Here is a 57,671-nt window from a genome sequence, read left to right as displayed (position 1 = left end):
CGATAGGGTTTGACGCTTTAAGTCCTGTAAAAGCAGACGTTTGCCCCGAAGTAAGCGTCGCTGCTGTTGCCGTAATCGTATTGGCGGACGCGGCAGAGAATTTCGTCCAAGGATTGCTCGTCTGGTTAAAAGTTCCTCTGAGTTGGGCCGCAGCGATATCGCCTTCCGTACCGACGATATCCGCAGTGGTGTAATTCGCGGTGATCGTAGCCGATGCGCCCGTAATCCCCGACTGGTTCACCTTCCAATATCGCGTCAAATACGTACCGAGGCTGAAATTGTTCGGATGTTTGGCATCGGTAACCGAAACGCCTACATACGCACTGGCGAAAGATCCGGCCGTAACGTTTACGGTGATTGGCGTGTATTCGGCAACGCCTGTCTTGTCTCCGATCGGGAAAGTATAACTTCCGGTGGCGGTCGTGGTGCGACGTACTTCGCCTGTTGAATCGGCTACGATCATGCTCGTCGAGGAAAAGCTTCCGGCAACGGCATTTGTACCCAAAGTAAGGTTGTTCGTTCCGATGACAAGATTCCCGGAAGAAAGCGTCAATGTTCCCGTAACCGAAGCCGATGTCAGCAAATTCACTTCGCCCGCCGTCTTATTGATCGTCAAATTATCGAAAGTCGCAGCAGACGTACCGCCTATGTTCTGCGTATCCGTGCCGATCATGGAGACCGTTGTGCCCGTCGCATTTACCGGCTGGTTCAGCGTGAGGTTGGCCGTTACTCCCAATGTCGCCGGGAAAGTTGCACCTGTACCGTTTATGATCAGGTTGTTGTAGGCTGGAATACTGCCATTAGGGGAAGCAATCGTTTGGTTAGTTCCGTTGTACTCTACCGTATTGTTGATGGCTCCCGTAAGCAAGTTACCGTTTCTCAGTAATTCACCCGAAATACGCATGATGTTGTTCGTTATCGGACGCAAGCCCGCACCCGCATTGATCGTCACGTTATTGAAGTCTGTCGTTCCCGCGATCGTCGCGTCGAGATTCGTGAAAATCACGCGGCTTGTTCCCGCTCCTGGCGTATAGGTTCCGTTGTTGATCCATGCTCCGGCCCCGTTGTTTATTGTAAACTGCGAATTGTCGGGCGCGATCAGGATTCCGCCAGTTTCGATATTGAGCGAACCCAAAAGCACAGCCGGATTCAACAGCGGATCGTTTGGAGTAGTCGTTGCATTCGGGATGATGACCGATGTATTGTCGGATGGCGTCGCATTCGGCGTCCAGTTCGCGGCCGTAGTCCATGAATTGCTTACCGAACCGTTCCAGGTCAAGACGTTGGCTTCGGATTCGTCTAATGTAAGCAACACTTGGTTGAAAGTTCCCGTAAAGTACAAGCCTACGTTGACGTTGGTCAATTCAACAAAATTATCGCTCGTGCTGTAATTCGAGCGGCCTTGCTCGAGCGTCGTGTTCGAAGAGACGATATACGCCCAGTCCACAAGTTTTGATTCATTATTGCCGTTAAGTTCAGAATCGAGATAACGCGCCTTGATGATCGCTTTTGTTCCCGAACCGCCTGTTTGAATGAAATCGTAAGTACGGTTGATAGCTCCGGTTCTCCAACTCGGAGCTGCGCCTATCGCAATCTTGAGACTCATCGAAGTCGGCAACGTACCGACTGGAGGAAAGATGATAGAGGTGTTCTCGTGTCCGAACGTATACAACACGTTCGATGTGATGCTGTTGCGCGTGACCACACCCGTAACGTCTCCCGCTCCGGTGTTCGAAGCGCTTCCGCCCATCGTCAACACGAAACTTCCCATGCTCAAACTACCTGTGGTGGTCGATGGGTTGGCGCTCGGCAGATTCAATATGCCGTTTACGGTCAAATCACCGCCCGCAACCGCACCGCCCGTAGAGCTCGAACGCAAATTCGCATACGTTCCCGGAACGATGGTTTGTCCCGACGAGGCGGCATTATAGTGTACATATCCCGTACCGCCCCAGGTTTTACCCGCTGGCAACGGAAGTGAAGTCGTATTTTGTGTGGTAATCGTACCGTTGTTGTTGATCGAAGAAAGCGTACCTGTCAAAGCCGTTGTCCCGAGACTGAAGGTCTGCCCGCTTGATACCGACAATTGCCCGTTTATGACCACCGGATTGGACGTCGTTACGATATTCGTTCCGCTGGTCGCCACCGTGATATTCGCGAAAGCATTGGTCGTTCCTACAGTAGTCTGGTCAAAACTCAGGAAAGGGCTTACTGCTCCGCTTACCGTTATGTTGCCCGTACCGTTTCCTTTAAGCCCGCCGATGACGTTGTTGGTGACCGTTCCGTTTAGTGTAAGAGTTCTTGAATTGATGTCGAGCTTGCCGGCATTTATCGTAGTATTCCCTGTAACGGTCAAGTCGGATGACAAGGTTGCATTCCCTTGCACGACCAAAGTATTGGCAGTTCCCGCAAATGGCGCGAATACCGATGTAGGATTGGCGATCGCCGTAATATCGTCCAAAGCGAATTCATCAAAGCTGCCCGAACCTGAAACCGTCGCGCCGGTCCATCTCAGATAGTAATACGTATTGTTTGGGATATTAAGCCCTGTAAGCGTTACGACGCGGTAATGTGCCTTCCAATCCGGAGACGCTTCGGCTGTCGTCGGAGAGGTGACGTTCAACCCGGCTACCGCAGTATAGGTGCTGTTGTCTGCCGAATAGCTGAAATTAAAGCTTGAAGAAGAAGCCTGATCGTTATAGACGTATACTTTATAAGCAAGGTTCAAAGATGTGATCGCGGCACCCGTTTGGTTCTGGAATCGCAATGTCACCGTTCCCGGAACGAAATCATCGGTAGACGATTGTATTCCCAGCGCACGTGTTCCTGCCGGCGTTTCGAATGCATACAATCCGCCATCTGTCGCACCGCCTGTGGATACGCCGCTGTCGAAATCGGAATCCTCGGCAGAAGTACCGCCAAAGGCCACGCTTCCGTCGCTGAAACCTGCAATTGCCCAAGCGTTGGAATTCAATGCGCCCGTGCTTGGCGTCGGTGCGAGACCGTCTCCTTCGAAATCATCGAGATTCACACCGTCGACGGTCGAATCAAAGTTGATCGTATTGACCGTATTGGCCGTATAAATCTGCCATCCGACTGGAGCGTTCAAGGTAGTCCTGTTACCCGTTGCCGGAGTCGTCGTAAGATAATTTTCTGTTCCGCCTGAACCATTGTATTCATAAACGGCCACGTGGTAAGTAGTGGCTGGCGAAAGCGAATTCACGGTTGCCGAAGAACCACTTCCGAGATACATCACATAGTTACCCATCCCGATTTCAGATCCGCCTCCGAAAGTGTTTTGCGCTGTATAGGAAACCCCATCCACAGGAGCCGAATTCACGGCTGAGCCTGAACGTATGAGTACCATTCGGTTGGCACCGTTTCCGTTGGTCCAATTCACTGTAAAAGACGAAGAGGTTACATTGGTAAACGTAACTCCCGTAGTTTGTGTTGTCGGTTGGGCGGCTTGCACAACGCCAGATACGGCAAGCTGTTTGGTCGCTCCTCCGGTTGTCGTATGATCGATATTCCCTGAATAAATGCCTGCCGGTGCGCTGGCTTTCAATCGCACGTAAACCGTCACGGGCTGCCCGACCAAAACGTTTCCGGTGCGCGTGAGGGTTATAGAATTGAAATAAGTCGTTCCGTTTGTAGAAACCTCAAAATTTGCAGGTGCGGCTACCCCGACATCGGCGGTAAGGTTAGCGCCGCTCACGGTATAAGTTTGGGCCGTCGATGCCGTTCCGGTAACGGTCGTGAATCCCGAAAGTGAAGTCGTCGAGACCGAAATGGCCGGAACGCCCGCTGGATCGATCGTAAAGGTAAGCGCGTTCGAGATACCATTGCCGTTGGCGACCGTAATCGATGCCGTACCCGAACTGGCAACATCGGCCGCGGTTATGGCCGCCGTCAATTGTGTAGACGAGACGAAAGTGGTGGTGCGGTTGCTGCCGTTCCATCGTACGACACTGGTTCCGCTTACGAAATTGGCTCCGGTCACCGTTAGTGTGAAAGCGCCAGTTCCCGCCACTCTTGAAGAGGGCGAAAGCGAAGCAAGAACCGGAACTGTAACGGAAACGCGTATGTTATCGAATAGGGCTGTTTGCGAAGAGCTGATGCCGCCGTTCCAATACGCCCCGAGTATGGGCAAAGCGGTAGCTGTATAGGTATTGTTGACGACCGTTCCTTGTGAGGTAAGCGTACCCGAAAGCGGATCTTGGAAAGCCGCAGTACCATCGTTTCTCACAAAAAGCTGCCAGGTATTCGTACTTGGCGTATACGTGACGCGGATACTCAGATATTGCGAACCGAAATCGGTCAATCCGCTCGTGCTCGAAGAAAGCAACGTGGTGTAATTTCGTAAACCGGAATTATAGCGCACGAAACGAACCGGATCCGTTGTCCCGGAATTCCCTAAAATCACCGCATAACCTGTTCCTGCCAAATTGGTCGTCCCCGACGTTCCGGCAAGAATAAACGCTGAACCATAAGTCGTTGTATTAAAACCTCCCGGATTGGAACGGTTCTGGCGCATGTTGAACGACCAGGAAATCGTACCCGAATTCGAAGCCAAAACGTTGATGTAAGGCGACGCGAAACTCGAATTGTTTGCTGATGCCAAACCCCATCCATAATTGTTGTAAGCTCCACTCGCATCATTCGTCAATGTGAGATTCCCACCGTTTATCCGCGCTCCGAAGTCAGCTCCGCTACGGCTGAAATTCCAAACCGGACTCGTACCTATCGGGCCTGCCGCGGCGGTATAAGTGGTTCCTGTAGAAGTAGTGAAATCGTCGTTGAACACGGTCGTCTGGGCAAATGCGGATGCTCCGGCAAACAGCAATGCGAAACAGACCCAACGCAGTAAGGGTAGTTTTCCTTTCATAACAGTAGGTTTAAATAAGCGAAGATTTGGGAATATTCGCAAAATGCAAAGTTAAGCGGCTTATGTTGCTGTTCATCGAGGATTTCGTTAAACTTTCATTATTTACGAATTTTTAACAAAAAAAAGCCCTTTCAGTAACGAAAGGGCTCTCTTCTATGAGAATTATTTTACTATCAATTCATCACCTTTTTGACGGCTTCATGACCGTCTGTGTCTTGTATCTTGAAAATCAACATCTGATGCGCATCAACCGTCGAAATGCGGGTTTCGCTCGCATTGACGTTGTTGACTTCCTTGATCAATTTGCCCAACGCATCGTAAACCTTGATGCCCGACATGGTAACATTTCCGCTATTGATCACGAATTGTCCATCTTGTTTATACACAATTACGGCATTGTCGGACAATCCCGGATTGTTTACGCCCAATGCATTCTGATAGATTACCTCGAACCTGTCGTTGAACGTTCCGGCTTCGGCAGCAAAGCTATAAACTCCCGAATTCAAATCGTGCACGATATTCGTCGAATTGTCTCTTAGATACACGTTCTGTCCATCGCTGAACAATCCGTCCACATGATCGATCGCAATCGAATAGGTACCCGCATTTGCAGCCTTGAAGCCCATCGGCACGACATCGGTATTGACGAATGGAAGCGGACGCCCCTGGATCGCGAATTTATCTGTTCCGATCAATGAATAGAACGCTATATCTCCGTCGTTGAAGAACTTCCCGTCAATCTGTGCATCATCGGCAAGCGTCGCATCGGTCACATAACCCACAAGCGTTTGCGAAAATGCCCCTGATGCATTCGTAGCGTTAAGCCATACGCGATGTACTTCGACCTCGTTTGCCGAACGGAAGAACTGATTGGCGTTGTCGCCAGAACGTTGTGCGTTGTTGAAAGTGACCTGTGTTCCCGCAGCCGAAGCCTCGACAAGGAAACCTTGGCCAGTGCGGATGATTCCTTGCGGATCGACTACCTGTGCTTCCCCGTTGCTCACGAATCCGAGAGCAGAAGACCAAGTGCAATAACTCGGGCTTGCGGCATTGTTCGTCTTTCTCCAGAAGTAAAGCGTTCCGGTGATGTTCGAAGCGTTATCGGTCACGAAAGTTTGCATGCTGATCGGTGAAGCGTATGGGTTACCAATCAGATTGAAACGAAGTCCTGCCCCAGAATTGGTCAGTGTTACCGGAACGTCGCCATTGCGCAATGTCCCGTTGAATTCTCCAGCCCACACCGTTGGCGTGGTAGGATGATTGTTCGGCATACGAATCAAATATCCTGTTCCGGCAGCGAATCCAGTTGTATTAGGATCGGCAACCGTGTTGTATTGGTTTGTATCCGTATTGTATGTGTAAAAACGATTGGTAAGCGTTTGTGGAGAGAACGGCAATAGGTTCTGGCCCGATACCGGAGAAGCCCAAAGCGTATAATCCTGACGCATCAAAGCCGAGCTGTTGCGTTTTACCTTCGCAAGTCCTGCATTAGCGACATTATTCACCTGAATCAGGTTGGCGTTATTCTCTATGGTAAAGTTTCCGCCAGTAGTCGTAATCGCACCCGTAACGGTCAGGTCGCGTCCCGAAAGCACGGTAAGCAACGCTCCCGATTGGATCGTCAGCGTATTGGCGAAAGAATTGGCCGTGATTTGAGGCGAACCAGACGAGATAAGCACATCGCTTGACGCCGTCGGTACGACACCGCAAGACCAGTTTCCTGCATTGCTCCAATCTGAATCGACAGTTCCTGTCCAAGTGGTAGCCGTCGTGAAAGTAAGCACGGCATTTCCGGACATCGCAACGGTCGTATTACATCCGCCCAAATTATTGGTCGCCTCGACAGTATAAGTACCCGCAACGGTTTGGTTTCCGAAAGAGAGAGCGGCACCTGTTCCGGCAACTGCAGAACCTACGTTGTTCCCGTCGCGCTTAAGTTGGTAGTTGACGTTTGTTTGTGAGTTTGACAATCCGACAGGAAGCCCTGCAGGGTTACATGTGCTTCCGCCACCGGTAACATTGAACGCGGTCGGTTGCATACACAATACGTTGCCGCTAAAAGCCAAACCATTCGCGCTTGTAGGCGAACTGAAGCCCCAACCGCCCGTATTCGTTTGTCCGCTGGCATAGTAACGGATATAAACCGTAGTTCCCGGAGCAACTTGTTGAAGTGCCGCAACACCCGTCAAATCAATAGCCGGTGGCGTAAGAGACGTAGTTTGTACAGGCGATCCGATGAGTGTAAAGTTCGTACCGTCCAAACTATAGGCATATTGCGAGGTAACGCCCGGTGAATTGAAGAACGTAGTCGTTCCTACATAAACTGCTGTAAGTGACGAAAGCGAAAGGGAATATCCGGCATTCGTCTTCAAAGTCGTTTGGAAGTAATCGGTATTGGATGTACTGATCCCGTCGTTTTGGAATCCGACAGTCCTGAATGAGTTTCCTCCGGAACTTACCGCAGCGCCAGGCCCACGCGTTACCAAATTCAAGTTCGAAGTGGCGTCAAGATGCGTATCGAACGTAGTAGCCGCAAAAGTAGTCGGCGAAGATTGCCCGAAGAAATTCCAAGCCGCAACGGTTATAGGCGCAAGCGTGACTACGATATTACCACTGGTGATGGAAGTTAACGATCCGCTCGCCGCAGTAATCGTATACGTTCCGGCCGAATCAAAAGTCGCCGTAGAGAAAGATGCTACGCCAGAGGTTGCAGATATTGTCAAAGTACCGCCCAAACCTCCTGGCCCCGAAGCCTTGCTTATCGTTACCGATCCTGTATAATTCGTATCGAGGCTATTGTCGGGACGTCTGGCCTCGACCGTAAAAGTCGAAAGTGCCACACCCACGTTTCCAGCAGCAGGAACCGACACGAGTGCCAAATGGTTGGCAGCTGCGAGCGTACTGAACGTTTGAACTGTTCCGTAAGTATAGTTCGTACCGTCGAAAACATACGCTTTGTACGAATATGAGGTAGCAGTCGGCAAACTGGACAACGGAAGGTTGAAGTTTCCTGTAGACAAACCGCTAACCGAAGTTTTGGTCACGCCCGTACCTGCGTTTAAAGGATCGGCGTTTACCGATGTTTGCGAATACACGAAACCTTTTTCTGTAGTGGCCGGACAAACACCAAGCGTTCCCAAGTTTCCGTTAAGCGTCGCAATCGTGTTGTTGATAGCCGTCGCAGCGGATGACGTCACTACTGCTGCAACCGGAGTCGTACCTGTTCCCGTCAACGACGACGTTGGCGAATTACTTCCCGAAGTCGAACTGGACACGGTAACGGTAGCCGTTTTGGCTCCTGCAGAAGCTGGTGTGAACGTTACGAAATACGTTGCCGTCCCACCTGAGCCTGCTATTGTCGTAGCAGAAAGTCCACTTACGACGAATTCCGGATTGTCCGACACTACCGAGATTCCGTTCGCCGTTGCCAACCCTGTATTGGTGATGGTATATTGTATTGGGGTTGCCGCGACCGTCGGGCATGAAGCGCCATGTGCGGTAGTACCTGAAACTCCCAGACTAGGAGTAGCCGGAGCGTTTATGGTAAATGTTTGCGTATTTGAAGCTGCGGCCGCGCCTGTAGTGGTCACTCCTACATTGGCAGAACCTATGGAAGCGATATCCGAAGCGTTGATTGTAGCGGTAAGTTGTGTGGCGCTACCGAATGTCGTAGTACGTGCAGAACCATTCCATGTCACGGTCGACAATCCAGAGACAAAGTTCGTTCCGTTGACGGTAATCGTAAAACCAGGATCTCCTGCTGCTGCAGACGAAGGCGAAATCGAAGTTGTGGTCGGCGTCGGTTGTGTAGCTCCAAAAGTCAAGCTCACGTCGTCTATACCGAAAGTACAACGGCTGCCACTACCGGTCGCCGCCGCCAAGGTAACTATTCGGATCCATACCGTACCCGATTGATTATCTAAAGCATTATTGAAATTGGCCGTCACTTGTTGTGTTCCCCAAGCTCCGCCATTAATTCCCAAATCGGTAAAAGTGGTAATCGTCGTATAAGAAGCAGGTGCCGAACCCAAACCATATTGGACCGCATAAGTCGTGGTTCTTCCTTGTACACTTTGCAATTGGGCAGAAAAAGTCATTGAAAAATTTGCTTTTCCGGTGGTATTGGCAAGCTGCAAGTTAAACGAAGCCCCAGGATCCCCTAATGCTGCAGTCGTCCTTACCGATAAAGAACGATCGGTAGACGATTGTTGGCTAGCTGTACTGCTAGCTGCTGTCAAAGGAGCTTTTGCAGAAGCCGCAAACCTGAAACTTGCGGCACTGTCACCCCAAGACAATGTGGTTGCCGTTCCTGTTGATGTCGTTATTGGTGTTGCAACGGAACCTAATGCGGTTGCAGTAGCACCTGTTCGCACGGTCCAACCAGTCTGAAGTGACCCGGTATTAAAATCCTGCGTATAAGGCGAGGTCCCTAAAGTAAGCTGTGCGTTGCCCGAAGTGGTACAAAGCAGCGCAATCAAAACGAGCAATGTGGCAATACTTCTGATTTCCGCTAAATTAAATCGTAGTTTTTGTTTCATCTTAGGTTAATTTTTAGTTTGGATGCTATCGCCGACAATGTAAAACATGGCAGGGATCAAAATCGGCATAGCAGGTAAAAATACTCAATTCTGACACATTAAACATATCATTATCATTAAAATATGCTTAACTGAATAAAAAAACCTTCCGTTTCCGGAAGGCCTTTTTCAAAAAAAAACAACACAACTTTATCTTTTGATTACCCTTAGCGTTTTGACGAACTCTCCTTGGGTTACAATCATGTTATAAACTCCCGACGGATAGCGTTCCCCGAACTGCTGCATCTCGATCTGATCGATAGAGAATTCGCGTTCTTCGATAAGCTTTCCGATCATGTCGTACACTTTCACTTTCACATCGCTCTCGCCTGACGTGTCCATGTCAAGCGCGAAACTTTCTGAATACGGGTTCGGGTAAACTACAGCCCTGAACGTAATTTCCGGCTGAGTTTCCTCTTTTATAATTCCTCTTGCAGCTCCAGGAGCCGTCGCAAGACAAGCTTCTCCGTACGGACTCCAAGAACCTGAAGTCATCAAAGCCACGCGGACTGCATATTGCTGTCCCGGCACATAGTTCGGAACATTGTAGAATGTGAACCAGTAATGTTGGCGGTCGATCACTACCGTCGTAAAGTCTGAAAGATTCGTGATTTCGAAACGATATGTGGTCACGCGGTTCAAACTATAGGTCGGAATATTCGTAAACGGACTTGGCGCCACGAAATCACAGTTAGCCAGCGTAGGAACATCTGGCGAGCTCACGAAACACGGCGATCCGTAACCCGAGAAAGAACCGTTTGTCTTGACCGCTACTTCTATCGAATATGTAATCCCGTAATTGAACGAGTTGAGCATCGTCAACGAGAACCAGTGAAGGTTTCTGTCGATGACCTGGACTTGGTTCGTAAGCGTATTGGTGACGCGGAACCTGTATCCGGTAACACCAGGAAGGCTCGTCGTGGCGATCAAGGTACTCAAGCTTGGCAAAGTGATGCCGCATTGGGATGGCGTAACAGAAGCCGCTCCACCCTCATCAAGGATAGCCGGTGTTGACACCTGACAAGGCGCGCCATAACTTCCGACCCAGTTTCCGCTGATCTGAAGCTCCACATCAATAGCGTACGTCGTCGCATAATCGTAAGATGCCAATGAGGTCAGCTGGAAGTGTGGTGCAGTCCTAACAGTTGTCTGGACTTGATTTGTCGTCAAATTCGTGATGCGGAAACGATAAGCCGTCACATGCGATTTGCTCACAGCACCGATCAAAGTACTGATCGAAGCCAGCGTCATGCCACATTGCCCTTCGAGAACTTGAGAGAACACTTGAGGTCCGCCTTCATCGGTTTGGCCGTTACAGTTGTCGTCGATTCCGTTTGCAAGAACTTCTTGAGCTCCCGGATGTACCGAAGCCAATGCATCGTCGCAATCCAATCCGCCGTCTGTCAATGTATATCCGAACGGAATCACAGCACCGTAACATACGACCTCCGTCGTTCCGTTGTTGTAACCGTCTCCGTCAAAGTCTACGTAAAGCGATGCGCTTTGATAAACATTGGCGTTCGCATCGTTACAATCCAAACCGATGTTTGAAACCGTGTATCCGGCCGGAATCGTATTGCCGTAGCAAACCGTCGCCGAAGTACCGTTGTTGTATCCGTCATTATCAGCGTCAACAAAAAGGCTCGCGCTTTGGAATGCGTTCGCGTTGTTGTCGTTACAATCGGTGTTGTTCAAAACATATCCACCTGGTTGCGAACAAGCCACAACCGACACAGCTGCATTTCCGAAACCGTCTCCGTCTGCATCCGCATAGTACGTAAGCATGGTCGCGTTCGTAGCGTCGTTGTCGTCGCAATCGTCGTTGTTCGTTACGCCACAAGCTGCCAAAGTATCCGATCCGAGACCGTCGTTGTCGTTGTCGGCATATTGCAATTCGTTGTCGTTGCAGTCATCGCTGTTGGAAACACCGCACGCAACAGTTACATCACCACCGAATCCGTCGCCGTCGTTATCGGCATACTGCAATTGGTTGTCGTTGCAGTCGTCTGAATTCGTTACGCCACAAGCAACGGTCACAGAAGAACCGAATCCGTCGCCGTCGAGGTCTTCGTATTGAAGCTGGTTGTCGTCGCAGTCGTCGTTGTTTGAAACGCCGCAGGCCACAGGTGTATTACCACCGAATCCGTCGCCGTCGTTATCGGCATACTGCAACTGGTTATCGTCGCAATCGTCGCTGTTGTCGATGCCACAAGCCACCAATGTATCGCCGCCGAATCCGTCGTTGTCAGCATCGGCGTACTGCAATTGGTTGTCGTCGCAATCGTCTGAATTCGTTACACCGCAAGCTACCAAAGTATCGCCACCGAATCCGTCGGCGTCAGCATCGGCATATTGCAATTGGTTGTCGTCGCAATCTGAATTGTTGGTTACGCCGCAGGCAACGGTAACTGACGAACCGAATCCGTCGCCGTCCAAATCTTCGTATTGAAGTTGGTTGTCGTTGCAATCGTCGCTATTGATTACGCCACAAGCCACCAAAGTATCGCCACCGAATCCGTCGTTGTCGGCGTCGGCATATTGCAATTGGTTGTCGTTGCAATCGGAGTTGTTGGCCACGCCGCAAGCCACTTGAGTCGTAGAACCGAATCCGTCGCCGTCCAGATCTTCGTATTGAAGCTGGCTGTCGTCGCAATCTGAATCGTTGGTTACACCACAAGCAACGGTAACGTCAGAACCGAATCCGTCTCCATCGAGATCTTCGTATTGAAGTTGGTTGTCGTCGCAGTCGGAAGTATTGGTCACGCCGCACGCAACTTGAGTCGTAGAACCGAATCCGTCGCCGTCATTGTCGGCATATTGCAATTCGTTGTCATTGCAGTCGTCGCTGTTAACGAGTCCACAAGCTACCAGCGTATCGCCACCGAATCCGTCGCCGTCGTTATCGGCATATTGCAATTGGTTGTCGTTACAGTCGTCTGAATTTGTCACACCGCAACCTGCCAATGTATCGCCTCCGAATCCGTCGTTGTCGGCATCGGCATATTGCAATTGGTTATCGTTGCAGTCGTCTGAATTCGTTACGCCACAGGCAACCTTAACGTCTGAACCAAATCCGTCGCTATCGAGATCTTCGTATTGAAGTTGATTGTCATCGCAATCAGAATTGTTGGTCACGCCACAAGCTACGGTTACCAAAGAACCGAAACCGTCATTATCCAAATCCTGGTATTGAAGCTGGTTGTCATTGCAATCTGAGTTGTTCGTTACTCCGCAAGCGACTTGGGTCGTAGAACCGAATCCGTCGTTGTCATTATCGGCATATTGCACCTGATTGTCGTTGCAATCGTCGCTGTTCGCAACCCCGCAAGCTACCAAGGTGTCGTTACCGAATCCGTCGTTGTCGGCATCGGCATATTGCAATTGGTTGTCGTTGCAGTCGTCTGAATTCGTTACGCCACCGCAAGCGATATACGTATCCGAACCGAATCCGTCCGCATCAACATCGGTATAACGCAGTTGGTTGTCGTTGCAGTCGTCTGTGTTGGTCACACCTCCGCAAGCTACCAAAGTGTCGGAACCGAATCCGTCTCCGTCTACATCTGTATAACGCAATTGGCTGTCGTTGCAGTCGTCTGTATTGGTCACGCCTCCGCAAGCGGTAAGCGTGTCGGAACCGAATCCGTCACCGTCTACGTCTGTATAGCGCAATTGGTTGTCGTTACAGTCGTCTGAATTGGTCACACCTCCGCAAGCAACCAAAGTATCGGAACCGAATCCGTCTCCGTCTACATCAGTATAACGCAATTGGTTGTCGTTGCAATCTGTATTGTTGGACACGTAGCCCGCAGGAGTCGTACAACCCAAAGTGGTTACGGCCGGGTTTCCGAAACCGTCTCCGTCGGCATCTGCATAATAGGTGATGCCTCCAGCTCCTATTGACGCGTTCGAATCGTCACAATCGTCGCTGTTTTCTACACCGTCGCAAGACGCATACGTATCGGAACCGAATCCGTCGTCATCGGCATCAACATAAATGATGTAGTTGTCGTCGCAGTCGATGTCGATATCCTGATCGGTGTAACCGTCGGGAACCTGAGAGCCGTAACAGACTACTTCGGAGAATCCGTTGTTAAAACCGTCTCCGTCTTCGTCTATGTAAAGCAATCCGCTTTGATGGACGGACGCGTCGTTGTCATTACAGTCGGAACCGTTCTGGCTCGCCCTGAATCCGGCAGGAATAGTGGCGCCGTAACACACGACTTGCGATCCGTTGGTATAAGTATCATTATCGGAATCTACATACAACGTATTGCTTTGGTAAACCGCTGCGTTCGCGTCGTTACAGTCATGTCCGTTGGTAATGAATGAGAAACCGTTAGGCTCGGTCGCTCCGTGACAGGTCACGATTGAACCGTCGTCGTAGTTGTCGGCATCGGCATCAACGTAAATGGCACTTGACACATAGATTGCGCCATTGTTGTCGTTACAGTCTGTATTGTTGGCCACGTATCCGCCCGGCACACCTGTACAGCTCACTTGGCTTACCGCAGGATTTCCGTAACCGTCACCGTCGTTATCGGCGTAATAGGTCACGTTCGCGTTTACGGTAAATGTCGCTTTGTAATTGGCACCGCCGTTGCTTGCGTAGGCTGTTCCACCTGAACAAGTTATAGACGCGTCGGAATACACCTCGAGCGTGTAGTTTCCTGGAGCGAGCCCACTGAGCAAATTGGTATTGAAACCGGTGTTGCTCCATCGCTGGTCCTGCCCTCCGCAACCGTTACTTGGTCCGAAGGAAAAGGAATACGGCAGCGTGTTACTGACAAAACTCCCTGAAGGCGTCCCTTGGTAAATACGGTAGTAAATGCGTGTGCTGGTAAGGTCGCAGCCTCCACACTTATAAATGTTGTGCTCACCTCCTTTAAAAACGATACCGGTCGAGCCTTGGCAAAAAGTGCCTAGGTTGGCATTGTTAAAATCGGGGTTAGTGGTAGCGGCCTGCAAATCGTAGTAGGCATTTGCTCCGCCGTTGATGCTCAACACGATGTAGGACGTGTTGAAGCCAGCCGATTGTGCAAAGCCTGTAAGCCCCATAAACAGGAGCGCGGCAAACAACAATCGATTGATTGGAAGTAAAAGTTTATCCATATTAGTTTGGTTAAATTAATTGTGCAGACTGGACCTCAAAGCTATCTCCGTTGGCAGCGGTTGAAAATAGGGCATATGCCGTATTAACAGAATACTTCAGGTGACAGTTTGCGGAAGCTAAAGTAGATAAATTAACAATTCATTGGCAAAAAAATTTCAACCTCACCCAACTATATCGTTTTCGTGTTGAAAAAAGCGGAAGGAATTGGCGTATTTTTTAGCGATTCAAAAGCAGTAAGTATTTGATTTGTAGGAAGATTCAAATAAAAAAGGCCGCAATTTCTTGCAGCCTTTTTCACATTCTTTTGTTTGCTTATGCCTGTCCCGTCGGACCGAAATTCAACGGTAGCGGCGCTTGTTCAAACTCTTTTATTTCGCCGTGGGCCTGTTCAAAACGATGGATATTCTCTCCCAAAGCCTTGAGCAGTCTCTTGGCGTGTTGAGGCGTGAGGATAATCCTTGACTTGACTTTTGCCTTTGGCGTACCCGGCATGATACAAACATAATCTACGACAAATTCTGAAGCCGAATGGTTGATGATGGCCAGATTGGAATAAATTCCCTGTGCCGTCGCCTCATCGAGCTCGATGTTGATTTGTCCTTGCTGTTGATTATTATTATCAGACATGATTAATAGTTGTATTCTTCTTTGTTAGCCATCATCTCGTTGTAGTCTTCTTTCGAACCTACAATCGTGTTGTCGTACTCGCGCATACCGGTTCCGGCAGGGATTCTGTGACCAACGATCACATTCTCCTTCAAGCCTTCTAGTGAATCCACTTTTCCGGCAACCGCAGCCTCGTTCAATACTTTGGTCGTTTCCTGGAACGATGCCGCCGAGATGAACGATTTGGTCTGCAACGACGCACGCGTGATACCTTGAAGGATCGGCGTAGCCGTAGCGGTGATGACGTCGCGGGCCACAACAAGATTCTTGTCGTTGCGCTTCAACAATGAGTTTTCATCGCGAAGGTCGCGCGGGCTTACGATCTGGCCTGGTTTCAAGTTGTCTGAATCGCCTGCATCCTCAACTACTTTCATTCCGTAGAGCTTGTCGTTCTCGATGATGAAGTCTTTGGTGTGGATCAATTGATCTTCGAGGAACAACGTATCTCCCGGATCTTGGACCTGTACTTTGCGCATCATCTGACGGATGACCACCTCAAAGTGCTTGTCGTTGATCTTAACCCCTTGCAAACGGTAAACCTCTTGGATCTCGTTCACCAAGTACTGCTGAACGGCAGACGGTCCTTGGATTCTCAAGATGTCTTCCGGCGTGATCGCTCCGTCAGAAAGTGGCATACCCGCTTTTACGAAGTCGTTCTCCTGAACCAAGATCTGATTCGAAAGTTTCACCAAGTACTTACGGATTTCACCGAATTTCGACTCAATCACGATCTCGCGGTTACCACGTTTGATCTTACCGAACGATACCACACCGTCGATTTCTGAAACGACAGCCGGGTTCGATGGGTTACGCGCCTCAAGAAGCTCGGTAATACGCGGAAGACCTCCGGTGATATCGCCCGCTTTAGACGAACGACGTGGGATCTTCACGAGGATTTTACCGGCCTTGATCTTCTCGCCGTCGTCTACCATAAGGTGAGCGCCGACCGGCAAGTTGTAAGAGCGGATCAATTCTCCGTCTTTTCCGTAGATCAAAAGCGTCGGGATGAGCTTTTTGTTACGTCCTTCAGAGATTACTTTCTCCTGGAAACCAGTCTGCTCATCGATCTCGACCTGGAACGATTGTCCTTGCTCAAGATCTTCGTAAGCTACTTTACCGGTAAACTCAGAGATGATAACCCCGTTATATGGATCCCATTTACAGATAATCGTACCTTTTTCGACAGTGTCACCGTCTTTTACAAAGATGCTCGATCCGTAAGGAATGTTATGTGTGTTCAATACGATACCTGTGGAAAGGTCGACCAATTTCAATTCGGTAGAACGAGAGATGACGATATCAACTGTGTTTCCTTCGCTGTCTTCTCCTTTAACCGTTTTGAGGTCTTCCATTTCGATGCGTCCCGCGAACTTGGTCACGATGCTCGATTCCTCAGAGATGTTACCCGCAGTACCACCAACGTGGAACGTACGAAGTGTCAACTGAGTTCCCGGCTCACCGATCGACTGTGCGGCGATTACACCAACAGCTTCACCTTTTTGGGTCATACGACCTGTTGCAAGGTTACGTCCGTAGCATTTCGCGCAGATACCTTTGTGTGACTCACAGGTCAACGGCGAACGAACCTCTACGGCTTCTACCGGAGACTCCTCGATGTTGCGCATGATCGCCTCGGTAATCTGCTCTCCTGCATGAACAAGGATTTCATTGTTCAACGGGTTCACGACATCCTGAAGCGCAACGCGTCCTAGGATTCTTTCACCCAAAGTTTCAACGACTTCCTCGTTTTTCTTCAAAGCGGTCACTTCTACTCCACGCAACGTACCGCAATCTACCTGATTTACGATAACGTCTTGTGAAACGTCGTGCAGACGACGGGTAAGGTAACCCGCATCGGCCGTTTTCAAAGCCGTATCCGCAAGACCTTTACGAGCACCGTGCGTCGAGATGAAGTATTCGAGGATCGAAAGACCTTCCTTAAAGTTTGAAAGGATCGGGTTCTCGATAATTTCACCACCGCCGGCAGTCGATTTTTTAGGTTTTGCCATCAAACCACGCATACCGGTAAGCTGACGGATCTGTTCTTTAGATCCACGCGCCCCGGAGTCAAGCATCATGTACACCGAGTTGAACCCTTGCTGGTCTTCGCGGATGTTCTTCATCGCAAGCTCTGTAAGCAATGCGTTCGTAGAAGTCCAAACGTCGATAACCTGGTTGTAACGCTCGTTGTTCGTGATAAGACCCATGTTGTAGTTCATGGTGATGCCTTCAACTTGCTCGTTGGCATCGGAGATGAGTTCCTGTTTGCGCTCCGGGATGATGATATCGCCCAAAGAGAACGACAATCCGCCGCGGAATGCGAATTTGTAACCCATATCCTTCATATTGTCAAGGAAAGCCGCAGTTGTCGGAACATTGGTCACCGAAAGAATTTTTCCGATGATGTCGCGCAATGACTTCTTGGTCAATACCTCGTTGATATATCCGGCTTCTTCGGGAACAACCTCGTTAAAGAGGACACGTCCCGCAGTAGTCTGGATGATTTTCCAAACCAATTCGCCTGCTTCGTTGAAATCTTTCGCGCGGATTTTGACACGTGCGTTCAATTCCAAACGGCCTTCGTTCAAGGCGATGTTCACTTCTTCGGCAGAATAGAACGTCAGACCTTCACCCAAAATTTTCAATTCCGGAGTAGACAAACGCTCTTTGGTCATGTAGTAAAGACCAAGAACCATGTCTTGAGAAGGTACGGTGATAGGAGCACCGTTCGCAGGGTTCAAGATGTTGTGTGACGCAAGCATCAACAATTGCGCTTCAAGGATCGCTTCCGGTCCTAGCGGCAAGTGCACCGCCATCTGGTCACCGTCGAAATCCGCGTTGAAAGCCGTACAGACCAACGGGTGAAGCTGGATCGCTTTACCTTCGATAAGTTTTGGCTGGAACGCCTGGATTCCCAAACGGTGAAGAGTTGGGGCACGGTTCAGGAGCACTGGGTGACCTTTGATCACGTTTTCCAATATATCCCAAACTACCGGCTCTTTCTTGTCGATGATTTTTTTCGCAGATTTAACCGTTTTCACGATTCCTCTTTCGATAAGCTTGCGGATCACGAATGGCTTGTACAATTCGGCAGCCATGTCTTTCGGAAGACCGCACTCGTACAATTTCAATTCTGGTCCGACGACGATTACCGAACGTGCAGAATAATCCACACGTTTACCAAGCAAGTTCTGACGGAAACGACCTTGTTTACCTTTCAAGGAATCCGAAAGGGATTTCAACGGACGGTTCGATTCTGTCTTAACAGCCGAAGCTTTACGTGTGTTGTCGAAAAGTGAATCCACAGATTCCTGCAACATACGCTTCTCGTTACGCAAGATCACTTCTGGAGCTTTGATCTCCATCAGACGCTTCAGACGGTTGTTACGGATGATCACGCGACGGTACAAATCGTTCAAATCGGAAGTCGCGAAACGACCACCATCAAGCGGCACCAACGGACGCAATTCTGGCGGGATCACCGGAACGACCTTCATGATCATCCACTCCGGACGGTTTTCGCGGTTTTCGTTAGCCTCGCGGAACGATTCCACAACCTGAAGACGCTTCAACGCCTCCGTTTTACGTTGCTTAGAAGTCTCGTTGTTAGCCGAGTGGCGTAATTCGTATGAAAGTGCGTCAAGATCGGTGCGGGCCAGCAAATCCATGATACATTCTGCACCCATTTTCGCGATGAACTTGTTTGGATCGTTGTCGTCCAAATACTGGTTATCGGCTGGAAGCGTATCGAGGATGTTCAGGTATTCTTCTTCTGTAAGGAAGTCAAGTTTCGAAAGCGTTTCTCCATCAGGATGTTTCGCGATACCGGCTTGGATCACGACGTAACGCTCGTAATAGATGATCATATCCAACTTCTTTGACGGAAGACCAAGGATATAACCGATTTTGTTCGGAAGCGAACGGAAGTACCAGATGTGAGCGATCGGCACGACGAGGTTGATGTGACCCACTCTGTCGCGACGTACTTTCTTCTCGGTAACTTCGACACCACAACGGTCGCACACGATTCCTTTGTAACGGATGCGTTTGTACTTACCGCAGGCACATTCGAAGTCTTTCACAGGTCCGAAAATACGCTCGCAGAACAAACCATCGCGTTCCGGCTTATGCGTACGGTAGTTGATGGTCTCAGGCTTCAAAACCTCTCCTCTTGACTCGGCCAGGATAGATTCCGGCGAAGCAAGACCGATAGAGATTTTATCGAACCTTTTGATTTGGTTTTTGTCTTTATTATTGTTTCTGTTATTCATTGTCATAATAACTGATCTTTAAATTGAAAGTTGCTGAAAGTCAAAAAGTCAAATTCGAACGGCAGTTTTGGCTACCGTTCGATATGTAGACTGTTATTCTTCCAAACGGATATCGAGTCCGAGACCTTTAAGCTCGTGCATCAATACGTTGAACGATTCAGGCAATCCAGGCTCTGGCATGGTCTCGCCTTTCACGATAGCTTCGTAAGTTTTGGCACGTCCGATCACGTCATCCGACTTCACGGTCAGGATTTCACGCAATGTAGACGACGCACCGTACGCCTCGAGCGCCCAAACCTCCATCTCTCCGAAACGCTGACCACCGAACTGCGCTTTACCTCCAAGCGGTTGTTGCGTAATCAATGAGTAAGGTCCGATAGAACGTGCGTGCATCTTATCGTCGACCATGTGACCCAATTTCAGCATGTAGATTACACCTACTGTCGCCGGTTGGTGGAAACGCTCTCCGGTTCCTCCGTCGTACAGGTACGTGTGTCCGAATCTTGGAACACCTGCTTCGTCTGTCAAGGCATTGATTTGGTCGAGAGACGCTCCGTCGAAGATCGGCGTTGCGAATTTCTTGCCCAATTTCTTACCTGCCCATCCGAGTACGGTTTCGTAAATCTGACCGATGTTCATACGCGACGGTACACCAAGCGGGTTCAATACGATATCTACCGGAGTTCCGTCTTCAAGGAACGGCATGTCTTCTTCGCGAACGATACGTGCCACGATACCTTTGTTTCCGTGACGTCCCGCCATCTTATCACCCACTTTCAACTTACGTTTCTTGGCGATGTAGACTTTAGCGAGTTTCAGAATTCCCGCAGGCAATTCGTCACCGACGGTAATCGTGAATTTCTCACGGCGCAAAGCACCTTGCAAGTCGTTCAGTTTGATCTTATAGTTGTGGATCAAATCGTTCACAAGCTTGTTCGTCTCGTCGTCTGCAACCCACTGACCTTTAGAAAGGTGAGCGAAATCTTCTACGGCGTGAAGCATCTTGAGCGTGTATTTCTTTCCTTTCGGAAGGACTTCCTCGCCTAGATCGTTCATGACACCTTGAGACGTTTTTCCGTTCACGATGTTGAACAACTTGTCGACCAATTTGTCTTTCAATTCTACGAATTTCACTTCGAACTCCATTTCAAGCGCGCCCAAATCGTCTTTGTCTTTGGTGCGTTTGCGCTTGTCTTTCATGGCACGAGCGAACAATTTCTTGTCGAGTACGACACCGTGCAACGACGGAGAAGCTTTCAATGAAGCATCTTTCACGTCACCGGCTTTATCACCGAAGATCGCACGAAGAAGTTTCTCTTCCGGAGTCGGGTCAGATTCACCTTTAGGCGTGATTTTCCCGATAAGGATATCGCCAGGCTTCACTTCCGCTCCGATGCGGATCATACCGTTTTCGTCAAGGTCTTTCGTAGCCTCTTCGGAAACGTTCGGGATGTCGTTCGTCAATTCTTCGTTACCCAATTTGGTGTCGCGCACTTCGAGAGAATAGTCGTCAACGTGGATAGACGTAAAGATGTCGTCACGCACTACTTTCTCTGAAATTACGATCGCATCCTCGAAGTTGTAACCCTTCCAAGGCATGAACGCCACCTGAAGGTTACGGCCAAGAGCAAGCTCACCGTTTTGGGTCGCATAGCCTTCGCAAAGTACTTGGCCCAATTTCACGCGGTCGCCTTTGCGGACGATCGGCTTAAGGTTGATCGAAGTACTTTGGTTGGTTTTGCGGAATTTGATGAGTTGATAAGTCTTCTCATCCGGATCGAAAGAAACCGAGCGCTCCTCGTCGGTGCGGTCGTACTTGATCGTGATGATGTTCGCATCAACGTATTCTACGGTTCCGTCTCCTTCGGCGTTGATCAAAACGCGGGAGTCAGAAGCGACTTGTCTTTCAAGACCTGTTCCTACGATCGGAGCTTCAGGACGCAACAATGGTACGGCCTGGCGCATCATGTTCGATCCCATCAACGCACGGTTCGCATCATCGTGCTCCAAGAATGGAATCAATGAAGCCGAAATCGATGCGATCTGGTTAGGAGCAACGTCGGTATAATGGATCACAGTCGGTTCAACAACCGGGAAGTCACCTTCTTCACGAGCAATAACGCGCTCGGCAGTGATGCTTCCTGTATCTTCCATTTCGATGTTCGCCTGGGCGATCAATTTTCCTTCTTCTTCTTCGGCAGAAAGATAGATCGGCTCTGCGGCCAAATCCACTTTACCGTTTACGACTTCGCGGTATGGCGTCTCGATGAAGCCCATTCCGTTTACTTTGGCGTAAACCGAAAGTGAAGAGATAAGTCCAATGTTTGGACCTTCTGGAGTTTCAATCGGACACAAACGACCGTAGTGCGTATAGTGAACGTCACGAACCTCGAAACCTGCTCTCTCACGTGAAAGACCGCCTGGTCCAAGAGCGGAAAGACGACGCTTGTGCGTGATCTCTGCAAGTGGGTTCGTCTGGTCCATGAACTGAGACAACTGGTTGGTTCCGAAGAACGAGTTGATAACAGACGAAAGTGTTTTCGCGTTGATCAAATCGATCGGTGTAAATACCTCGTTGTCACGAACGTTCATTCTTTCACGAATCGTACGTGCCATACGCGCCAAACCAACACCGAATTGCTGGGACAATTGCTCACCAACTGTACGGACACGACGGTTTGACAAGTGGTCGATATCATCGATCTCTGCTTTAGAGTTGATGAGTTCGATCAGGTATTTTACTATGGTGATGATATCCTCTTTCGTCAAGACCTGCTTTTCAATAGGAATATCAAGGTTCAATTTTTTGTTCATCCTGTAGCGACCTACTTCACCAAGGTTGTAACGCTGGTCTGAGAAGAACAATTTCTCGATGATTCCGCGAGCTGTTTCCTCATCAGGCGGTTCTGCATTACGCAATTGACGGTAGATGTGCTCAACGGCTTCTTTCTCCGAGTTCGTCGGGTCTTTTTGAAGCGTGTTGTGGATGATGGCGTAATCTGCCTGGTTGTTATCCTCTTTGTGCAAAAGGATAGACTTCACGTTGGCTTCGATGATTTCTTCTACGTTGTCTTTGTCGATGATGGTATCGCGATCCAAGATGATCTCGTTACGCTCGATCGATACGACTTCTCCCGTATCTTCATCAACGAAGTCTTCGTGCCAAGTATTCAAAACCCTTGCGGCAAGTTTACGGCCGATGTATTTCTTAAGTCCGGTTTTGGAAACTTTGATCTCTTCGGCAAGGTCGAAGATCTCAAGGATGTCCTTATCGCGCTCGAATCCGATGGCACGGAAAAGCGTCGTAACCGGCAATTTCTTTTTACGGTCGATATAGGCGTACATCACGTTGTTGATGTCTGTAGCGAATTCGATCCAAGAACCTTTGAACGGAATGACCCTTGCAGAGTACAATTTCGTCCCGTTGGCGTGGAAAGACTGCCCAAAGAAAACGCCTGGCGAACGGTGAAGCTGCGATACAACTACACGTTCGGCGCCATTGATAACAAAAGTACCACTTGGCGTCATGTATGGAATGGTACCGAGGTACACATCCTGCACTATCGTTTCAAAATCTTCATGTTCCGGATCTGTACAGTACAATTTGAGACGAGCCTTTAACGGCACGCTGTACGTCAGACCTCTTTCAATACATTCCTGAATGCTATAACGCGGCGGGTCGACAAAATAATCGAGGAATTCCAATACGAACTGATTTCTGGTATCAGTGATCGGAAAGTTTTCCATGAAAGTGTTGTAGAGACCTTCGTTGCCTCTTTCATCGGATTTGGTTTCCAGCTGGAAGAAGTCCTTGAAAGATTTTACCTGAACATCGAGGAAATCCGGGTATGCCGGGATGTTCTTAGTGGAGGCAAAATTCAATCTTTCATTCTGATTTGTTATCATCAATAGACAAAATTTTGATTTAAAAAAAAGTAGTTTTTGTGTAAAACACTCTGTATTCAGTACTTTCTTTTTTTAGACCCGATACATCTTTAAAAACGGACCGAAAGCAGATTTATCCATCTTTTTTCTTCGTATTCGGGCAAAAACTTTTTCGGATTTTAAACTTACCAGACTATTTAACAGTCCATAAATTCATTATACGAAAAATGGTTTAGGCCTTTGGGAGCTTTTCCCAAGGCCTAAACCTAGCTTATATAAAGCGGTTGGGCTTATTTAAGCTCAACTACAGCTCCAGCTTCTTCCAAAGATTTTTTCAAACCTTCAGCCTCATCTTTAGAAACTGCTTCTTTAACGTTTGCAGGAGCAGCGTCTACTAGATCTTTAGCTTCTTTCAATCCAAGACCTGTAAGTTCTTTTACCGCTTTAACTACAGCAAGTTTAGATGCACCAGCATCTTTCAATACTACAGTGAATTCAGTTTGCTCTTCAGCAGCAGCACCGTCACCAGCACCAGCAGCAGGACCAGCAGCAACTACAGCAGCAGCTGCAGGCTCGATTCCGTACTCGTCTTTAAGGATTGTAGCAAGTTCGTTAACTTCTTTTACAGTAAGGTTAACTAGTTGTTCTGCGAATTGTTTCAAATCTGCCATTTTTTCTATCGTTTTTAAATAGTTCGTAAAATATAATTTATAAATAGTGCGCTAAGGCTGGGGTTGTCTTATCTCTCAGACAACGTTTTAACAAGTCCTGCGATCGTGCTGCCACCCGACTTAAGGGCAGAAACAACATTCTTGGCAGGAGATTGAAGAAGACCGATGATTTCTCCGATAACTTCCTCTTTCGATTTAAGGGCGATCAACGCATCCAATTGGTTGTCTCCGATGAAGACAGCCTGGTGGATGAAAGCACCTTTCAAAAGCGGCTTATCCGATTTCTTGCGGAATTCCTTGATCACTTTTGCAGGAGCGTTTCCGTTCTCTGCGATCATGATGGCCGAGTTTCCGGCGAGAACGGTCGGTAGTTGACCGTAATCGAATTCAGAAGCCTCCATCGCTTTCTCAAGCAAGGTATTCTTCACTACTTCAAGCTTGATACCTGCCTTAAAGCAAGATCTTCTTAAGTTTGAAGTCGTTTCTGCGTCAAGACCCGAGATGTCTGTCAAATAGACAACATTGGTTCCTGCCAACTGTGCAGTCAAGTCTTCGATAACTTGTGATTTTTCTTGTCTAGTCATGATTGTAAAACTTTACTACTTATACAGCTTTGGTATCCAAAGGAATCGCAGGGCTCATTGTGCTAGACAAGTGGATGCTCTTGATGTAAGTTCCTTTGGCCGCAGTCGGCTTCAGTTTGATTAGTGTTTGGATGATTTCGTGGGCGTTTTCAGTAATCTTGTCGGCCTCGAAAGATACTTTTCCGATTCCGGCGTGAACGATTCCTGTCTTGTCCACTTTAAAGTCGATCTTACCGGCTTTTACTTCGGTTACGGCTTTAGCCACGTCCATAGTAACGGTTCCGGTTTTAGGGTTTGGCATCAAACCACGTGGACCCAAAACGCGTCCCAACGGTCCTAGTTTACCCATAACAGCCGGCATAGTGATGATAACATCTACATCTGTCCAACCGTCTTTGATCTTTTGAAGGTAGTCGTCCAAACCTACGTGGTCAGCACCAGCAGCTTTGGCCTCAGCCTCTTTGTCTGGAGTAACGAGCGCAAGAACGCGAACGTCTTTACCAGTTCCGTGCGGAAGCGTTACAACCCCACGTACCATCTGATTCGCTTTACGTGGATCAACTCCAAGACGTACAGCGATATCTACAGACTCATCGAATTTTGCAGTAGCGATAGCTTTAACCAAAGCAGACGCATCTTTCAAAGAGTACAGTTTGTTTTTCTCGATTTTTAAAGCAGCTTCTTTTTGCTTCTTTGTCAATTTTGCCATGTCTTCTTCCTGAATTAGAACGGAGCGTCTCCAGTTACAGTTATACCCATTGACCTTGCAGTACCGGCAACCATGCTCATAGCTTTCTCGATGGTAAAGGCATTCAAATCTGCCATTTTATCATCGGCGATAGTTCTGATTTGTTCCCAAGTAACGCTAGCCACTTTCTTACGATTAGGCTCACCTGATCCAGACTTAAGCTTCGCAGCGTCCATTAACTGAACGGCAGCAGGAGGAGTTTTTACGACGAAATCGAACGATTTGTCTTTGTACACGGTAATTTGTACCGGTAAAACTTTGCCGGGCTTATCCTGAGTTCTAGCGTTGAACTGCTTACAGAACTCCATGATGTTAACCCCAGCAGCTCCCAAAGCAGGTCCAACCGGTGGCGACGGGTTCGCAGCACCTCCCTTAACTTGTAGTTTAACTACTTTACTAACTTCTTTAGCCATTGTTTAAAAAATTTAGCACATCTATCAATTGGAAGCGATTGATGTGATTATATAAAATGTAACAAATTATACTTTTTCAACCTGCATGAAGCTAAGCTCCAGCGGGGTTTTACGACCGAAAATCTTGACCATGACCTCAAGCTTGCGCTTTTCTTCGTTGATCTTCTCGACCGTTCCGTTGAATCCGTTGAACGGACCGTCGATAACTTTTACAGTCTCACCGACGTTGAACGGAATAGCCTGTCCGTCTGTTTTGACGGAAAGCTCATCGACTTTCCCGAGCATGCGGTTCACTTCTGAAATACGCAAAGGCACAGGATCGCCGTTTTTGACTTCTCCCAAGAATCCGATAACTCCAGTAATGGATTTGATGATGTGCGGGATTTCTCCGATAAGATTAGCTTCGATCATCACATACCCCGGAAAATACACGCGGTCTTTGGTGATTTTCTTACCATCGCGAACCTGCACCACTTTCTCGGTCGGAACCAATACCTGAGAGATATGGTCGCCCATACCAAGACGGTTGATTTCGGTTTCGATGTAATTCTTAACCTTGTTTTCCTGACCGCTCACGGCGCGGACCACATACCATTTTTTCACACTGCTTTCTGTCATCGCGAGCGAAATTATCCTTTGAACCAATTATAAACAAATGCGATGAGCTTAGAGAAACTCTCGTCTACACCCCATGTTGCCAAAGCACATACGACAGAAAACACAGCCACGACAATCGTGTACTTCTGAACTTCTGCCCACTCTGGCCAGGTTACGTTCGATTTCAATTCCTCGAACGATTCGGATACATATTTAAAAACACTCATGTTCTTGTCTTTTGCACGGGTGGAGGGATTCGAACCCCCATCAACGGTTTTGGAGACCGCTATTCTACCCTTGAACTACACCCGTTTGATTAAAAACCAGCAACATCAAGGTGTGTTGCTGGTTTTATATTTGCTAATTGTAATTAGTCAAGGATTTCAGTAACCTGTCCTGCACCAACTGTACGTCCACCTTCACGGATAGCGAAACGAAGACCTACGCTCAAAGCGATTGGGCTCAACAAAGTAACTTCGATAGTCAAGTTATCACCTGGCATAACCATCTCAACTCCTGTCGGCAACTGGATAGTTCCGGTTACGTCAGTTGTACGTACGTAGAACTGTGGACGGTAGTTGTTATGGAATGGCGTGTGACGACCACCTTCTTCTTTTTTCAAGATATAAACCTCTGCTTTGAATTTAGCGTGTGGCTTAACAGATCCTGGCTTGATGATAACCATACCGCGACGGATGTCAGCTTTATCGATACCACGTAGCAATAGACCTACGTTGTCACCAGCTTCTCCACGGTCAAGGATTTTACGGAACATCTCAACTCCAGTGATTGTAGAAGTCAATTTGTCTGCACCCATACCGATGATTTCAACTGCATCACCTGTGTTAGCAACACCAGTTTCGATACGACCTGTAGCAACAGTTCCACGACCTGTGATCGTGAACACGTCTTCTACCGGCATAAGGAAAGGCTTAGCGTTGTCACGTACCGGCTCTTCGATCCAGTTGTCAACAGCCTCCATCAATTCAAGGATTTTAGGAACCCAGTTTGGATCGTTGTTCAATCCACCTAGAGCAGAACCTTGGATAACTGGACCGTTATCTCCATCGTACTCATAGAAAGACAATAGGTCACGGATTTCCATTTCAACAAGCTCCAAAAGCTCAGCATCGTCAACCATGTCCACTTTGTTCATGAAGACAACGATTCTAGGAATACCTACCTGACGACCCAAAAGGATGTGCTCGCGAGTTTGTGGCATAGGACCATCCGTTGCAGCAACTACAAGGATAGCACCGTCCATCTGAGCAGCACCTGTAACCATGTTCTTAACGTAATCCGCGTGACCTGGACAGTCAACGTGAGCGTAGTGACGGTTAGCAGTTTCGTATTCTACGTGAGATGTGTTGATGGTGATACCTCTTTCTTTTTCTTCTGGAGCGTTATCGATCTGATCGAAAGATTTAGCTGCAGTTTTAGAAAAACCAGCTTCTGCCAAAACTTTAGTGATAGCAGCAGTCAAAGTCGTTTTTCCGTGGTCAACGTGACCGATCGTACCAATGTTAAGGTGCGGCTTGGAACGGTTAAAATTCTCTTTTGCCATTTTACTTGATTTTAATCTTAGTTATATATTAGTGTTCAAATTTCAAATTGAGCCAATGACGGGATTTGAACCCGTGACCTCTTCCTTACCAAGGAAGCACTCTACCCCTGAGCTACACCGGCAAGGTTCTTTCAACTCTAATTTTGAACGCAAACAAGTGGAAGCTGTTTACGTTCAAATTTTAGAATCTAGGTTTTCTTGCGAAAACCGAAAAACTATCGGCAGACACCGGTAGTTTAGATTTTAAGGACTTTTACGAATTGACTTATGAAAATCTTGATTCGCAAGGGAGAACCCTTTTTATTTTGTGGGGAGAGCAGGATTCGAACCTGCGAAGATTGCTCAACGGATTTACAGTCCGTCCTCGTTGGCCGCTTGAGTATCTCCCCTAACCTTTTTTATTTCAATACCTTAAAGAACAAATCAGTAAAAACTGACAACTTTTTCATTCTTTTGAGCCGATAGAGGGACTCGAACCCACGACCTGCTGATTACAAATCAGCTGCTCTAGCCAGCTGAGCTACACCGGCATTATTCATAAAAAAAGCCCGCTATTTCTAACGGACTGCAAATGTATAGCATTTAAATCGGTAATCAAAACATTTTTCAAAAATTTTTTATCAGATATGAGCCCTGATTTTTTCCTTCCTTTTCATCAGTAAACGCTCCGCCGATTCTGCGCATGAGTCTGCCGCTTCCTCAAAACTTTTACACTGTTTCTTCACTATGAAGTCGTCTCCGGGAACATGAATTTTAATCTCTACGATCTTGTTCTCCTTTTCACTTCCGTTATCGAGTTTCAAATAGACATCCGAAGAAACCACTCTGTCATAATATTTTTCCAACTTATCCATTCTTTCCTGAATGAAATCCACCAGTTTTCTGTCGACAGTAAAGTTAACTGCATGCACATTTACCTTCATAATCAAAATTTTTATGGTTAAACTTTAGGAATCACCTTTGCCTCGAGGATGAGCATTCCCATACACCTGTTTCAATTCAGCCAAGCTGCTGTGGGTGTAAATCTGAGTCGATGCCAAGCTGGAGTGTCCCAATAATTCCTTTACTGAATTTAAGTCGGCTCCGTTGTTAAGCAAATGGGTCGCAAACGTATGCCGAAGGATGTGAGGGCTCTTTTTTACCTTGCCCGACACAGTACTAAAGTAGCCATTTATAAGACGATAAACAAAAGAATCCGTCAATTTAACTCCTTTTAACGACAAGAAGAACAGGTCGTTGTCTTTAATGTGTTGTAATTGCGAACGTTCCGAAAGATAGGCTCGGAATTGTTGTGAAATAATTGGCAACACAGGCAGTATGCGCTCCTTATTTCGCTTCCCGATTACCTTTAACGTATTGGCCGACAAATCGATGTTCGCCACTTTTAAATGAATGAGTTCCGTGCGCCTCATACCCGTCGCATAAAACAAATCGATGATGAGTTTGTCGCGCAAACCCTCGAATCCCGGCGGATATTCGATTTGGTTCAGAACCGCTTCCAATTCATTCTCCGAAAAAGGCACCTGAAGTTTTTTGGGCGCTTTGAGCGACTTGTGCTTGAGCAACGGATTGATTTCGATCTGCTTCGTCTTGAGCAGGAATTTATAGTACGCCTTGAGCGACGATATTTTGCGGTTGACCGAAGCATTGCCGATTCCCGCTTCTACCAAAGAAACGATCCATGCGCGAATTTGGCCGTAAGCCACCGAATCGATGTTCGCATCGTCAAATTCAGCATCGGCAAAAGAAGAAAACGCACCAAGGTCGGTCATGTAAGCCGTGACCGTATGTGCCGAATAATTCTTTTCGCGACGCAGATATTCCTCGAATGCCTGTAGGTTTGAAAGCATAAAAAAACCGCTTGCCCAAAGATAGGCAAACGGTTCTTATGTTCTTAAATAAGGATATACTAGCTTTCGAGGCTGTCCTTAAGGTGCTGGATGTACTGCGCCTTTTGAACTTGCATGCGGCGTGATACCGATGGTTTTACGAAAGCTTGACGCGCACGCAACTGACGTACAGTTCCGGTTTTGTCAAATTTTCTCTTGTAACGCTTAAGCGCGCGATCAATGTTTTCTCCGTCTTTAATTGGTATGATTAGCATGTGGACACCTCCTTTCGTTAAAATTTTGAGCGGCAAAGATACTCAAAAAGAGGAAAGAAGCAAGAGGCGAGGTGATTTTTTTGAGATAATAGATGAAAGACGGATAGATAATAGACATTCTTATGCGGGAAGATAGTCGTTTTGGGTTGGCTGATCCACCCTTTTGGTTCCTCGACTGCGCTCGGAACCCAAGCACCTCCAATCAATCCCGCTCCAAAACAAATCAAATTTCCAAAACAGCGGCCTTTCAAAAAAAACGGGATTCATTCGAGCCCCGTCTATTATCTATCTGTCTATTACTTACTATCTCACTTCAAAAGATTCCGCGAAATCACCAACTTCTGGATTTCGGTCGTCCCTTCTCCTATCGTACACAATTTCGAATCGCGGTAAAATTTCTCTACCGGAAAATCTTTTGTATACCCATATCCGCCATGGATTTGCACGGCGTCGTTCGAAACTTTGACACACACTTCAGACGAATACATCTTTGCCATCGCGCCCGCGGTCGTCACCGGCTTCTTGTTGTTTTTCAAGTGAGCCGCCTTGTGCAACAACAATTCCGAAGCTTCGATTTCCGTAGCCATATCGGCAAGCTTGAACGCAATGCCCTGGAACTCGCTGATCGGTTTTCCGAATTGTTGTCTTTCTTTCGAATATTTCAATGCAGCCTCGAAAGCGCCTTTCGCGATCCCCAAAGACAAAGCACCGATAGAAATACGCCCTCCGTCGAGAATCGTCATTGCTTGTTTAAATCCTTCGCCTACATTGCCCAAACGATTCGCATCGGGAACGCGGCATCCGTCGAAAATCAATTCGGCCGTTTCGCTGGCACGCATGCCTAGCTTATTTTCTTTTTTCCCTGAGGAGAATCCGGCCATGCCTTTTTCAAGTACGAATGCCGTCATGCCTTTAGAATCGCCTTTTTCACCGGTACGCGCGATTACAACCGCAATTTGACCGGAAATGGCATGAGTGATGAAGTTTTTGGCTCCGTTAAGAATCCAGTGGTCACCATCGCGTACAGCAGTGGTGTTCATTCCGCCTGCATCCGATCCGGTGTTGTGTTCTGTCAAACCCCATGCTCCTATCCATTGGCCGCTTGCGAGTTTAGGAATCCATTTCAATTTCTGCTCCTCGTTGCCGAAAGTCAAAATGTGGTTCGTGCAAAGCGAATTATGGGCCGCAACCGACAATCCTATAGACGGATCGACCTTCGATATTTCTTCAATAACGGTAATGTATTCATGGTAACCCAATCCCGATCCTCCCAATTCTTCGGGAACCAAAACGCCCATGTAGCCCATTTCCCCTAGTTTGTGGAAAAGCTCGACAGGAAACGTCTGGGCCTCGTCCCACTCCATGATATGCGGGCGGATATGCTGCTCGGCAAAATCCCTGATGGACTCGGCAATCATTGATTCGGTTTCAATAAAATCGTAATTCATATTTGGTTGTATTTTTTAGAATTCCAAATATAGGCTAATTATTTTTACGTTATCAACAGGAAAGTTGTCAATTTTTAGTAAATCATCAGAATTAACGATTCTTCCGTTCATGCTTCTGTACGTGACGATCGACTTGGCCAAAGCGTACCTGAAATACGGAAAAGCAGACAGCTCGCGCAAAGAGGCTTCGTTCACATTGATCTTCCTCAAAGTCGGAATTTCGGCGACCTTAAACCTCTCGTTGAGCTTTTCGATCACTTCGTCCGATAAGCCCCACACCTGTCTCATTTGCGACATATCGACAAAACCGCCAAGCGTCTCCCTTTGCAAGATTATGCGGTCGGACAATGCATTACCAATTCCGAACACAGCCATCAATTCCTGTTTTGAAGCTTTATTGATATCGGTTTTGCTTATCTCTTTTTTGGGAGTTTGCCGAAAATCGTATTTGACATTCGAATGCTTGCGATTTACCCAATCCGGAAATTTGAAATAAGGCGCGATCCGAACCAACAACGAATCGGAAACACCTGTGACTTTCTGGAAGTCCTCGACCGAATTCACATACAGATTCTTGTTTCGGAATGCGAGCAACCTATCGATTTCGGCAACAGACATTCCTAACCTGTATCCTTTGTAATCGGTGATGAAATTCGGATTGAACGGATAGATTTTCGTTTTTCGGTCTTCTTTTTCCTTTGCCAGAGAATCGATTTCGTTTTGCAACGCGAGCCATTCGCGATCTTGAGGAATCGGTTTGGGTTTGAGAAGAAAATCAGTTACCCGAAAAGCAATTTGGAAAATAACGATAAGCGAGGCTAGCGAAATGATGCCAACGCGTTGTGTCCTCGTGTAGCCGAGGAGGTTTTGAAGAGACGTTTTCATTTTGGCGTGTATTAAATTTATATGGCATAGATAAACTCCTAAAGATCGAAAACAGAGCTGCGTTTGGCGCGGATCAGGTCTTTCAACCGAATCCAGAACGCGAGCGTAAGATAGACGCCGAACCAAAGACCGGCCGTCACGAACGAAATATAGATGAAGAACAATCGGACGCTTGTAGCGCGCATCCCGAGCTTATCCGCGAGGCGCGACGAAACCTGAAAACCGTACTTCTCGAAGAAATACTTCAATTTGAGCACAAAGGGCGTCTTTTGATTTTCCACATTCTAAAAGTACGTTTTTTGGATATATTTACAAGGATGAAAAACTTTAGATTTTTTACTTTCCTTTTGATGTTGGCCTTCGTCTCGTGCAAGAACGAAGACGCCCAGTATATTGACCCGAGAGGTACCGATTATGCGGGCGCGCAAAGCTGCGTCGAATGCCATAGCGACATTTCGCATTCGGCCATGGTTACCGCGCACATGAAAGCGACGGCGCCCGCTACGGCCGAAAATGTTCTCGGCAGCTTCGAATCGGGGCAAAATACGTTCGTTTACGGCCCGAATTCTACGATTACCATGGAAAAACAGGGCGACAGTCTATACCAGGTTTGGAAAAAAGACGGGGAGATCCAAAGAAAACACGCGTTCGACATCGTATTTGGCGGACGCAACGCCCAAACGGCCGTCTACTGGCATAACCTGAACACATACGAACTTCCGGTTTCCTTTTACCGTTCGGCTAACGGTTGGGGAACAAGCCCGGGATTTTCGCCCACAGATCCGAACTTCGACCGCAAAATGATCAAGGATTGTTACGCGTGCCACAGTTCGAACGTTCGAAGTGTAGACGCCAAAGTGACTTCGCAACAGCAAAATGCATTTACTATGGATGTCGAGGATGTCATCCACAAAGAAAACATCATATATGGTATTGACTGCGAACGTTGTCACGGGCCGGCCAAAAAACACGTCGATTATCACAAGAAATTCCCCGATGTCAAAATCGCCCAGCAAATCAAGAGTTTCAAGTCGATGGGCAAGCAGCAAAAACTCGACGCCTGTTCCATTTGCCATGCGGGAAGCGACGGCATGAAACTCAAATCGCGTTTCGACTTCAAACCCGGCGACAATCTCAATGATTATTATCGTCCGTTGCCGAATGCCGAAATTGACGTGCACGGCAACCAGCACGGCATGCTCACCCAAAGCAAGTGCTTCACCAAAAGCACGAACATGGATTGCACGACCTGTCACGACGCCCACGAAAACGCTCCGAAAGAACCGTCGTATTATTCTCGCATTTGTTCTAGTTGCCATGCTCATCCGAACCATTCGAAAGAAACGGTGGCTTCTGCCTCAAAGGAAGATTTAGAATTGAAATGTGTGGAATGCCATATGCCGAAACAGGATTCACGAGCGATCACGTTTTACACGGCGTTCAATTCGCCCAACCAAAGCTATCAGTTAAGGACGCATAAGATCGGCGTTTATCCGAACAAAAAATCAGCGAAGTAAATAGAGTTTGGCACAGGCTCGCGCATCCGACAACGCTTCGTGGTGATTGAGTTCGATGCCGTGACGGTCGGAGCACGCCTTGAGATTGGCGGGCTTGTATCCTTTGGCACGATAGATTTTTGCCGTGCATTCCCACCTGTCCGAAATTTCGAGCTCGTCGTAATACAAACCGTAATAGCGCATCGTCTTCAAGAGTACGTTGCGGTCGAACGACTCGTTGTGGACCACTATCGTCCGTCCGAAAAGACGTTTGCCGATTTCGGGAAACACCGCGTCGAACGTCTTGGCATTTACGATCTGGATTGGTTTGATGCCGTGCACCATGATGTTGCGATACCAATACTCGTTATCCGGAGTTTGGATCAACGTATGGAATTCGTCTACAATCACGCCGTCATTGACCGTAACGATACCGACAGCACAAGCGCTTTCGCAATATCCGGTCGCGGTTTCGAAGTCTATGGCGGTAAAGGTCATGGCTGGGTTTGGACGCGCAAGATACGAATGCTATATTTGGGAAACCTAACGCCTACCATGAAAAAATATTTCTTCGGACTCGTGCTACTGTTATCGGCGGTGACTTTCGCCCAAAAACAAAAGCCTTCCGAAACCGTTAAAATCACCTACTTAAGAAGTTCAAACGGCAATCTTGTGCAAAACCAGGAGCCGATTTTGGTATATGCTTCACAAGAAACGACACGCATATCGAACGCCAAAATACTTTCGGGAACCGCCAAAATTCCAAACGAAGAGGTACAGATCGATTTCCCATCGAACAAAATTACGCAAACGGCACAAATCACACCTGCCAAATTCATTTCGGTAACCGACAGCACATCGCTCGCCAAACAGCAATTGGAACTCGTTGAAGGCACGAAAAAAATTCTCGGTTACACGTGCAAGAAGGCCAAAACGGTAATCAACTCAAACACGATCGATATTTGGTACACGACCGAAGCCGGCGTTCACGGTTCGCCTTCTACTTTAGGCGCGACGCTCGGTTTGGTTTTGGAGACGGTGCGCAACGGGAATTTCGTCGTGTCTGCGACTAAAATCGAAAAATTCAAAAAAGCCGTTCCGAAATCCGATCATACGACGCAATCGGTAGACGCTTTGACGTATAAGGATTTGCTTTGGAAAAGCCGGTTCACGACGATAGAAGTGTTCAAGAAGGAAACTGTCAGTTTCAGTCCGGATTCGAAATCGGAAGGCGACATTTTGCGTTTTGCGAGCGGAACGATTCTCGTGCGCAAAGTCAAAATTCCCGAAATCGAAAAAGGCAGCCAGGTTTTTGTAGACGTGACCGAACAATCGAACGGCGACGCTTACGACCGTACCGGATCTGTGTTCCTGATTCCGACAGAAGGCAGCCCGTCTTTTCTTGACGGATTGGAACAAGGCAAGGAAAAACTTCCGATCTACGAAAACGGCAACGGTAAAAAATACCAAGGCGTCGTAAAGTCTGGCGATTATGAACCGTTGCTCGAACTCATGCGCTTTTTCACTCCGTTCGGCGTGAGCAAATACAATACGATAAAGCTTAAGAACAAGACTTGGCAGGACAGCGTGATCTACCGTCAGGACATTTCGGACTTTATCCCGAAACTCAGCGGAAAGGAAGTCTATATCGGCCTGAGCATCGGCAATTATGACAAAGGCGGACACAAGGCGAGCGTGAACCTTACGATACATCCCGAGGAATCATCGGCTGTAAAGCCCGAAACCGAAATCCTACCGCTTTTCAACACGAACAACGTCATGGAAATGGCGGGACAGGAATACGGCACGATGTTCAGTTCGGAAAAAGGACTCGAAGTGACGTTCACTTTGCCGCAACCTCTGAAGAACGCCAAATTGCGCTACATCACTACCGGACACGGCGGTTGGGAAAACGGGGACGAATACCTCAAAAAGAAAAACACCATATTGCTCGATTCGAAACAAGTGTTCGCTTTCGTGCCTTGGCGCACCGATTGCGGATCGTACCGCTTGAGCAATCCGGCATCGGGAAATTTCGAGAACGGTTTGTCGTCATCCGATGAAAGCCGGTCGAATTGGTGTCCGGGCACGACAACAAACCCGATCTGGATTGACCTGGGCGACCTTGCCGGCGGAACGCATACGATTACGGTCAAAATCCCGATGAACGCTCCGGAAGGCACGAGTTTCAGTTCGTGGAATGTCTCGGGTGTATTAATTGGTGAAAAGTAATTCCTCCCGAAAAGACATAGTGAACAAATTCCAAAAAAGCGAAAAAACTCCAGCTATAGAAATAACTGGAGTTTTTTTATCAATTGACGGAACGAAATTTTGGGATTTATTTAATCGTTCCTATGATGTCGTACTTGGTGATGATATGATGCCTTCCGTCTCCTAAATCTACAAGTACCGCCTGATTTTCCTTGTTGATGAGTTTCGAGATTTCCTCAACGGGCGTTCCGGCTTTTACGATCGGATACGGTTTGCCCATGACTTCACGGATTGGTTTTTCGGCCGCGTTCTTGTCGGAAATGTAACTTTGGAAAAGATCGGTTTCGTCTACAGATCCTACAAAACCGTTAATATCGATAACCGGAATCTGAGAAATCTTGTACTTGCGCATGCGCTCGATAGCGTGGGAAACGAGTTCTTCCGTACGCACCACTACAAGCGGTTTTTCGATATGGTCTTTGATAAGGTCTTCGGCTTTGGTGATGTCTTCGTCAAGAAAACCGCGCTCGCGCATCCAGTCGTCATTGAACATCTTACCTACGTAACGGCTGCCTGAATCGTGGAAAAGCACGACCACGACGTCTTCCGGCTTGAAATGTTCTTTTAATTGAAGCACGCCTTTTATCGCCGCGCCGGCTGAGTTCCCGACGAAGATACCTTCTTCGAGTGCGAGCTTTCTCGTATATACGGCAGCGTCTTTATCGGTGACTTTCGTGAACCCGTCGATCAACGAGAAGTCGACATTTTTAGGAAGGATGTCCTCGCCTATTCCTTCGGTGATGTAAGAGTAGATTTCGTTCTCGTCGAAAATCCCGGTTTCGTGGTACTTCTTGAACACCGAACCGTAAGTGTCGACGCCCCAAATCTTGACGTTCGGATTGCGTTCTTTAAGATATTTGGCGACACCAGAAATGGTTCCGCCCGTTCCTACGCCTACTATGAAATGCGTGATTTTCCCATCGGTCTGTTCCCAGATTTCGGGGCCGGTCTGCTCGTAATGCGCTTGGGTGTTCGACATGTTGTCGTATTGGTTCACGTACCAGGCATTCGGGGTTTCTTCGGCAAGGCGACGCGACACGGAATAATACGAACGTGGATCGCTTGGTTCAACATCTGTAGGACAAACCACGACTTTTGCACCCACGGCGCGAAGGATGTCCATTTTTTCTTTGGATTGCTTATCCGTGATTACGCATACCAATTTGTAGCCTTTTACGATGGCGCCAAGAGCCAAACCCATTCCAGTGTTGCCGGATGTTCCTTCGATGATGGTTCCACCTGGTTTGAGGCGTCCGTCGGCTTCGGCGTCTTCAATCATTTTGACAGCCATGCGGTCTTTGACCGAATTGCCAGGATTGAAGGTCTCGACTTTGGCCAGAACGAGTGCGTCGATCTCTTTGGTGACTTTGTTGAGTTTTACCATTGGCGTGTTCCCGATGGTGCCCAATATGTTTTCTGCGTATTTCATTATCAATTGTTTCGAAGCGCAAAGGTAGCGATGTTTCGCAGATTGCTAAAACGATTTCTTAGAAGGGATTCGTTTTTTGGAGAGACGTCACGAAGAACGTACGCGTGAGGGATTTATCATTTCCCGCCTTCTGTAAAACCGGAAAGGCCGCCGGCACGCCCAAATCTTATTTAAAGAAATTCCACTCCATACCGATACGGATCATGAAGTCGCGGTACGGGTAGTTGGGTGCGGTCAAAAAGTTATTCCCCGTCCAGGCCGAGTTGAAATGCTCGCACTTGAAGTAGATTCTCGCGGTACGGATTTTCATGTCGAGGAAAAAATCGAACATCGGAAAATCGCCGATTTCCTTTTGGTTCTGCACGTAGAATTCTCCAATTACAGGATTGTAGTCGTTCGCGTAATATTTGGTGAAGTAATTGAACGTGACGCCGGTCTGGATAAACAGCGCTTTTTTGAAATAATAGTCCTGGAAGTACAAGGTATTTCGTGTCACGAACTTCGGCACGTTGACGATATCGCTTTCCTGATCTACTTGTTGATACAGCACGGTATTGTCCAATCCAAACTTCCAGAGCTTGAGATCGCGTCCAACTTTTACCGAAAGATAGTTGATGGAACCCGAATGTTGCTGAGGCGCGAGAATAACGGTGTCATCGGCAGCCGTATCGGCAAAGTACAACATGTCTTTGAACGAAGACACCTTCACTGAAGCGGTAAGCCATTGCGTATTGGCGTCTATGCTTATGGTGTTGATCTTTTCGTTATTGAAATCGTTCGTCCAATTGTAGGCGATGTAAGAACTTTGATTGAGGTTGTAGATATTATCCGGAATCTTGTTCATGCGCTCGTACTGGAACGAGACTACATTTTTGTCGTTGAACGTATAGCGCAGGTTTCCTTGGATGTGCGAAAGCGATTGGTCGCCCATGGACTGTGAAATGAGGCCATGCGCCATCCAGTGTTGGGTTCGGAATTCGTATTCTCCTCCTATGGTTTGGATTTCGTCGCTGAGCAAACCCGTGTTGATGCCTTCATCGAGCAAAAGCACGCGGTCGAAATAATAGTTATAGCGGAAATCCTCGGCGAAGAATTTGAATTTCCCCAACGTCTTGTTTTCATAAACTACCGCAACCTTATTGTACATACGATTGTAATGCGTCTGATCGTTTATGTTCGCCGGTCGGAAAGAAGCACCGTATCGTTGAATCGTCGTGTTGTCGTCCAAAACCGTAGTAAGTGTTCCCTGTTTATATTGGAAAAACTTGTTTTCGTAATTGAATTGATGGGTGATGTGCAGGTTGTTTTGTGCGTCGTTTCCGTTAATCCGGAAATCGTGGTCGAGAAACAGGCGCTTGCCTTTCAGGAAAGATTCCGCATCCCTCGAAAACACATTGAGACGCAGCCTGTTTTTGTATTGGGAACTTCCGCTTTCGAAATCTTCTATATTGGCGACACCGCCATTTTCATCGTTGAGGAAATCGTAAGACACGAAATGGAAATTGGCCGAATAGCGGTTGTCTTTCGTATGATAACTCGTGGTAAACCTAAAATTTCCCGTACTCGAAACCGAGTTGATGTATTTTCCGTCTGATCGCAAACCTTTATAAGCGATCGAAAAATTAAGCTGTGGCGAAATGTTGGCCGATACGAAAGCGTCTACGTTTTGTCCGCGTTGCATCACCGATTTGTAATACAGATCCGTGAATGGCGTGGCCATCGAGTAATATCGGATATCGCGTGCTTCGAGGTAAGGAAATTGTTTGGCCCTGTGTCCGAAACCCGGAAACGGATCGTGTTTTTTTAGTCCGAAATCGAGCGTTTGATACGTCTGTCCTTCATTGGCGAACGGAAGAAGTCCGAAAATATCCTTGCGCAAATAATTGTGCTTGTACTCGTCTTGTATCGTAAGTGAGGTATCTACATAAACCGTATCTCTTTCGAGCATGACGATGCGGTACATGTCTATGGTAGCCTTAGGAGCGTCTTTAGCCGGTTTACCCGAGGCATCTTTTGGTGCAGCAGCAGGCGTTACCCGTTCCTGACAATAAACGTGCGAAGAAACAATCAAAAAACAAATCAGCAAAAGAACCCTCATAGCCTAGGAATAGGCACAAAAATACACAATCGATTGTTATGATAATCCAAAAAGATTGCAGCAAAAGAAAAAGGCCACCCTTTCGGATGGCCTTTATATCTGAATTACTAAAAATTAGTTTTTCAAATGAGCTTTGCGCTTAGCGGCAAGCTGTTGAACAAGGTTCGCCATACGGCCAGTACCCAATAGTTCACCATCCATTGTAGTGGCAGTGTACGTAGTTCCGGCTTTAGTCACAATCGCAACAGGAATGATAGCTGCATCGTTACCGTCAGCCAAGCCGCCGGCAGTGTATGTCCATTCACCATCCATGTTGATTGTCGCCTTGAAAGCACCCGGTCTTCCCATATCAACAAAAGCCTTGAATAGGATTTCCCCTCCTTCAGGAGCACCAGGACCTTCGTTCGTGTAAAAACTTGGCGCAATGATGTAATCTCCGTCCGGTGCATCTGCAGGAAGAACTGCCAATTCTGGACATTCTGTGTAAGACGAAGCCACAAGATTCAAGCCAGCATCATAGATTTCCATATCGAAATCAAATTCACAAAATTCACCATCTTGCTCACTTGCTGTAACATCGTATGTTCCTCCGTGTAGAGTTCCATAAGTATCAGCCGAAGTTTGGCTCCAATCCAAACGAGCCCAGAAATCATCGATTACTGTATTGTTAACAGTAACTGTAAAGAATTCTGAAGTTTCAGCGATGTTTCCATTTGAATTTCCGTCAGGATACAAACGGAAATTGAACGTTTCCGCACCTTCTGCTTCCAAATCTACCGGAGCGACGAATGTAAAAGAATAGGTTGTCGTGTAAGCAGGCATTGTGAAATAAAAGCCCAACTGTCCAAATCCGGTACCAACTTCGGTCTCGGTTCCATCTTCAGTGGCCAAATCTCTAAAGCCGCCAGTACTTGTATTCAAAACATCCAATTTGAACTCCATAGAGTTATTGATTGCCTTGTCCGAAGTAAGTGTCACCGTAATGACATCACCTTCGTTTACAGTAGTCGAAGAAACGGTTGCTGTAACAACTGGCTTTTCCAAACGAGTTGAAAGCGTCGCATCGTCGTCATCACTACAAGAGGCGAACGAAGCTGCCAATGCTGCAACAAAAAGAAATTTATATCTAAATATTTTCTTCATTTTTGAATTTTGTTAAATTAATTGTTTTTCGTGTAAGTAGAAGTCCATGTGATGAAACCTGTAGCTCCACCTGCATTCGCCTTATAACGAATCTTGAAAGTGTTCGCGTCGATTACATGACCTTCGAAACCAGCGTAGTCACCTGAATCCATTGGAACACCAACAACTTCATTTGAGTACAAGCCAGCGAAAAGACCTTGAGACGGAACCGTAATCTCTCCACAAAGAACGTTGAAGAAGAAACCTTGATCTGGAGCTTGTCCAGGAGTAAAGGTACCTGTGTTCTGTGTTTTGAATTCATTGATGTCTACCTGAGTAATCGACTGATTTGTTTGAGTCGAAGTCGCATTGTTTGACTCTCTTACAACTTGAACAGTGTAAGTACCTTCCAAATCTGCTTGGCATCCTACGAAGTTCACAGTAAAGGTGCTGTTGTTTTCAGAAATGATGCTTTCATCTCCACCAGATACTGCAGTCAACTTGATTACAACCGAAGTAGCAACGTCAGCATCCAAACAACAAGTATTCACCAATATAGGGAAGTTCACGAAATCTGCTCCTGCAGGGATAGTGATCTGACCCGAAGTGTTTACCAAATTGTATTCGACACCTTCTGTAGCCGTACTACCTTCGCCCGTTACCGGATCAAATGGTACAATCTCATAGTTGATTACAAGCGGCTCATCTGAAGGATTGCCTTCGTTACCTCCAATTAGAATCACTGGAAATTCACGTTGAACTTGACCTTCATCGGCGAAATAACTATAAGATGTCGCAGCTTCCGGGAAACCTACGATAAATTGGTCATTTGGTTGAAGATTTGGTCCATTTGGCAAATCGTCGTCCGTACACGAGATAGCCGCAGCCATCACAATTGCTAATGCTAATAACTTTTTCATATATGTCAATTTTTATTGTTCAACTAGCCAGAATGGTCCTTGGTTGAAAATATCATCCAATGACAATGTCGGAACGTTTGCAGAGTTACCCACCAATTCTGTAGTAGGATAAAGCAATCTTCTTTGTCTGTGTGGTCTTGATGTTGCAGATCCAGCAGGAACTCCAGCCAAAGGAATCTCATCAATAAATCCTGTACGAGTATACTCGATGAATACCTCCATTGCGTTAGCACCAGTCAAAGCAACATTCTTTTGATACATGATCGCTCTCATATTTTGCTCGAACGTGTAAGCAGAACTAAAGCCTTTGCCAGGAACACCATTCACACCGTTAAGGTATGCTGTAGGGTTAACTGCACTCATTTGGACCATTGAAGCCTGAACTCCTGCATCAAAAAATGCTTGAGCATCTCCTGGAATGTATCCGCGCAAAACAGCCTCGGCTTGCAAGAAGAAGCTTTCTGAGGCCAACATCATGTACCCGTCTTGGTCTGCGCTAGAAACGATAGCAGCACCAAATTGAGAAATGTTTGGAGGGGCTGTTCCGCCGTTGTTTACAGAAACATCACCTTGGATAACACCTGCAACGTTTCCACCAACAAGACCAGTAAAGATTCTGCTTCTACGTGGATCAGGCAAAGTATTGTCGTTCAAATTGTCTCCAAAATACTTAGACGCTCCATACTGACGATAGAATGCACTACTGTTTCCTCCAACGTCAAAGAACAAACCGTAAACAGGGTTTTGCTGTTCTGTGTTCGCGTTAGAGTAACCTGGGTTGATGATTACATCGCTGGTTACAAAAGTAGCACTAGACAACTCGCTGAATTCTTGAGCCAAGTAAGTTGTTGTTTCAGCATCTGTCATTTCAGACTGACGAAGAAGCAAACGCAATTTCAAGGTATTAGCAAAGCGTTTCCAAGCTTGCATATCTCCCTGGAAGATAACATCTTCATTCCCGACAGCGATTGTCGATGATGAAGGATTATCGATAATATCAATCGCTTCTTCAATCTGAACCACCAAGTCTCTGTAAACTACCTGATCATCATCATAAGCAGGTGACAAGTTTTGGCTTCCAAGGTGCGCCTCAGAATAAGGAATATCTCCGTAAAGGTCAACCAAATATTGGAAATAGAACGACTTTAGGATTTTAGCGATCGCCTTGTGATTCTCGTAATTAGCAGCCGGATGCTTGATAATATTAGTCAAGTTGGCTGTACTAGTGTAAAATCCATCCCAAAGACCCGAATAAGAACTGTTTGTCAAAGCCAAAGAGAACTCTTCTGGGTTAGTCACCGCGAAAGCGTTAACGTTGAATCCCCAGTTATTCATGAAGAGATTCCCGAAAATCATACCGGTACGAGAAAAAGTTCTGTATGGTCCAGTTTCTGCAGCCGCCAAAGACAAATCCGGCGTGACCTGATCACCCGTCGGGTTATCAACTGGAGAGTTAACATCTAGGTAGTCGTCGCATGAAAATAACGACAACGCTAGTATAGGAATAATAAATTTTATTTTTTTCATTTCGCTTTTTTATTAGAATGTTACATTAACCGTGAAACCGTAAGTTCTTGTTACCGGATATTGTCCAACAACAGACAACCCTTGGTCAGCGATCAATGTAGATCTTGACTGCTCTGGATCGTTATAGTTACGGTTTTCTTTAGGCAAAACGACAAACGGGTTACGTGCATTGATACCCAATCTCAAAGCTGTCAATCCTAGACGATCCAACATATCTTTTTGGAAAGAATAGCTAAGTGACAATTCACGTACCTTGAATGCAGTTGCATCCAAAACGAAGTTTTCTTCCGTCTCAGCATATTCATCCTGGAAGTAAGAAAGGTAGCTTCCGTAAGTAGTACCACCAGTGATGATATTAGTGTTAGCTGTGTAAACACCAGGCGCTGATTCATATGATGAATTCGGGAACACGAAACCAGTACGTCCAGTCAAAGCAGAGTCATACAAGTGACCTGACCAAGACAACCATTGCTTGGTTGACGAATAGAATTGGTGACCAGTTCTGTAATCCATTGTAGCGGAAAGTTGGAATCCTTTAAATTGAACAGACGTATTGTAAGTAAGGATATAATCTGGTGTAGATTTACCTAAATTAATGTACTCTGTAGTTTTGATAGGGTTTCCAGTAGCTGGATCGATAATGATACGGCCTTGATCATCGCGCTCGTAACCGATACCTTTGATTAGAGGAAACTCTTCTCCTTTAACAGCAAATGTTCCAACATCAAGTCCGGCAGAAGCAAAATTCTGCAAACCAACTTCGTCAGCTTGAGCAGAAACTTCGTCAACTACAGTGATTGCACGTGAGTAGCTGAAACGGTTAGTCCAAGTCAAACCAAGGTTATTGAAATCTTTGGCCGCGATAGGCGTAAATCCAAGGTCAATCTCTCCACCTGTTGTATGAGCCTTACCGATGTTTGTTCTAAGACTTGTCAAACCTGAAGCGTAAGAAGGCGAAATCGCAGTAATCAAGTCTTTGTTATCTGAACGGAAATATGCTGCATCAAGAGTCAATCTTCCTTCGAAAAACTCCAAATTGATACCAACCTCTTTGTTGAAATAGATTTCAGGCTTCAAGTAACGGTATGAACCTGTAGTAGATTGAACGAAAGAGTTCAAATCACCAAAAGCATATCCTGTAGCTTGTACGTAATTGTCAAAAATATCAGCAAAATCAATTCCACCGTCGTTACCGTTTTTCGTCAAGTTGACATAAACTTTGGCACGACTAAGAACTTTGTTATCCTTAAGAGATTCGAATGCATTCGTAGGAACGAAAGACAAACCGACAGATGGATAGAAGAAACTGTTCGTTGAAGAATCCAAACGAGATGACCAGTCATTACGCGCAGTTGCGTTAAGGAACAAATAATTAGCGTAATCCAAATCAAGGTTAGCGAACAACGCACCTGTTCTGATACGGGTACGAGTGTTAGAAGCTCTTGGGATACCGGTAACGTTCGACACGTTGTAAACACCTGGTACAGTAAGATTATCACCACCTACAGAAGAGCTGCTAAAATACTGATCCTGCATGTTGTTACCAATGTTCAATTTGAAACCGATTTTCTCTGTAAGCTCGTAATCGAAATTAACGATGAAATCGGCATAGATGTTACGCGCCATTGAGTTGCTCGTATCAAAAGACGAAATCGTAGTCTGATCACCTCCACCTACTTTCAACAAATCGATGTACTCGTTAGTGTAAGAAAGAGTGCTAGACTGAATCTGGTTTACGTTGAATGTATAACGCGCACTGATGTTGTCATTGAATTTATAACCCAAATCAACTTGTCCACGGAATCTATCCTGTCTTGACTCATTGCGGATATTCTCGCGAGTCCAATATGGGCTGTTGTAATAAGAAGTCCAGTGATATTGGTTAAACGGACGCGCAAAACGCTCTACCGGAATGTTAGTAGCCGCCTGAAGCAATTCTCTGTACAATTCAGGAGAAGTAGTTTCAATTTTTTGAGTCGTGTAGCTCGCGTTTCCGTCGATACTCCATTTACCCAATTTCTTTCCAGCTCTGAAAATAAATGCGTTGCGCTTCAATTGATCTCCTTCTACAACGAAGTCAGTCGCTTGACGGTTCGCCAACAAGCTTGCATATCCATTCTCATCACCTGCAGAAATCGACACGCCATTTTGAGCGATCGTTCCTGTCTGGAAAAATTCTTTGATGTTATCCTTAATAGATCTGTAAGGAGCCATAACAAAACTACCGTCTGCTTGTTGCAAACCTGTCGGTCTCATTACACCGTCGAATTCAGCACCCCAAGCACCGTTTTCGTAGTTGATGTGTTGACCACTCCAACCTTGACCATAACGACGTTGACGTTGCGGCACATACGCCACTTCCTCAAAGTCAATTGAAGACGTAAGCTGAACGGTTGGCTTAGAACCTTTCGATCCTTTTTTAGTCGTAACGACGATAACACCGTTACCCCCTTGCTGACCGTATAGAGCCGCACCCTGAGCACCTTTGATTACGTTGACGTTTTCAATTTGCTCTGGCGGGATTTGTTGAAAAGCAGTCAATGACGATATAGCGTTATCGATAACAACCAACGCCTCACTCGATTGAGTAAGAGAGCGGTTACCACGCAAAACAACGCGCGTCGAAGAGTTTACACCAGTATTTGTCGTGTTGATCTGCAAACCTGAAACTTTACCAACCAATGCAAGAACAGCGTTTGGCTGAGCAGCTTGATTGATTTGTTCAGATTTAACAACAGCAGCGGAATACGTTTGCGCGTTCGCTTTTTTCTGAATACCCAAAGCACCCGTAACGACAACCTCACCAAGCGCGATACCACCCTCGGCAAGCTTCACATTAACAGAGTTGCTCGCCCCTACTTTCACTTCCTTGTCGGCCATACCTACAAAAGAGAAAACAAGAGTTTGCCCCTGATCAACTTTGATGGCAAACTTTCCATCAACATCAGTTTGAACTCCAGCCTTAGTCTCCTTAACGACGACGTTGGCACCAGGAAGTGGTCCTGAAGCATCAGAAACCGTACCCGTAACAGTCTTTCCCTGAGCAAAAGAAAGCTGCATAGTTAACGCTAATACAAGCGTAAAAATCCATTTAAACTTCGATCTCATATTAAATTTATTTGAGTTAGTTATTCCGCAAACTTCACAATTATTTCTTAAATAAACAAATATTACTTCGGATTAATATTATTTATTTTCAGCGAAAATCCTGTAAACAGTAACATTTCTGCAAATAACTATTGCATAGATGTATACTTTTGGAAAAGGTTGCGTCATTTTGCTAATTTTGCTGAAATTTTAAATTAATGTTAATCAGAAGGTTTTCAGAACATTTGTTCGAAGCTGGTACAGACGAAGCCGGAAGAGGCTGTCTCGCCGGTCCTGTAACCGCAGCTGCGGTCATACTTCCCGAACACTTTGAAAATCCTTTGCTTAACGACTCCAAACAACTTTCAGAAAAACAACGCGACGGATTGCGTCCGTTCATAGAAGAACACGCCCTTTGTTATTCCGTCACCCACCTCGACCATTCCGTCATAGACGAAATCAACATTCTTAACGCATCAATAAAAGCCATGCAGGAATGCGTCCTAAAACTCAATCCTGCGCCTTTACATATTATAGTAGATGGGAATAGATTCAAAAAGGTTGGAAACATCCCACACAATTGTATCGTCAAGGGCGACAGCAAATACCTGAGTATAGCCGCGGCCTCCGTTTTGGCCAAGACTTATAGAGATGCATACATGCTGAAGATACACGAGGAATTCCCGATGTACAACTGGAAACAGAACAAAGGCTATCCGACCGAAGAGCACCGCGACGCCATCCGCAAATACGGCGTCACGAAATACCATCGTATGTCGTTCAAACTTTTACCTGATCAACTGGAACTGGATTTTGAAGAAGATATGAGTTTTCAAGGAGTTCGGCTGAAAATAACGCGCTGAAATGTTTAAGGATTTTAGATTTCACTTCCTCGAGCGGAATTTCAGAAACATCCAATTCCACATTTAAAGACGTAACGCCCTTGCCACGAATCCCGCATGGGATGATATTGTCGAAGTAACCCAGATCGGCATTCACATTAAGTGCAAACCCATGCATGGTCACCCAACGCGAAGCACGGACGCCAAAGGCACATATTTTTCTTGCGAAAGGCGTTCCGACGCCAAGCCAGACACCTGTCTCGCCTTCACTCCTGTCGCCTTTCAAGCCGTATTCGGCCAAAGTAAGGATGATCGTCTCTTCAAGCAGACGCAAATACTTATGGATATCGGTGAAAAAGTTTTCAAGATCGAGTATAGGATAACCGACGATCTGTCCCGGTCCGTGATATGTGATGTCACCGCCGCGGTTGATCTTATAAAAAGTCGCGCCCTTCGCTTCCAACTGTTTTTCGTTGAGCAGCAGGTTTTCGAAATCGCCGCTTTTCCCCAAAGTATAAACGTGCGGATGCTCTACATACAAAAAGTAGTTCGGCGTATCTAAAGACAGGCCTTCGTTTTTGTTGCGCAATTTCGCATCGACGATCCCTTGAAAAAGTTCTTCCTGATAATCCCAGGTTTCCTTGTACGGCTTGACGCCCAAATCCTGAATGACGACTTTTTTATTCATGGCGCAAAGATACGCACAAAACAGCATTTTTGTTCTCTTTGTCAGGAGCTCGCAAATTCGTTCAGGTTAAGACCTTGCTTCGTTTTCCGTTGCAATCTTTTTGGGTTCCTCGACTGCGCTCGGAACCCAAAAAAAATTTTCCCCAACACAAACCATCCCTCACAAATCCTTCCCGAAAACCGTCTCAAAAACCATCTTTCAAAAATCAGCGACATTGCCTATCTTTGCCGCCTAAAAATCAGAAGTAAAATGGCATTATCAGAACAGGAAATACTGCGACGCGAAGCCCTTGCCGAATTGCGCAACATGGGAATTGAGCCTTATCCGGCCGAACAATTCAACGTGACCGCACTTTCCAAGCAGATACAGGACGATTTCGAATCTTTCGAAGGAAAAGAAGTGACCCTCGCCGGACGCCTTATGGGCAAGCGCATCATGGGTAAAGCCTCTTTTGCAGAACTCAAGGATTCCGAAGGCCGTATCCAGGTCTACATTTCGCGCGACGACATTTCGGACGACGAAGAAAAGACCGCTTATAATGTCCTGTTCAAAAAACTGCTCGACATCGGAGACTTCATCGGCGTGACCGGAAAAGTATTCAAGACGCAGGTTGGCGAAATCTCGGTCCATGTGACTTCACTCAAGATCCTGGCCAAAGCGCTTCGTCCGCTTCCGGTAGTAAAAACCGATGCCGACGGAAAAGTGCACGACGCTTTCGCCGATGCCGAACAGCGCTACCGCCGCCGTTACGTCGATTTGACCGTAAACGATTATGTGAAGGAAACCTTCGTGAAAAGAACGAAACTGTTCAATGCGATGCGTTCGTTCTTCAACGATCGAGGTTACCTCGAAGTCGAAACCCCGATTTTGCAACCGATTCCGGGTGGCGCATCGGCTCGTCCGTTCGTCACGCACCATAACTCGCTCGACATACCTTTATATATGCGTATCGCGAACGAGCTGTATTTGAAGCGTTTGATCGTGGGCGGATTCGACGGCGTTTACGAATTCTCGAAAAACTTCCGCAACGAAGGCATGGACCGCACGCACAATCCGGAATTCACGGCCATGGAAATCTACGTTTCGTATAAAGATTATAACTGGATGATGGATTTCTGCGAGCAATTGCTCGAATCTTGCGCGATTGCCGTCAACGGAACGTCGAAAGCGAAATTCGGCGAACACGAAGTCGACTTCAAAGCACCATACGCAAGAGTCACGATGACCGACGCCATCATCAAATACACAGGTTTCGACATTTCGGGCAAATCCGAGGCCGAATTATTCGAAGCCGCCAAAAGCATGGGAATCGAAGTAGACGAAACCATGGGCAAAGGCAAACTCATCGACGAGATTTTCGGCGCCAAGTGCGAAGGCAATTTCATCCAACCGACTTTCATCACCGATTATCCGAAAGAAATGTCGCCGCTTTGCAAATCGCACCGCGACAACCCGGATCTGACCGAGCGTTTCGAATTGATGGTCTGCGGAAAGGAAATCGCGAACGCCTATTCCGAGCTCAACGACCCGATCGACCAGCGCGAACGCTTCGAAGCTCAACTCAAACTGGCTGAACGCGGAGACGAGGAAGCCGGACAATTCATCGATAACGACTTCCTTCGCGCGCTCGAATACGGAATGCCGCCAACTTCGGGAATGGGAATCGGAATGGATCGTCTGATCATGTTTTTGACGAACAATTCTTCGATACAGGAAGTGCTTTTCTTCCCTCAGATGCGTCCGGAGAAGAAAGCGATCCAATTGACCGACGAGGAAAAACTGGTTTCGGAAATCCTGAAAGCGACCAAATCGCTCGCGCTCGATGCGTTGAAAACACAAGCCGGGCTCAGCGGAAAAAAATGGGATGCCGCGATGAAAGGGCTTTCAAAACACGGACTCGTAAAGGTTATCGTAGAAGGCGACACCAAGACCGTCGTTTTCCAACATTGACATTTAACACCTATATCAATCGGCAGATTAAGGCTTCGGTTTTAGTCTGCCGATTTTGTTTACTTTTGGCGCCAATAAAAAGAAAGACCTATGAAGATGAAAATCCTTTTGGCCGCTTTGATTTTTGGTGCCCATCTGCAATCGACCGCCCAAAAATTCAAATGGGAAACCGAAGCCAGGGCCAAAAATGAAAACGAGACCGAAGTTTCGCACGTAAAGGACGGAAATTACCTTTACCGCGTCATGTCGCGTTACAACGACAATCTGTTCAATCGCGACGTGACGATAGACACCTATCTCGGCGACAATTTCAAACCCGAAGACCATTACGACATCAGCGTCGAGCAACCCGCAATGGGAAAAGCTATGCTTACGCACATTGCGATGTTTCCGACCAAAGGCGAAAACTACCTGAGTTTTCTTGAAGAATGGGACGGAAAAACCAAAGAACGCACGCTTTTCGCGCAGCCTGTCGACATCAGCACGGGCAATAAATCGGAGAAGTTCAGGGTAACGGGAATTCCGGTCAAAAATTCGGAATATATCGTCGCACAATCGCAAGGCAGGAAATACTTTGCCGTGCTCAAGCGATTTTTCGTCGACAAGAAAGACAATGAGAAAATCAACCTCGCGTTGGTGGACGAGTCGGGAAAATTGGTAAAAGAGATTTCATATCAGACGCCTTATCTGAACAAAGCCAAATCGGACGAGTTCGAGATTTCGGTTTCTGACGACGGAAGAATCTATGTAGTGCGCAATATCGACCTCGCCAAACAGAAGCCTTTCCGCAATTTATACTATTGGGACGGAAAATCGGATACGATGACCGAAACCTCTCTCAAACTCGAAAACGACCATCAATTGTATTTTACTAAAGGCTGGTTCAACGACGGGAATTTCTATCTGCAAGGATTCGCTACACGTGTCGGATCGAAAGCCGTGCAAGTGTATCGCGGCAGCAATCCGGCGTCGGCTATATACGCGGCCAAATTCGACAAAGACAATAAAAACGTGTACACGACGGTGAATGAAATTGCCGAAACCGGACTTAACGTAAAGGACATCGTCCACGAAAACGGAAAAACCTGGATCCTCGCCGACAAACGCGTCGAAAACAAAAAAACCAAGCCCGTTCCCGGAAACGCGTTCGAGCTCCAGACCACTTACAATTACAACAACCTCGGCTATGCTTTCGCGAGACTGGACGACGCGACCGGAAAGCTCGATTTCTTCAACGAAATAAACGACGAACAAACGGGAACCGAAAACGACAACGGCAAATTCCTGTCGTGCCTGTATTTCATCCGCAAAGGCGAATTGTCGATCATGTACCAGGATCTGCAAAAATTCGAATTCGATGAAAAGCACAGCAAACTCGACCGTGCCATCATCATGGAAACATACGATTCGAGTGGAAAGCTCAAGAACAAGCAAGTGCTCAAAAACACCGGCCTTGAACCGAGATACGATTACGGAAACAGGCAATGGCTCGAAGATTTCGACCTCGATACTTCGGTTTTGCTCAAACTCAGCGACGACAAGTACATCGTGCGTTCGAGTTCAGGCTACAACGAACGATACGGATATCTGACATTCTAACAACAAGGGCTTTTTCAAGGCCCTTTTTTGTTAACGGAAACACAAATATATCGCTGACGTTAAACCCTTTGCGAAAGCATTCGTCCTATGCTAAACTTTAAAACCGAAGAAACAATAAAGAATGTAATGATGACCGTTTTGATCCTCGTCGGGAGCATCGGATTTAGCCAGGAAAAACACGAACCGCGACACAAACGCGAAAACCGTGTGGAATTGACCGCAGAGCAACGCAACGACCTTCGTCTGAAGCAAATGACATTGAAGCTCGATCTGACCGCTGCCCAACAAAAGGAAATGGCCAAGATCATAGCCGATCAGGAAACCAGAAGAGCCGAAGCCATGTCCAAAATGAAAGAAGCCCGCGACAAGAAAACGAAACCGACGGCCGACGAAGTCTACGCGATGAAAAGCAAAAGGCTCGACGCCCAGATTGAAAATCGCGCTAAAATGAAGAAAATCCTAAATGAGGAGCAATTCGCCAAATGGGAAAAAATGGACAGCCACAGAAAAGCCCAATTTAGAAAAGGCATGCACGACCGTCCAAAAAAAGGGCCTGAGCCACAGGATTAAAACACAAAAATAAATTTTGCCCTTTGGATTTAATCCGTTAGATTTGGAATCTATTTTTCACGAAAAAACAAATTCCAAAATGAAAAAAATACTCGCTATTTTCACGTTTATGCTGGCTTTCAGCCTTTCTGCCCAAGCTCAGGACAAGAAAGTGTCGCCAGAATCTAAAGGTCGTCAGGAAGCCGTCGAGCTTGTAGATTACCTAAAGCTTAACAGCTCAGACTTGGAGAATTTCAGCAAACTTTTCCAGTACAAGCACGAAATGATGGCTGATCCCAACCTAAGTGCCGAGAGAAAGAAAGAAGTTTCCGTTATCATGGAGCGCAAGATCGAAGGTACTTTGGAGCCTGCTCAAATGGAGAAATTGCGTGCAAACAAAGCGCTTCTCGAAAAATTGACTCACTAAGAGATTTCATGAATAAAAAAATCCCGCTCACAAGGCGGGATTTTTTGTTTTATAAGGTTTCGGCCACTTCGGCTGCGGCCTTTATCGTATCGTCGAGATCTTCGTATGTGAGCGCGTCGCATAAGAACCACGTCTCGTAGGCCGATGGCGCGATGTAAACGCCTCTTTCGAGTAATCCGTGGAAGAACTTGCGGAAGCTTTCGTTATCGCCTTTTGCGGCCGTTTGGAAGTCGTATACGGGATCGGCATCAAAGTGTACCGAAATCATCGAACCCACGCGATTGATCGTATACGCAATTCCTTTTTCAGACAAGACTTTGCGCAAACCGTTTTCGAGATAAGCCGTCTTTTCTTCCAATCTTTGGAATAGTCCGGAATCGGCATTTATCGCCTGAAGCATCGCATAACCCGCAGCCATCGCCAACGGATTCCCCGAAAGTGTCCCGGCTTGGTAAACAGGGCCGATCGGAGCGAGATAGTTCATGATTTCACTACTTGCGGCAAACGCGCCTACAGGCAATCCGCCGCCAATGACTTTTCCGAAGCACACGATATCGGCTTTTATCCCGAAAAGTTCTTGCGCGCCACCTTTTGCGAGTCGGAAACCGGTCATGACCTCATCGAAAATCAAAAGGATACCGTTTGCGTCGCACAGATTTCTCAAACCTTGCAAAAAACCTTGTTTCGGCGGGATGCACCCCATGTTCCCGGCAACGGGTTCTATAATGATTGCCGCGATTTCACCTTGATTCTGACCGATGATTTCGGATACGTTATCCAAGTCGTTATAACGCGCCAGAATTGTGTCTTTGGCCGTTCCTGCGGTAACTCCGGGACTGTTCGGTGTACCGAACGTGACCGCTCCGCTTCCCGCGGCGATCAAGAACGAATCGGAATGCCCATGGTAACAGCCTGAGAATTTGACGATCTTGTCGCGTTTGGTATAACCTCTTGCGAGTCGCACGGCGCTCATGCAAGCTTCCGTTCCCGAATTCACGAACCGGATCTTGTCGATGTTTGGCACCATACTCACGGCCAATTCGGCGATTTTGGTCTCGAGTTCCGTCGGCGTTCCGAAAGAAGTACCGAGTTTGGCTTTGGCAACAATCGCCTCGACCACCGGCTCATGGGCGTGACCCAAAATCATCGGACCCCAGGAATTGATGTAATCGATGTATTGCTTGTTGTCCTCGTCTGTGAGGTACGCACCTTTTGCGCTTTTCATGAAAATCGGGGTTCCGCCTACAGCGCGAAAAGCCCGGACCGGAGAATTGACTCCGCCGGGAATAACCTGTTCAGCCGCTACGAATAGTTGGCTGCTACGTTGGTATAACATTTTATTTTATTTTGAGATTCTGGCCGATTGAAATGGCATTGTCTGCCAAATCGTTAAGCCTTCTTAGCTCATCGACCGTAAGATTGAAACGTTTTGAGATGGAATATAAAGTATCGCCTTTCGTGACGACGTAATAATCGGAATTGTCGGCAACTGCCTGCGAAGTCTCCGCAACCGGCGTTTGACGTGTCGGAGCGATGTAATCTTTACCCAAAACGAGCGCGTCCTGTTTGTCTAGCTCGAATCGTTCGATAAGACCTATAAGTTTGTCGGGATACTTCGGATCGGTCGCATAACCTGCCGCTTTCAAGCCTCTCGCCCATCCTTTGTAATCGTCTTTGTCCAATTCGAAAAGCGAGGCGTAGCGGCTTCTTCCGGTAAGGAAAAGCGCATGGTCGCGATAGGATTCGGATGGATCTTGGTATTTGCGGAAACACTCCTGTTCCGAATCGTCGTCGTGGCGCACGCTTTCGCCTGTCCAATCTTTGTGGCATTTGATTCCGAAGTGATTGTTCGCAGACGAACTCAACGGTCCGGTTCCGGCTCCCGATTCCAAAATCCCTTGTGCCAAAATGATACTCGCCGGAATTCCGTATTGCGACATATTGCTCTGGGCAATGCCTTTGTAACGATCGATGTACGCATAAATCATGTCGTTCGTGACCTTGACACGTGTAACGGCTTCGAGCGTTTGGGTGTCGCCCGATGCGGTTTTGGTTTTGTCTGACGGTCTCGTAACAGGCTTTGTCGTTCTCGGTTTGCGCGTAGCGGCGGTAGACGTTTGTTTGCGCACGACCGGCCTTGAACTCGACGACGTTTGTTTTTGCGAACCGCAGCTCGCCAATAAAAGGATGGTTAAAAGAAATAAGAGCTTCTTAGCCATGTGATAGTATGTGTAGGTTCTTGTTTTTCAATCGTTGGTTCATTCCGGCAATTCCCTGTAATCCGCCCGTGTGGATAGCGAGGATTTTCGTGCCAGGAGCGAATCGTCCTTTGGCGATCATATCCTCAAGGCCGAACAACATCTTACCCGTATAAACGGGGTCGAGCTGTATTTTATTTTCGTCGTAAAACCGATTTATGAATCCGATGAGCGCTGCATCGACCTTTGCGTATCCGCCAAAATGGTAATCGATTATGATTTCCCAATTGGTTTTGGTTGAAAAACGGGTTATGTTTTCGGAATCAAAATCGCCTTTAAGAGCCGAAAAACCCAACACTTTCTGGTTTTGGGCCGAGGCGTTGACCAATCCGGCCAACGTGCCTCCGGTTCCGACGGCGCTGCAAATATAGTCAAACTCGAAATCTTGCGTATCGAGAATTTCTTCACAGCCCTTGACGGCCAATGTGTTCGTCCCGCCTTCGGGCAAAACGAAAACATCGCCAAACCTTGATTCTAGTGTATCCAGAAATGCCTCTTCCGATTTCAGTCGGTAATCCTGTCTGTTGATAAACTCGAGCCGCATGCCGTTTTGTGAGGCAAAAGTCAGCGTCGGATTATTTTGTATTTGCGAAGCGAGTTCCTCTCCTCGGATAATGCCGATTGTTTTGAAGCCGTATTCCTTACCTGCAGCGGCTACGGCGGCGATGTGATTGGAAAAAGCACCTCCGAAAGTTAACAAGGTTTGCTTGCCTTGAAGTTTAGCCGCCTCGAGATTGTACTTGAGCTTGCGAAATTTGTTCCCGGAAATCGTCGGATGCAGCAAATCTTCGCGCTTCACGAACAAACGCACATCGGTAGAAGCCAATTTTATTTCCTGATTCGCGATCACGACGCAAAATTACCCATAAAAAAAGCAGCCCGTAAGCTGCTCTGTGTTAATTATTGGTTCTGTAAACCGATATTTTCTGTCCTATATCGCGATTGTCGGCCGTTATGATTTTCACTATATAAACCGCCTCGCTAAGACCGTCGGTAGAAAAACTGTATTCGCCCAAAGCGCCTAGTTTGGCCTTTTCGAATATAAGCCTGCCCGCCATGTCATACAGCATCACGTTCTTGATTTCGTAATGGTTCGGATTCGAGATATTGAGTTCTTGTTTCGGATTATTCTGTACGATAGAAAAACTGTCGGCATCCAGATGCGGCGTACTCAAAGCGCTATCGGTGAATGTGAGCTCGAAACGGTCGGTGTTTGTTCCTGCCGGCATCGTCACTTCGTAAACCGCGTTCGTAATCTCGAAATACGTTTCGTTGAGTTTATCGTGTACGTACACGTGCTGCGCCCCGTCAAAATTGATCATTTCGTTCATCGTGATCTGGAACGTCGTCTGCACATTATTCCTAAGACCTAACGGAAGCGTTTTATTGATGTTGAAATCGATGACCGAAATAAGGTACTCGCGGTTGTCCATCGCAAAATACATATCGATCGCATTCGCATCTCCCGATTGGGCGTCCATCGCATGATCCGGCCCGTCGGTGGCGGCAGGATCGAAAGCGGCTACCAGCGAACGGATGCCATGACCCACTTTAGCGGAAAAACGGATTTGTGGAACAGGAGCCGTACTGACCGTTGTATAATCGAATCCGGCGACGTTCGGGATTTCGGGCAAATTCGGATATCCCACGGTAGATACGGAGTTCAAAGAAGCCGGTCTTTCGAAAGTAGACAAAGTCGGGTCTTCTTTCTGGAAAACGCGGTATTCGTTTTTCATCGTAACCGTCGGGCCAGCACCGTTTCCGACAATCATGAAGCCTTGTCCGACCGGACTGAAATAACGCGTGTAATTGCCTCCCGTTCCGGTAGATCCGGGAATCAAAGTCCCGCTGATGTCGTAATTATAGAAAACCGCCGGCGTATAAATGCCCGGGCCCATCATGGTCACCGGTGAATATGCGCCGTAACCGCCAGAATATCCGACCAAAACGTGTGTGTTCAATGTCTTATCCTGTTCCCAGAAATAAGCGATTCCCGTAGAATTCGTCGCATTCGTAAGGAATTGGGAAAGATTGATAGCCGAAGGATATGGGTTTCCCGTAAGCGTCCATTGGTCTAAAGCCACACTAATGTTGATATCCCCGTCATTCGGTTTCCCACGGAAATCATAACGCTGGTTTGCGCCTGGGTTATTTTGAACGCCTTGCACCGTGGTCGCATCCGAACCAGCCGTACCTTTCATCGTAAAACCTTGTCCGGCGGCCAAAGTCGAGGCCGAATTCACGGCAACCCATTGGGAATAATTGTTCGAGGTAATGAACTTGTAAATCCAATATGGTGATATCGAAAGCGGATTTGACTGTCCATTAAGATTATTCATCGGAAGAATAGTTGCGGCATTGCTCGTAATCAATCCAGTCGGCTGGTTGAGCATCGTGATCCCGAAATTCTCGTTCCCCGATGTGGCCGATGCGTTTCCGACAGGCGAACACCAATAATTATACTCAAAATTATCGACGGTACCTTCCTGGAAAACCGAAAGCTTCCCAGCTCCCGAATTCGTAGAAGTACCGCTTACACCTTGAAGCAATTGCGAACCATTGCGCAAATAAAGATTCCCGCTGTTTTGTAGGTTGACATCTTGCTTGACGAACACCAACTGGTCGTTGGCATACACGTAGCTGTTGGGACTGACGTAAAGTTGGGCGAACGATCCGGCAGACAACAGCATCACAAGAAAAGTAATGGTCTTTTTCATGGGAAGAAAATTTTTACTAAAGTACAACATTACGCCCTTAAAATCAGCATTTTCCAAAACAAAATCTTACGAAAACCTGATTTTTAGGCCTTTGTCGAGTTTCAACGTCGTTCATCGATTTTATGGTGTAAGGATTTTAGTAACAGATAATTTTATTATACAACTCACTATAATTGAAAGGATTATGAAGAAGAACTATCCCCTTTTGTGTTACGCCTTGTTTTTCGTATCGATGAACGTCATGGCGCAAGTCGGTGTAGGCACCACGGTTCCTCAAGGTGCT

At 47.0% G+C, this 57,671-nt stretch carries 39 protein-coding genes and 4 tRNA genes (2 of these 43 cut by a window edge); 8 read left to right on the top strand and 35 right to left on the bottom strand.

Annotation, left to right across the window (positions count from 1 at the left end):
• The 23 genes from HZF10_RS13295 to HZF10_RS13185 all read right to left on the bottom strand — a co-directional run.
• On the bottom strand, window positions 1-4,885 hold the 5' portion of the coding sequence (locus HZF10_RS13295; RefSeq protein WP_176006705.1) for a beta strand repeat-containing protein. It extends 2,060 nt beyond the left edge of the window; the window shows 4,885 of its 6,945 coding nt (coding positions 1-4,885); its start codon is at window positions 4,883-4,885; its stop codon lies off the left edge, out of view.
• Between the two features lie 173 nt (window positions 4,886-5,058).
• Complete coding sequence (locus HZF10_RS13290) at window positions 5,059-9,423, bottom strand: beta strand repeat-containing protein (protein ID WP_176006704.1); 4,365 nt, start codon at window positions 9,421-9,423, stop codon at window positions 5,059-5,061.
• Window positions 9,424-9,612: 189 nt separating this feature from the next.
• The gene (locus HZF10_RS13285) at window positions 9,613-14,571 is read right to left on the bottom strand and encodes a MopE-related protein (RefSeq protein WP_176006703.1); all 4,959 of its coding nucleotides are present in this window, start codon (window positions 14,569-14,571) and stop codon (window positions 9,613-9,615) included.
• 313 nt (window positions 14,572-14,884) lie between these two features.
• Window positions 14,885-15,199, bottom strand: a complete 315-nt coding sequence (locus HZF10_RS13280) for a DUF3467 domain-containing protein (RefSeq protein WP_176006702.1) — start codon at window positions 15,197-15,199, stop codon at window positions 14,885-14,887.
• 2 nt (window positions 15,200-15,201) lie between these two features.
• Complete coding sequence (rpoC, locus tag HZF10_RS13275) at window positions 15,202-19,509, bottom strand: DNA-directed RNA polymerase subunit beta' (RefSeq protein WP_176006701.1); 4,308 nt, start codon at window positions 19,507-19,509, stop codon at window positions 15,202-15,204.
• Window positions 19,510-19,602: 93 nt separating this feature from the next.
• Complete coding sequence (gene rpoB, locus HZF10_RS13270; protein WP_176006700.1) at window positions 19,603-23,415, bottom strand: DNA-directed RNA polymerase subunit beta; 3,813 nt, start codon at window positions 23,413-23,415, stop codon at window positions 19,603-19,605.
• Window positions 23,416-23,684: 269 nt separating this feature from the next.
• A complete protein-coding gene (gene rplL / locus HZF10_RS13265; RefSeq protein ID WP_176006699.1) occupies window positions 23,685-24,065 on the bottom strand; it encodes a 50S ribosomal protein L7/L12 in 381 nt (126 codons plus the stop codon).
• 68 nt (window positions 24,066-24,133) lie between these two features.
• A complete protein-coding gene (rplJ, locus tag HZF10_RS13260; RefSeq protein WP_176006698.1) occupies window positions 24,134-24,649 on the bottom strand; it encodes a 50S ribosomal protein L10 in 516 nt (171 codons plus the stop codon).
• 19 nt (window positions 24,650-24,668) lie between these two features.
• A complete protein-coding gene (gene rplA, locus HZF10_RS13255) occupies window positions 24,669-25,358 on the bottom strand; it encodes a 50S ribosomal protein L1 (protein ID WP_176006697.1) in 690 nt (229 codons plus the stop codon).
• 14 nt (window positions 25,359-25,372) lie between these two features.
• Window positions 25,373-25,810 carry a 50S ribosomal protein L11 gene (gene rplK, locus HZF10_RS13250; protein ID WP_176006696.1) on the bottom strand — a complete coding sequence of 146 codons (438 nt, stop codon included), beginning with the start codon at window positions 25,808-25,810 and terminating at the stop codon, window positions 25,373-25,375.
• A gap of 66 nt (window positions 25,811-25,876) precedes the next feature.
• Window positions 25,877-26,428, bottom strand: a complete 552-nt coding sequence (gene nusG / locus HZF10_RS13245) for a transcription termination/antitermination protein NusG (RefSeq protein ID WP_176006695.1) — start codon at window positions 26,426-26,428, stop codon at window positions 25,877-25,879.
• 11 nt (window positions 26,429-26,439) lie between these two features.
• Window positions 26,440-26,634, bottom strand: a complete 195-nt coding sequence (gene secE / locus HZF10_RS13240; protein ID WP_176006694.1) for a preprotein translocase subunit SecE — start codon at window positions 26,632-26,634, stop codon at window positions 26,440-26,442.
• A 14-nt stretch (window positions 26,635-26,648) separates the two neighbouring features.
• Window positions 26,649-26,719 (bottom strand) — tRNA-Trp (locus tag HZF10_RS13235).
• Window positions 26,720-26,777: 58 nt separating this feature from the next.
• Entirely contained in the window at window positions 26,778-27,971 is a 1,194-nt protein-coding gene (gene tuf / locus HZF10_RS13230; RefSeq protein ID WP_176006693.1) for an elongation factor Tu, read from the bottom strand.
• Between the two features lie 50 nt (window positions 27,972-28,021).
• A tRNA-Thr gene (locus HZF10_RS13225) sits at window positions 28,022-28,093 on the bottom strand.
• 186 nt (window positions 28,094-28,279) lie between these two features.
• A tRNA-Tyr gene (locus tag HZF10_RS13220) sits at window positions 28,280-28,360 on the bottom strand.
• A 67-nt stretch (window positions 28,361-28,427) separates the two neighbouring features.
• Window positions 28,428-28,501 (bottom strand) — tRNA-Thr (locus HZF10_RS13215).
• A 90-nt stretch (window positions 28,502-28,591) separates the two neighbouring features.
• The gene (gene hpf / locus HZF10_RS13210; RefSeq protein WP_176006692.1) at window positions 28,592-28,894 is read right to left on the bottom strand and encodes a ribosome hibernation-promoting factor, HPF/YfiA family; all 303 of its coding nucleotides are present in this window, start codon (window positions 28,892-28,894) and stop codon (window positions 28,592-28,594) included.
• Between the two features lie 24 nt (window positions 28,895-28,918).
• The gene (locus HZF10_RS13205) at window positions 28,919-29,821 is read right to left on the bottom strand and encodes a tyrosine-type recombinase/integrase (RefSeq protein WP_176006691.1); all 903 of its coding nucleotides are present in this window, start codon (window positions 29,819-29,821) and stop codon (window positions 28,919-28,921) included.
• A gap of 59 nt (window positions 29,822-29,880) precedes the next feature.
• On the bottom strand, window positions 29,881-30,075 hold the full coding sequence (gene rpsU, locus HZF10_RS13200) for a 30S ribosomal protein S21 (RefSeq protein WP_176006690.1): 195 nt from the start codon (window positions 30,073-30,075) through the stop codon (window positions 29,881-29,883).
• Between the two features lie 308 nt (window positions 30,076-30,383).
• The gene (locus HZF10_RS13195; RefSeq protein ID WP_176006689.1) at window positions 30,384-31,523 is read right to left on the bottom strand and encodes an acyl-CoA dehydrogenase family protein; all 1,140 of its coding nucleotides are present in this window, start codon (window positions 31,521-31,523) and stop codon (window positions 30,384-30,386) included.
• Between the two features lie 15 nt (window positions 31,524-31,538).
• Window positions 31,539-32,408 carry a helix-hairpin-helix domain-containing protein gene (locus tag HZF10_RS13190; protein WP_176006688.1) on the bottom strand — a complete coding sequence of 290 codons (870 nt, stop codon included), beginning with the start codon at window positions 32,406-32,408 and terminating at the stop codon, window positions 31,539-31,541.
• Between the two features lie 38 nt (window positions 32,409-32,446).
• Window positions 32,447-32,665 (bottom strand): PspC domain-containing protein, encoded by a 219-nt coding sequence (locus HZF10_RS13185; protein WP_176006687.1) that lies wholly within the window; start codon window positions 32,663-32,665, stop codon window positions 32,447-32,449.
• A gap of 60 nt (window positions 32,666-32,725) precedes the next feature.
• On the opposite strand from HZF10_RS13185, the gene HZF10_RS13180 reads away from it, so the two are divergent.
• Window positions 32,726-33,925 (top strand): hypothetical protein, encoded by a 1,200-nt coding sequence (locus tag HZF10_RS13180; protein WP_176006686.1) that lies wholly within the window; start codon window positions 32,726-32,728, stop codon window positions 33,923-33,925.
• On the opposite strand, the gene HZF10_RS13175 is transcribed toward HZF10_RS13180, so the two are convergent.
• Window positions 33,914-34,402: a 3'-5' exonuclease gene (locus tag HZF10_RS13175; protein ID WP_176006685.1), complete on the bottom strand. Its 489-nt coding sequence runs from the start codon at window positions 34,400-34,402 to the stop codon at window positions 33,914-33,916. The genes HZF10_RS13180 and HZF10_RS13175 overlap by 12 nt on opposite strands.
• A gap of 57 nt (window positions 34,403-34,459) precedes the next feature.
• Between HZF10_RS13175 and HZF10_RS13170 the strand changes: the two genes are divergently transcribed.
• A complete protein-coding gene (locus tag HZF10_RS13170) occupies window positions 34,460-36,136 on the top strand; it encodes a GLPGLI family protein (protein WP_176006684.1) in 1,677 nt (558 codons plus the stop codon).
• Window positions 36,137-36,242: 106 nt separating this feature from the next.
• Here HZF10_RS13170 and HZF10_RS13165 read toward each other — a convergent pair whose 3' ends face one another.
• From HZF10_RS13165 to HZF10_RS13140, 6 genes are all read right to left on the bottom strand, one after another.
• Window positions 36,243-37,604, bottom strand: coding sequence for a pyridoxal-phosphate dependent enzyme (locus HZF10_RS13165; protein ID WP_176006683.1), 1,362 nt, complete (start codon window positions 37,602-37,604; stop codon window positions 36,243-36,245).
• A 166-nt stretch (window positions 37,605-37,770) separates the two neighbouring features.
• The gene (locus HZF10_RS13160) at window positions 37,771-39,702 is read right to left on the bottom strand and encodes a putative porin (protein ID WP_176006682.1); all 1,932 of its coding nucleotides are present in this window, start codon (window positions 39,700-39,702) and stop codon (window positions 37,771-37,773) included.
• Between the two features lie 114 nt (window positions 39,703-39,816).
• Window positions 39,817-40,845: a hypothetical protein gene (locus tag HZF10_RS13155; protein ID WP_176006681.1), complete on the bottom strand. Its 1,029-nt coding sequence runs from the start codon at window positions 40,843-40,845 to the stop codon at window positions 39,817-39,819.
• Window positions 40,846-40,862: 17 nt separating this feature from the next.
• Window positions 40,863-41,744: a hypothetical protein gene (locus tag HZF10_RS13150; RefSeq protein WP_176006680.1), complete on the bottom strand. Its 882-nt coding sequence runs from the start codon at window positions 41,742-41,744 to the stop codon at window positions 40,863-40,865.
• Window positions 41,745-41,756: 12 nt separating this feature from the next.
• Window positions 41,757-43,271, bottom strand: coding sequence for a SusD/RagB family nutrient-binding outer membrane lipoprotein (locus tag HZF10_RS13145; protein WP_176006679.1), 1,515 nt, complete (start codon window positions 43,269-43,271; stop codon window positions 41,757-41,759).
• 12 nt (window positions 43,272-43,283) lie between these two features.
• Window positions 43,284-46,379, bottom strand: coding sequence for a SusC/RagA family TonB-linked outer membrane protein (locus HZF10_RS13140; RefSeq protein ID WP_176006678.1), 3,096 nt, complete (start codon window positions 46,377-46,379; stop codon window positions 43,284-43,286).
• 197 nt (window positions 46,380-46,576) lie between these two features.
• On the opposite strand from HZF10_RS13140, the gene rnhB reads away from it, so the two are divergent.
• Window positions 46,577-47,221 (top strand): ribonuclease HII, encoded by a 645-nt coding sequence (gene rnhB / locus HZF10_RS13135; protein ID WP_176006677.1) that lies wholly within the window; start codon window positions 46,577-46,579, stop codon window positions 47,219-47,221.
• Here the strand turns inward: rnhB and lipB are convergent.
• The gene (gene lipB, locus HZF10_RS13130; protein ID WP_176006676.1) at window positions 47,139-47,888 is read right to left on the bottom strand and encodes a lipoyl(octanoyl) transferase LipB; all 750 of its coding nucleotides are present in this window, start codon (window positions 47,886-47,888) and stop codon (window positions 47,139-47,141) included. The genes rnhB and lipB overlap by 83 nt on opposite strands.
• A 249-nt stretch (window positions 47,889-48,137) precedes the next feature.
• Here lipB and lysS point away from each other — a divergent pair, with 249 nt between their 5' ends.
• The 4 genes from lysS (at window position 48,138) to HZF10_RS13110 (ending at window position 52,413) form a co-directional block, all read left to right on the top strand.
• Window positions 48,138-49,838 carry a lysine--tRNA ligase gene (lysS, locus tag HZF10_RS13125; protein ID WP_176006675.1) on the top strand — a complete coding sequence of 567 codons (1,701 nt, stop codon included), beginning with the start codon at window positions 48,138-48,140 and terminating at the stop codon, window positions 49,836-49,838.
• Window positions 49,839-49,928: 90 nt separating this feature from the next.
• Window positions 49,929-51,437, top strand: coding sequence for a hypothetical protein (locus HZF10_RS13120; protein WP_176006674.1), 1,509 nt, complete (start codon window positions 49,929-49,931; stop codon window positions 51,435-51,437).
• Window positions 51,438-51,563: 126 nt separating this feature from the next.
• Entirely contained in the window at window positions 51,564-52,007 is a 444-nt protein-coding gene (locus HZF10_RS13115; RefSeq protein WP_176006673.1) for a hypothetical protein, read from the top strand.
• A 79-nt stretch (window positions 52,008-52,086) separates the two neighbouring features.
• Complete coding sequence (locus tag HZF10_RS13110; RefSeq protein ID WP_176006672.1) at window positions 52,087-52,413, top strand: hypothetical protein; 327 nt, start codon at window positions 52,087-52,089, stop codon at window positions 52,411-52,413.
• 49 nt (window positions 52,414-52,462) lie between these two features.
• Here the strand turns inward: HZF10_RS13110 and hemL are convergent, their stop codons facing one another.
• The 4 genes from hemL to HZF10_RS13090 are packed head-to-tail and all read right to left on the bottom strand — an operon-like array spanning window position 52,463 to window position 57,388.
• Window positions 52,463-53,749, bottom strand: coding sequence for a glutamate-1-semialdehyde 2,1-aminomutase (gene hemL, locus HZF10_RS13105; protein ID WP_176006671.1), 1,287 nt, complete (start codon window positions 53,747-53,749; stop codon window positions 52,463-52,465).
• A 1-nt stretch (window position 53,750) separates the two neighbouring features.
• A complete protein-coding gene (locus tag HZF10_RS13100) occupies window positions 53,751-54,632 on the bottom strand; it encodes a glucosaminidase domain-containing protein (RefSeq protein ID WP_176006670.1) in 882 nt (293 codons plus the stop codon).
• Window positions 54,625-55,518 (bottom strand): 1-aminocyclopropane-1-carboxylate deaminase/D-cysteine desulfhydrase, encoded by an 894-nt coding sequence (locus HZF10_RS13095; protein WP_176006715.1) that lies wholly within the window; start codon window positions 55,516-55,518, stop codon window positions 54,625-54,627. The genes HZF10_RS13100 and HZF10_RS13095 overlap by 8 nt, the downstream gene beginning before the upstream one ends.
• 49 nt (window positions 55,519-55,567) lie before the next feature.
• The gene (locus HZF10_RS13090) at window positions 55,568-57,388 is read right to left on the bottom strand and encodes a DUF8693 domain-containing protein (protein ID WP_176006669.1); all 1,821 of its coding nucleotides are present in this window, start codon (window positions 57,386-57,388) and stop codon (window positions 55,568-55,570) included.
• A 184-nt stretch (window positions 57,389-57,572) separates the two neighbouring features.
• On the opposite strand from HZF10_RS13090, the gene HZF10_RS13085 reads away from it, so the two are divergent.
• Window positions 57,573-57,671 carry the 5' end (the start) of a phage tail-like protein gene (locus HZF10_RS13085; RefSeq protein WP_176006668.1) on the top strand. It continues 1,692 nt past the right edge of the window, so 99 of the gene's 1,791 nt are visible here — the first part of the coding sequence; it begins with the start codon at window positions 57,573-57,575; its stop codon lies beyond the right edge, outside the window.

The sequence above is a fragment of the Flavobacterium agri genome (genome assembly GCF_013401995.1).
Taxonomy (GTDB): domain Bacteria; phylum Bacteroidota; class Bacteroidia; order Flavobacteriales; family Flavobacteriaceae; genus Flavobacterium; species Flavobacterium agri.
This window is presented reverse-complemented; position numbering and strand designations above follow the sequence as displayed.

Bases quoted from the DNA above. Each gene is read 5' to 3' on its own strand.
- HZF10_RS13290 (WP_176006704.1), bottom strand. From the start codon at position 9,423: ATGAAACAAAAACTACGATTTAATTTAGCGGAAATCAGAAGTATTGCC.
- HZF10_RS13285 (WP_176006703.1), bottom strand. From the start codon at position 14,571: ATGGATAAACTTTTACTTCCAATCAATCGATTGTTGTTTGCCGCGCTC.
- HZF10_RS13280 (WP_176006702.1), bottom strand. From the start codon at position 15,199: ATGTCTGATAATAATAATCAACAGCAAGGACAAATCAACATCGAGCTC.
- rpoC (WP_176006701.1), bottom strand. From the start codon at position 19,509: ATGAATAACAGAAACAATAATAAAGACAAAAACCAAATCAAAAGGTTC.
- rpoB (WP_176006700.1), bottom strand. From the start codon at position 23,415: ATGATAACAAATCAGAATGAAAGATTGAATTTTGCCTCCACTAAGAAC.
- rplL (WP_176006699.1), bottom strand. From the start codon at position 24,065: ATGGCAGATTTGAAACAATTCGCAGAACAACTAGTTAACCTTACTGTA.
- rplJ (WP_176006698.1), bottom strand. From the start codon at position 24,649: ATGACTAGACAAGAAAAATCACAAGTTATCGAAGACTTGACTGCACAG.
- rplA (WP_176006697.1), bottom strand. From the start codon at position 25,358: ATGGCAAAATTGACAAAGAAGCAAAAAGAAGCTGCTTTAAAAATCGAG.
- rplK (WP_176006696.1), bottom strand. From the start codon at position 25,810: ATGGCTAAAGAAGTTAGTAAAGTAGTTAAACTACAAGTTAAGGGAGGT.
- nusG (WP_176006695.1), bottom strand. From the start codon at position 26,428: ATGACAGAAAGCAGTGTGAAAAAATGGTATGTGGTCCGCGCCGTGAGC.
- secE (WP_176006694.1), bottom strand. From the start codon at position 26,634: ATGAGTGTTTTTAAATATGTATCCGAATCGTTCGAGGAATTGAAATCG.
- tuf (WP_176006693.1), bottom strand. From the start codon at position 27,971: ATGGCAAAAGAGAATTTTAACCGTTCCAAGCCGCACCTTAACATTGGT.
- hpf (WP_176006692.1), bottom strand. From the start codon at position 28,894: ATGAAGGTAAATGTGCATGCAGTTAACTTTACTGTCGACAGAAAACTG.
- HZF10_RS13205 (WP_176006691.1), bottom strand. From the start codon at position 29,821: ATGCTTTCAAACCTACAGGCATTCGAGGAATATCTGCGTCGCGAAAAG.
- rpsU (WP_176006690.1), bottom strand. From the start codon at position 30,075: ATGCTAATCATACCAATTAAAGACGGAGAAAACATTGATCGCGCGCTT.
- HZF10_RS13195 (WP_176006689.1), bottom strand. From the start codon at position 31,523: ATGAATTACGATTTTATTGAAACCGAATCAATGATTGCCGAGTCCATC.
- HZF10_RS13190 (WP_176006688.1), bottom strand. From the start codon at position 32,408: ATGAAAACGTCTCTTCAAAACCTCCTCGGCTACACGAGGACACAACGC.
- HZF10_RS13180 (WP_176006686.1), top strand. From the start codon at position 32,726: ATGAAAAACTTTAGATTTTTTACTTTCCTTTTGATGTTGGCCTTCGTC.
- HZF10_RS13175 (WP_176006685.1), bottom strand. From the start codon at position 34,402: ATGACCTTTACCGCCATAGACTTCGAAACCGCGACCGGATATTGCGAA.
- HZF10_RS13170 (WP_176006684.1), top strand. From the start codon at position 34,460: ATGAAAAAATATTTCTTCGGACTCGTGCTACTGTTATCGGCGGTGACT.
- HZF10_RS13165 (WP_176006683.1), bottom strand. From the start codon at position 37,604: ATGAAATACGCAGAAAACATATTGGGCACCATCGGGAACACGCCAATG.
- HZF10_RS13160 (WP_176006682.1), bottom strand. From the start codon at position 39,702: ATGAGGGTTCTTTTGCTGATTTGTTTTTTGATTGTTTCTTCGCACGTT.
- HZF10_RS13155 (WP_176006681.1), bottom strand. From the start codon at position 40,845: ATGAAGAAAATATTTAGATATAAATTTCTTTTTGTTGCAGCATTGGCA.
- HZF10_RS13150 (WP_176006680.1), bottom strand. From the start codon at position 41,744: ATGAAAAAGTTATTAGCATTAGCAATTGTGATGGCTGCGGCTATCTCG.
- HZF10_RS13145 (WP_176006679.1), bottom strand. From the start codon at position 43,271: ATGAAAAAAATAAAATTTATTATTCCTATACTAGCGTTGTCGTTATTT.
- HZF10_RS13140 (WP_176006678.1), bottom strand. From the start codon at position 46,379: ATGAGATCGAAGTTTAAATGGATTTTTACGCTTGTATTAGCGTTAACT.
- rnhB (WP_176006677.1), top strand. From the start codon at position 46,577: ATGTTAATCAGAAGGTTTTCAGAACATTTGTTCGAAGCTGGTACAGAC.
- lipB (WP_176006676.1), bottom strand. From the start codon at position 47,888: ATGAATAAAAAAGTCGTCATTCAGGATTTGGGCGTCAAGCCGTACAAG.
- lysS (WP_176006675.1), top strand. From the start codon at position 48,138: ATGGCATTATCAGAACAGGAAATACTGCGACGCGAAGCCCTTGCCGAA.
- HZF10_RS13120 (WP_176006674.1), top strand. From the start codon at position 49,929: ATGAAGATGAAAATCCTTTTGGCCGCTTTGATTTTTGGTGCCCATCTG.
- HZF10_RS13115 (WP_176006673.1), top strand. From the start codon at position 51,564: ATGATGACCGTTTTGATCCTCGTCGGGAGCATCGGATTTAGCCAGGAA.
- HZF10_RS13110 (WP_176006672.1), top strand. From the start codon at position 52,087: ATGAAAAAAATACTCGCTATTTTCACGTTTATGCTGGCTTTCAGCCTT.
- hemL (WP_176006671.1), bottom strand. From the start codon at position 53,749: ATGTTATACCAACGTAGCAGCCAACTATTCGTAGCGGCTGAACAGGTT.
- HZF10_RS13100 (WP_176006670.1), bottom strand. From the start codon at position 54,632: ATGGCTAAGAAGCTCTTATTTCTTTTAACCATCCTTTTATTGGCGAGC.
- HZF10_RS13090 (WP_176006669.1), bottom strand. From the start codon at position 57,388: ATGAAAAAGACCATTACTTTTCTTGTGATGCTGTTGTCTGCCGGATCG.